Genomic DNA, 57,083 nt, shown 5'->3' with positions numbered 1-57,083 from the left:
GCTCGACGACAGGTACAGGTCCTGCGCGATGCGCGCGATGGTGCGACCCTCCAACAGCTGCTTGAAGATGGTGGTTTCCAGCTCGCTCAACCCGTAGGCAGCGGCCGCGCGATCCAGCTCGGATGCGCCGCCGCCTCCCGCCGTCGCTCGCTCCGGCACCTGCGCGCGTGCCGTCGGCGGTGCGTCGTCGCCCTCCGCGGCCTCCTCGCTCGGCGGTGCCTCCGGATGCGCCGCCGCGGGCGACCCTGCGCCGGCGTCGATGCCGCGCGGAATGCGCTCGCGCCCCAAAAGCCACGAGGCCCCCAGCATGACCAGGTACAGCGTTCCCAGCCCGATGAGGGCGAATCCGGCGTTCGTGCCCGGCAGGTACACGCGGCTCAGCAGGCCCGCTTCCGACCCGGCCAGCAGGCACAGCAGCGACACCGTGTCGCTTGCCGCGTACAGCGGCATCACGGGGATGCGCGCGGCTTTCCCCACTTCGGCGATGGTGCAGGCGAGCACGATGCCGCACATCATGTAGCCCGTCGTGGCCAGCGTGCCGGCGATGGCGGGCGGGATGCTCTCGATGAGACCGGGCAGCACGAGCAGTCCCAGCGCCGACAGCGGCAGGGCCACGCGGTAGCTGCCCTCCAGCTTGAACGGCTGATGGTACAGCAGCGCGGGCACGGACATGATGACCAGGACGCAGGCGGAAATGCCCAGCACGAGGTACTGCATCTGGGTGGGATCGACGTCGGCCTGCCCCGAGACGTTGGTCACGAAACCGCTGAGCAGCGCGAACAGTCCCACGGCCAGCACGCCCTTGCCCAGGAGCGGCACGATGTCGGCAACCTGGCTGGCGAACGTGCGCTCGAGTGGGCGCGTGGTGCGCAGCCGGGTGGCGCAGGCGCACGACACGAGGAACGACGCCACGGTGATGGGGATGTACCACGTTTCCGGGCACAGCAGCACGAGCGCGCACAGCGCGGTGGCGCCCGCGTGGCTGCCCAGCAGAAACAGGTAGCTCGTGCGGTAGGAGAACGACGGCAGCGCCGACAGCCACAGCAGGCTGAGCAGCGCCTGTCCGACGCCGATGAGCACCGCGCCCGCCGCGAACACGGGCTGCACCCCCGTATGGGAGCCGCCCAGCACGAAGGCGAATCCCAGGCACAGCACCACGGCGGCCACGACGGCGGCCTTCGGCCCGAGCGGTTCGCGCCGGGCGTTGCGCGCGCGAACGGTGACCACGACGAACACCGCCAGATGCACGGCGATGAGCACCGTGCCGTACAGGTCTCCATCGAACTGGGGCACGCTGGCGAATGCGGTGGTCGCATGGTAGCTCAGGATATCGGCCAGCAGGAGAAACGCGTATCCCGCGTAGTATGCTGCGCGCTTCGCCATGTTCGACCTTCCCTCCGTGCCCCGAACCGTTCCGCCTTCCCTGCGGATGGTGCGCCCTCGCCTCCATCATACCGGTTGAGCGGCGCCGCTCCCATCATTTTGGCCGTTTCGGGTGACAGAAAAACGGGCCTTGGCGGCTCCGGGTGACGCGCGTTCGCGGGCTGTCTTCTATGCTGGGCCCCGTTGTTTGAAACCGACAAGAGGGAAGGGGATCTTCATGAAAGAACAGAAGCTCACGCGCCGCTCGTTTCTCGGTCTGGGTGCAACCGCGGCCGTAGCCGCAGGAGCCGCCGGACTGGCCGGGTGCGCGCCCGCTGCGAAGAGCGACGCTGCCAATGCCGCCGCGGGCGATGCCGGCGCGACGTCGGCCGGAGGGGCGGCCGGTGGCAATCCCACCGAGTTCACGCCGTCGTTTTTGAACCCGCCTGCGGCCATCGACGAGTCGAAGGTCACCGAGACCGTGGACACCGACGTGTGCGTGGTGGGCCTCGGCTTGGCCGGCGTGTGCGCGCTGCGCGAGGCCGCCGAGCAGGGCGCCAAGGTGTTCGGCTTCGACAAGGGCCCCGACGTGGGGTACCGCTCCGGCGAGTTCGGTACCTTCGGCAGCGAGATTCACAAGCAGCTGGGCATCGAGCAGCCCGAGACGCAGGAAGTGGTCAACGAGCTGATGAAGGTGATGGGCAACCGCCCGAACGCGCAGCTGCTGAACTACTGGATTGGCAACTCCGGTCCGGACTTGGATTGGTACATCGGCTCGGCCGAGCACGAGCTGCTGACGAGCGATCACGACACGCCCACCGATCCCGAGAAGCCCTACGTGTTTCCCGAGCGCTGCCCGGCAAACGAGAACTACAACTGGCGCGAAGAGAACTACCCCTGCTTCCCCGGCATGGTGCACCTCCTGCCCGATCACGGATGGGCTATGCATGGCACGCTCGAGGCGGCGCAGAAGGCCGGCGCCGAGGCGCGCTTCAACCTCAAGGGCGAGCAGCTCATCAAGGAAGGCGACAAGGTGGTGGGCGTGTACGCGTCCGACGAGGACGGCAACATCATCCGCGTCAACGCGAAGAAGGGCGTGGTGCTGTCGTGCGGCGACATGTCGAGCGACACCGAGATGCTGACGTACTACGCGCCGCAGGCCACGAAGTACGGTTGCTTCTTCAGCAGCATGGACAAGAGCGGCAAGCCTGTGAACACGGGCGACGGCCACAAGATGGCGATGTGGGCCGGCGCGGTCATGGAGGACGGCCCGTACGCCCCCATGACGCACAGCCTGGGGACGAACTCCATCGGCATCGACCCGTACCTCATGGTGAACCAGGACGGCAAGCGCTTCGCCAACGAAGACGTGGGAGCGCAGGAGCTGCAGAACGCCATCAAGCGTCAGAAGGGCGGCGTGGCCTACCAGATCTTCGACAGCAAGTGGAAGGAGCAGCTATCGGCGATGCCGCAGTGCTTCGGCGGCGTGACGCACTACATCCCGCCCGAGCAGGAGGCCGAATACGAGCACGCCATCAACCACTTCGCCGCCGGGTACGCCTCTGACACGTACTTCGCCGGCGAGATCGAAGCGGGCTCCATCATCGAGGCCGACTCCATCGACGAGCTGGCGAAGGCCGTGCAGATTCCGGCCGACACGCTGAAGGAAACCATCGAGCGCTACAACGAGCTGGCGCATGCCGGCAAGGACACGGACTTCTCGAAGGTGTCCACGCGTCTGTTCCCCATCGAGAACCCGCCGTACTACGTGGCGCCGTTCGGCGACTCGGGCATGCTCGTGCTCATCGGCGGCATCGACTGCGACGCCGAGTGCCGCGCGCTCGACGCCGAGAAGAACCCGGTGCCGGGCCTGTTCGTGGCCGGCAACACGATGGGCGGCCGCTTCCTGGTGGACTACCCCGTGACCGTTGCGGGCGCGAGCCACTCCATGGCCATGTCGTTCGGCCGCCTGGCCGGCCGCGTCGCCGCGTCCTAGCCTCGTCCTCCCTCCCCGGGCTCCGTGGTGCGCGCTAGGCGCGCGCCACGGCGGCCTTGCGGTCGACGATGCGCTTGAACATGATGACCAGCAGCACGAGGCCGACGCCCACCATGATGTGGCCGATGCCTGAGATGCCCGAAAGCGCCGCGTCGGGAAGGGGCAGCAGCGTGCCCGTCACTTCCGTCACGCCGCGCACCAACATCATGCCCACGGTGATCACGATGCCAACGTTGTACACGATGTAGAACGGCGCGAACAGCTTGTCGGTGGTGAAGTCGTCCTGCAGGGCGAACAGCGTGGCAATCAGGAACACGACGAACCCGAGCACCAGCAGGTGCGGGTGCATGAACCCGAGCGTCGTCGCCCCGTCGAACTGCGAGAACTTCGTGAACTCGCGGAAGAACACGCCCGCCGCGGCACCTACAAGCAGGTACACCAGCGCGGTATTGATAAGCTTCTTCATAGGAACCTCCCAACGAAATACATGAACGGTGTTCATTATGAGCGCTTGCGGTGCGTTGGGCGCATAGGTTACTAAATCGTCATCATGTGCCGCTTCTCGGCGGGCAATCCTCGCGCGTATACGATTGTGCTACTCTGTTTTTCGTCGAAATCAACGGTAGAGCGGGGCAATCAGATGAGGACGTGGTGTGCATGGTGAACGAGAGGATGTACAAGCTGGGAAGCGAGCCGTCGGCCATTCGCGAGCTGTTCGCGTACGGCATGGCCCGCAAAGCGGAAATCGGCGACGAGAACGTGTTCGATTTCAGCATCGGCAATCCCAGCGTACCCGCTCCCGATGCGGTGAAGCAGGCGGTGCTCGACCTCATGGAGGAGCCGCCCACCGAGCTGCACGGCTACACGCCCGCCTCGGGCGACCCGCGCGTGCGCGCGACGGTGGCCGACCACATCCGCCGCTGCTACGGCGTGGACGCAACGCCGGGCAACGTGTACCTCACGGCCGGCGCCGCGGCGGGCCTGGCCATCTCCATTGCGGCCATCTCCCAGCCGGGCGACGACGTCATCGTCATTTCCCCGTACTTCCCGGAGTACAAGGTGTTCATCGAGTCGGCCGGCTGCACCTGCGTGGAAGTGCCCGCCCATGTGCCCGATTTCCAGCTTGATATCGAAGCGCTCGACGCGGCCATCGGGCGTAAGACGAGCGCCGTCATTATCAACTCGCCGAACAACCCGGTGGGCGCGGTGTACTCCCGCGACAACCTCGAGGCGCTCGCGGCGTTGCTCGAGCGCAAGGAGGCCGAGCTCGGCCGCAAGCTGTACGTGATCAGCGACGAGCCGTATCGCGAGATCACCTACGGTGCCGAAGTGCCCTACGTGCCGTGCGTGTACCCGCGCACCATCGTGTGCTACTCGTATTCGAAGTCGTTGTCGCTGCCGGGCGAGCGCATCGGGTACCTGTACGTGTCCGACCTCATGGACGACGCCTCCGAGGTATCGGCGGCGGTTGCCGGCGCCGGTCGCGCGCTGGGATTCATCTGCGCGCCGGCCTTGTTTCAGCGCGTCATCGAACGCTGCATCGACGAGCCGAGCGACGTGGAGGCCTACGCCGCGAACTGCACGCTGCTGACGGAGGGGCTCGGCGCGCTGGGCTACGAGTTCGTGGAGCCGCAGGGCGCGTTCTACCTGTGGGTGCGCGCGCTCGAGCCGGACGCGCAGGCGTTCAGCGATCGCGCGAAGGCGCACGAGCTGTTGCTCGTGCCGTCCGACAGCTTCGGCGTGCCGGGCTGGGTGCGCGTGAGCTACTGCATCCCGCGCGAAACCATCGAGCGCTCGATGCCCGCCTTCAAGCAGCTCATGGAGGAATACCGCTAGCGAGACCACGATTCGCCCGCACGCAAAAGCGCCCCGCCAGGTCCAACCCGCGGGGCGCTTTTTGTGTGGTGCGGTGCGAACGAATGTTTCACGTGAAACATTCCTGCGGCGACGCGCCGGTCGGCCGGTCGGCCGTCCCGGCTTCATGCCGGCCGCTACAGCAACCCCAGCAGCTTGTCTACGCTTTCGGGGCGGGTGGCCCAGCTGGTGGCGAAGCGGACGACGGTGCGGCCGTCGGGCGTGCGCTCCCAGAAGCCGAACGATGCGTCGCGTGCGAGGCGCTCCTTCGTTTCGTCATCCAGCACGACGAACTGCTGGTTCGTCGGCGAATCGATGGCCAGCTCGTAGCCCTTCGCGTGGAAGCCCTCGGCAATGCGCTGCGCGAGCTCAACCGCATGGCGGCCGACGTTCTCGTAGCGTAGCCTGCCGTCTTCCTCGCGTCCGAACAGCACGTCGAACTGCAGCCCGAGGAAGCGCCCCTTCGCCAGCAGCGCCCCGCGCTTCTTCATGAGCGTGAAGAAGTGGTCGTCCAGCCCCGGCTTCGTGAACACGACGGCTTCGCCGCAGAAGGCGCCCACCTTCGTGCCGCCGATGTAGAACGCGTCGCACAGCCGCGCGATGTCGGCCAGCGTGACGTCGGTGCCCACGGCGGCCAGGCCGTAGCCCAGGCGCGCGCCGTCCATGAACAGGCGCATGTCGAAGTCGCGGCACGCCTGTGCAAGCGCTTCGAGCTCGGCCAACGAGTAGACGGTGCCGTACTCGGTGGGGTGCGAGATGTACACGGCGCCCGGCGCCACGATGTGCTCGCGGTTTTCGTCGCCCCAGTACGTCTCGCACAGCGCGCGCACGTCGGCGGCCACCAGCTTGCCGTCAACGTGCGGCAGCGGCAGCGTCTTGCGCCCGCAGGCCTCCACGGCGCCGGCCTCGTGCGCGGTGATGTGCCCGGTCGTAGCCGACACGATGCCCTCCCACGGACGCAGAATCTGGTCGGCCACGGCCGCGTTCGCCTGCGTGCCTCCCACGAGGAAGTACACGGCGGCGTCCGGGCAGGCGCACGCTTCGCGAATGCGGTCCCGCGCGGCGGCGCACACCTCGTCGGTGCCGTAGCCGGGCGTCTGGTCGAAGTTGGTGGACATCATGCGTTCGAGGATGGCCGGATGGGCGCCCTCCATGTAGTCGCTATCGAAGTGGAGCATCGTGGTGTCGGTTCCTTTCTGGGTTCGGTTAGCGGCGGCTGGGAAGCACGCGGCGCTTGGGGATGAGTATCTCGTGCGGGTCGAGCGCGAACAGCTCGCGCACGGTGAGCGTTTCCGAGCGGGAAACGGCCTCGTAGCGGCAGGTGTCCGTGCAGGTGGCGCAGTCGCGGCAGAGCGCGGCGTCGAATTCGAGCAGCGTGCGGCCGCCGCGCACCTTGCCCACCTTGCGCAGCGCCTGCGTCGGGCAGAACTCGGCGCACAGGGCGCATCCCGAGCAGCGTTCGACGTCGATGTCCACGCGCGGCGCCAACGTGCGCGGCACCGTCGCGTCGTCGGCGGGAAGGCCCGCGGCATGCAGGTCGTCGAGCAGCTGCCAGCGGCGGCGGTCGGGCTCGGGCGGCGGCGCGTCGGCCGCACGCTTGCCTGCGAGTGCTTCAACCTGCGCGGCGGCCGCGTCGGTTGCCGCGTCCACCAGCGCCGAGCGCGCCTGCGCGAACAGCCCGCGTCGCGACACCTCGCCGGCGGCCTCTTCGTCCTCCGATGCCGCCACGTCCTCAATCGTATCGACGGTGTACGCTTCGCAGGCGAATCCCCAGGTGTCGAGTATGCGCTGAGCCTCGTGCGCCATGGAGGGGAGATCGGCCACGGCGGCGGCGTGCTCGCAGGCGGCGCACGGCGCCGTCAGCAGCGCGATGCGCTGCGCGCCCGCGCACGCCATGTGCACGATGAGCGCTTCGTCAACCCAGGCCAGGCACGGCAGCGTCACGGTGCGCTCGGCGTCGATGCGACCTGCGCGCACGGCCTGCTCGCAGGCGAATCCCGCAACAGCCGAGGCTTCCGCCGCCCGCGCGACCGCCGCCGCGCCGCCGTCCGCGTCCGCACGCGCCTCGCCTGCGCCCGATGCCGCCGCCCGCGCGCTCGCCGCCGCACCCGCGCACGCTGCCGCATCGAGCAGCGTATCGTCGTCGAGCGGCGCCACGGCCAGCAGCGCACCCGTCGGGCACGCCGTCACGCAGCGCCCGCAGCGCACGCACGTCTCGTCGTCGATGCGCGGACCGGCGGGGCCGTCCTTCGTCACGGAGCCGTAGTCGGCCGCCGGTGCCACCGCTTCGCCACGCTCCATCCCGACGACGATGGCGTCGACGGGGCAGACGTCCGCGCAGCGTGTGCACGACGCGTGCAAATCGCGCTCCATCAGGCAGCGTTCTTCGTGCAGCAGCGCAACCGCCGGCTGTTCGGCGAAGCGCTGCGCTATGTCGATGAGATTCGGCATCCCGTCCCCCGGCGTTTCTTCTCGTCTCGTCGTTGCGTACCGTTGCGCCTCGTCGTGCGGGCACGCGGCATCTCCCTATTTTACGACGCGTACTGCTGCAGGTAGTCGAGGATCTCCTGACGGGAGTGCAAGCCGGTTTTAGCGTAGATGCGCTTGATGTGCGCGTGCGCCGTACCCTGCGTGATGTACAGCTCTTCGGCCACGCGCTTCTGCGTATAGCCCAGCGCATACAGCGCCATGACCTCGATCTCGCGCTCGGACAGGAGGAACTGCTTGCCCATCTCCTCGGCGTTGTGCTGCATCGATGCCTGCCGCACGCTTGCCAGGTTCTCGTGTTCGTCGAGTCCCATGATTTTCAGCATGCTCTGACGGTGCGCGCTCTGCTCTTCCTGCTCCTCGTTCGTGCGCCGCGTGATGTTGAGGAATTGCACGAACACCACCTGCGTCGATATGACAATCATCGCGCCCATGACGGCGCACATCAGCATGTCGTTCGCGTACACCTCGTACGATCCCAGCAGCGCGATGCGCGCGATGGCGCGGCATCCCAGCCACACCAGCCAGCCCGCGATGGCGTAGTAATACGGGTCGCGCCAACCGTAGCTCATGAACGCGATGATGATGTACCAGGTGAATCCCACCATGAGCGCGTTCAGCGTGGTGGTGAACACCGCCCCGAGATACAACATGTCGGGAAACGCCGCGTAGGCGATGAGCGCGAAGCAGGCCAGCAGTTCCATGATCACGAAAATGCCCACGGTCATCACGTGCTGCTTGCCCTTCAGCACCAACCCGATGAGCGCCGCGCTGATGCCGATAGTGAGCAGCCCGTATGCCGCGCGCGTTGCGGGCGTGAACGCGATGGACGCGCCGTCAGGGTAGCCGCGCAGCAGGCCGATGACCACCGACAGAAAGCCGATGCCCACGGCGGTTGCGGTGAGGAACTGCTTGCTTTGCAGCATGGTTTTGGAGAAGCCGAAGTAATCGTTCGCCATGGTGGGCGAGATGATGTCGTGCGGCTGGCGCTGCTTGCGCGCCCACAGCATGCACGGGTACTGCAGCAACACGAGCACGGCGGCCGCCAGGTTTCCCGCGAACACCGGCAGCAATGTGCACAGGTAGATTTCCACTTCGCTCACGATGAGCGCGGCGAACACGAACACGGCGGCGGCCGTCGTGGTGGTACCTCGGGCGCGTCGCATCCAGTAGTAGATGGCGCCCGACGATACGAGGGTGCACAGCGAGCTCAGCGCGAATCGCACGAGCGGCGCGCCCGTGTCCAGGATGTCGAACGCGGCCAATGTGATGAGGACGAACGCTTCCAACGCCACGCACACGCGCATGACGACGTTCGTGACATGCTTGCTGATGGTGCGCTTGCGCCCGACGATCACGAGGAAGAACAACGCCAGCACGGACAGCGCAACCAGCATGGCGCCATCGGTGAGGATGCCCTCGTCGGTGCTCGTGTAGCTGCCGTAGCTTGCGACGATGAGGCCTGCGCGCCCGAAGGCCAGGCCCAGGATGAGCGGCCAAAGCGGTGCGTAGCGTCGCATCGTTCCCTTCAAACCGCTATAGGGAATGCTCTGCTCGGCGCCTTCCGGCTCCCTGACTGTTGTAGAACGTGCGGCCAACCGTGCACTCCCTCCCGTGCTTGGTACGTAGTTGACGCAGGCGCGCTCCAATCACCTCGATTTATCCTGAAAGAGGGTATGCGGGGCGAACGCCGTGGGCCATCATACCATACGGAAACCAGCGCATGGTAAAGGAGCTGACTAATGGTTGATGAAGAGACTCAGCGAATTCGCGACGAGGTGCTCCGCGCGATGGCCGAGCAAGGGGAGGACTTGGAGGCGCTCGGGCTTGAAGCGCCGACGGAGCTCGACGCCGAAGCCGCGCCGGTGGCTCTGCCCGCGTGGGATCACGTGGCCGAAGTGGCGGCCGACGCCAGTGCTGACGAGGCGCGTGGTGAGGCGTCCTTGAGCCCCGAAGACGTCGAGCGCCTGTTTCTTGCGGCGGTGTTCGATGACGTGCGGGCGCATTCGGCTGAGGCCACGCTCGTTTCGCCGGCGGATTGGCTCGAGGCCGGTTTGGTGCCGGAGCATTTCACGGCCGACGATTGGGAGATGTTCGTCTACGAGTACCTGGAGGACCGCGCAGCCGAACGCGCCGAGGCCGCCGCAGCCGCGCAGCCCGCTGCTCCCATCCGCACCGCCACGCGCACGGTGGGCGTCCCGCGCATGTTCCGGGCCGAGGAGTCAGAAGAGCAGGAGCCTGCCGAGGAGCCCCAGCCTGAGCGGAGCGTCGAAGACGATTTCCCCAACTGTCATCCTGAGCGCAGCGACAGCGCAGAGCTTCCCTGCGACGACATCGTGACCCTCGTCGGCAAGCACAGCTACTACCTGTACTCCACCGACCGCATGACCGACGCCTACGCGCGCTGGGCCTTCCTCGCCCGCGAGGACGACCGGGTGCTCACCTTCGTCGAGTGCGTGCGCGACGAGTCCCGGAAGTACCCGCGTCCCATGGAAGCATCGTCACTCACGAACGAGCCTTTCAAGCTGTCGGCTGAGGAAATCGACGAGTTGTGGCAGACGGTGCGCGACAGCGGCGCCTACCCCGACCTCGATACACTCACTGCCTCGAACGGCGACGTGTACTACTTCTCAACCAACTATCTGACGCCCGCGTACGCGGCCTCGCTCGCGGAGTGGAACTCCGTCGAGCGCGACATGTTCCTGTAAACGCTATCGCGCCCGCGCGGCGCACGAAAGGGGATTCCATGGAAGACGAAGCGCGCAACGTATACCGCGAGGTGAAAGACCGCCACGTGCTGCGCACGGCGGACGTGTACCAAACCGAGATCGAAGACGGCGTGACCGGCTACTCCGACACGCTGCTGGCCGTGGTGGCGAACTTCCGCAACGGCGGCGCCCCCGAAGGCTTCAACGCCCAGAGCATGGTGGGCAAGTCGAAGCGCGGCGAGGTGGCGTTGCGCCTGTTCGCCGTCGTCGACCCCGACACCGAGACGTTCGTACGCGCGGGCTTCAAGGCGCGCGGCTGCCTGGCCGTGACGGGGTGCGCAAGCGTCGTGTGCTCCATGCTCGAGGGCAAGACGTTCGACGAGGCGCTAGCCATTACCACCGACGACGTGAAGACTGCGCTCGACGGCGTGCCCGTGGACAAGGTGTACACGCTCCACTTCGCCATCGAGGCCATCCGCGCCCTCGTCGGCGACTACCTCGTGCATCAGGGCGCCACGCTGCCGCAGCTCGACGAGCGCGTCCCCTGCAACTCCATGAGCGTCCCCTGCATCATCTGCGAGCACTGCTCCCTCCGCTCCACCCGCATCGACCTGAAGATGGCCGAAGCGTAGAGTCTGCCTCCGCAAGGCGGCCTCCGAGCCGCCCACTGTCGCCCAAAAAACGAGAACGCCCCCGGATGCAACTGCGGGGGCGTTCTGCTGGAAGGTGCGGGGCCGCGTAGGGGATGGGGGGGTGCGGCCTCGCGCGAATGGGAGACTTACGGGAGCAAGCCCAGGCTGTCGAGGTCTTCCTTGACGTCGGCCATGCCGTACTGGTCGAGGCAGGCGGCCGTCGGGCAGCCCTTCTCGTGATCCCAGCCGAAGGTGTCGTACACCATGCCGAGCGCGGTCTGGAAATCGTCGCGATCCATCTTGATGGTGCCTTCGGTGAACACCTCGATATCCGGGTCGATGTCGAAGGTCCAAGCGGTCATCGTGTCATGGACGTTGCGCATGTCGTTCTCGCCCATGGTGCCGTCGTCCTTCGTCATGCCGCGCACGGTGTTGGCGCGCTGCAGCGTCATGATCTTGGCGCCGGCCGTGTACAGGTCGTCGGTGGTCACGTCCTCGCCGGTGACGGCCTTGAAGAACTTGGCCTCGAGGTCGAGGTCGCCGCGGTAGTTGCGGGCCTTCGTCGGGCTCATGGTCATCGGCCACGTCCAGTTGCACAGCGTGAGCGAGTCGTGCAGCACGTCGGTGACGAGGCTCCACCAGGCGAAGTTCGCCTTGTGCTCGTTCATGGGGGTGTAGTTCTTGTTCTGGTCGATGGCGTCCTTGCCGCCCCACACCTCCTCGGCGATCTCCTGCTTCAGCTCGAAGGGCAGGCCGCAGCCCTGGAAGTTCACGGCGGAGTGGATCATGTCGTCGCGGTTGAACATCATGTTGTACACGCCGCCCACCTGGCCGAAGCACTCGATGGCGTGGTGCACGGGCCAGCCGCGGTAGTTGATGAGCTGGCTGGGCTGCTGATCGAACCAGCCCTTGTCGTCCCAGCGCTCGGTCCAATGGTACGGGCCGTAGGCGATGTGGGAAATCTCGGAGTCGTTCTGCGCGATGTCGTTCAGCAGCTCCACCATAATAGTGGGGTCGTCGTTGTAGATGCGCTGCCAATCGTACTTCGCCTTCTCCTCTTCGGGCAGCACGCGGTCGAACACGCCGGCCTTGATGCAGTGCGCCAGGTCGCGCCACAGCTGCGCGTAGTTGCACCATAAGCCCAGCTCGTCGATGGTGGTGCCGATGAGCGTGTTCCATACGATGCCGGACTCGCTGTCTTCGGCGATGCCCGTCTTGAGGATGCCCTCCATGTACTTGAACGGGAAGTTCGCCGCGCAGGTGTTGCCCGACGTGGCCTTGCCGCCCAGCTCGCCCGTGCGCTCGGTGCGCAGGTCGGAGTAGCAGTGGATGGGGCAGCCGTGGCAGCCGTCCATCTTGATGGTGTACTTCTCGGCAACTTCGCCCAGGTCGTACACCGACTTCATGCAGCGATAGCCCACGGTGTTCAGCTCGCCCGGCTTCGGCTCGCCCACATCGATGGGTTCGCCCTCGGCCATGCCCCAGGTCAGGCCGCTGCGCGCGGACCAACGGGAGCCCTTGTCGTAGAACTCGGCCCACTCCTGCTGCGTCTGCGGCACCACGTGGTTGTTGTTGGAGCCGATGACTTCGCGCAGCATGTAGTCGGACAGGTCGGCCACGGCCTGCGGGTCCTTCACATTCACGCTGCCGTTGCCCTGCACCACGAGCGCTTTGACGTTCTTCGAGCCCAGAACCGAGCCCGCGCCGGCGCCGGCGGAGTGGTTGCGCGAGTTGATGATGCATGCGTAGGGAAGCAGGTTCTCGCCGGCGGGGCCGATGGTGGCCACGCACGCCTCGACGCCTTCCTTGCGGCACAGCATCTCGGTGGCCTCGCGGGTGCCCATGCCCCACACGAAGCCGGCGTCCTTGATCTCCACCTTGTCGTCGACGATGTTCAGGTACACGGGCTTGTCCGACACGCCTTCCAGCACGACGGCGTCGTAGCCGGCCAGCTTGATCTTGGCGCCGATCATGCCGCCGCAGTGGGCGTCCACCACGAGGTGGTCCTTCGTGAACGTGGACAGCGAGCAGATGGTGGTGCGCCCGGCCAGGGGCGCGCCGGAAGCCGTCAGAGGACCGACGGCGAAGATGATCTTGTTCTCAGGGGAGAAGGGATCGGTGCCGGCGGGCACCTCGTCGTACATGATCTTGTTGGCCAAGCCCATGCCGCCGATGTACTCCTTGTAAGGGTCGGTCGGCTGCGTCGTGATCGAGCCCGTGCTCAGATTGACGCGGAGGATCTTACCGGCCCATCCATACGATGTTTCGTCAGCCATGTTGCATCTCCAAATCTTGGATAGATTACTGAGGTTCGGTGTTGTGTGAGAACCTGGAAGGAGACAACGAGTGCTGACAACATTCGTCGCTCGCCAGTATGCCGATGAGGAAGATCAGGGTATCCCCTCTTTGAGGGTAATTTGCGAAAGTCGCCGATCAGCGGCTAAAAGTCCCTCAAAGAGGGGAGGGCCGTTTTCGACGTGCGACCATACTGTCAGACGTTGTGTGAGACCGTGGAGGGCAAGAAATCGAGTGCAACCGCCGTCGCACCGCGAGCGTATAGAGGAGTTCGCGAAGGCGAAGCAGCGACGACGGGACGAGGAAAACGACACTCACCGCACCTTTGTGAGGGAGGGAGCACCAGGCTATGTCAGATTCCAATCTGAACCAGAACACCTCCGAGGACCGGAGCATCCCGGCCGCCGCGCCGGAAGCCGCGCCCGCGCCCCAGAGCGCCGGGCCCGAGGGGGAGCCCAAGACGAAGACGTTCACGCGCCGCACGGTGCTGGCCATGGCCGGCTGCGGCGTCGCCGGCCTCGCGGTCGGCGGCGTGCTGGCGTCGTGGGGCGTCACGTCGGCCTCGATCGCCTCGGGGCGCATCGAGATCCGCACGACGCCCGCCAAGATGATCGTGACCGACCGCGCCCGCTGCTCGGGCTGCCAGCGCTGCGAGATGATGTGCACGCTGAAGAACGACGGCCGCGTGTGCCAGCACATCGCCCGCGTGCGCGTGTGGCCGAACTACAACTTCGGCGCGAGCGCCGACACGTTGGACGGCATCTACGACAACTGCGAGTTCACCGTCGAGCACTGCAAGCAGTGCGCCGACCCTGCGTGCATGAACTACTGCCCCGTCCACGCCATCCGCGCCGACGAGGAGTCCGGCGCGCGCACGGTGGACGCGGAGAAGTGCATCGGCTGCGGCATGTGCTCGCAGGCGTGCCCGTGGAACATGCCGCGCGTGGACAGCGAGACCGGCGTCTCCACGAAGTGCATCAGCTGCGGCCGCTGCGCCGAGCAGTGCCCGAACGGCGCCATCAAGTTCATCGACTGGGAAGACATCGCGCAGAAGGTCATCGACCAGGGCGTCGTGAGGACGACGACCCTCGTGCAGGCGTAAGCGTGGCCGCCGGCCATGCCCGGCCGCGGCCCGGCTGCGCCGGAGCCGCGCAGGAGACGCGCGGAAGGAGGATCGAGCGGTGATGGAGTACGACGAGATGTTCACGGTGCTGTCCATGTGCTTCGCGCCCGTCGCGAAGGACGAGTGGCGGCAACTCGCGGAAGGGCCCTTGTGGTCGGACTTCCTGGACGCCGCCCGGCGCGGCCTGCAGGACGACGGCGCGTTCGGCGCGCCCGAGAGCCCCATGGCGCGTGCGCGCGTCCGCTGCCCGCTCCAGGAGTTCCTGTCCGCCGGCGAGGTGAAGGCGCTGTTCGCGCCGCCGACCTGCGACGAGAAGCGGCTGTTCGCCGCGCGCCACTTCACGGGAGGGCTGCCGGCGTCGGCGGTGCCGGTGGAGTCGCTGTACGCGCCGTGGTCCAACGGGGCGCTGCCGTCGCCGTTCTCCAAGGCCGAGGGCATGTACCAGGGGGATTCGGCGCGCTACATGCGCGATCTCGTGGAGCGCATGGGCATGGAGGTGCCGCCGGAGTTCGCGGCGTGCGCCGACCACCTGGCGCTCGAGCTCGACCTGGTCGCCGTCATGCTGCGGTCGGGAATGCGGGAGGAGGCCCGCCGGTTCACGGCGGAGCGCTTCTCGTGGCTGACCGCCTACCGCATGCGGCTGCTCGAGCTCGCCGACGACGCCCGGTTCTACATAGGGCTCGTCGACGTGCTGCTGGGAGTGCGGGCGCGTCTGGCGCCGGCGCCCGGGGCCGAGGGCGGGAAGCGGGAGAAGGACGCATACGCGCGTGCCGGACGCGATCGTTCGCACGCATGCATATAAGAGAGGAAGAAGCTATGTCAGAACACGCTATAACCAGGCGGAGCTTCCTGGCTGGCAGCGCCGGAGCGGTCGCGCTCACGGCGGCGGCCGGCTACGTGAGCTTCGACGCTTGGGAGCAGGCGCACGCTGATGACACGGTCGAAAGTGGAGAAACCAAGACCGTCCATTCGCTGTGCAACGCCTGCTCGAGCAAATGCGGTTTCACGGCGTACGTCGTCGACGGGCGCCTGACGAAGCTCATCGGCGACGCCGACCATCCCTACGCCCAGGGCAAGCTCTGCGCCCGCGGCTACGGCTACTCGCAGATCGCCTACTCGAAGGACCGCCTGACGGACCCCTTGAAGAAGAACGACGAGGGCGAGTTCGAGGCCGTCTCCTGGGAGCAGGCGTACGGCGAGATCGCCGACAAGGTGAAGGCCATCGTCGCCGAGAGGGGCCCGCAGGCCCTGGCCATGGTGCAGGACCCGCGCCCGTCGGGCAAGTACTACACCAAGCGCTTCATGAACGCGCTGGGCTCGGCGAACGTCTACACGCACGGCGCCGCCTGCAACCTGTCCAAGGAGAGCGGCTTCACCCAGGCCATCGGCGCGAGCAGCTACGCGTCGGACGTGGAGAACTCGAAGATGACGATGTTCATCGGCCGCAGCTACGCCGACGCCATCCGCCCGAGCTCGGTGCGCGAGCTGCAGCGCGCGCACGAGAGGGGCGCGCACATCGTGCTGGTGGACCCGCGCTGCAACAACTCCATCACGTTCGCCGACGAGTGGGTGCCCATCAACCCCGGCACCGACCTGGCGCTCGTGCTGGCCATGTCCAACGTGCTGGTCGCGCGCGGGCTGTACGACAAGGAGTACGTCGCCGAGAACGGCGCGGGCTTCGAGGAGTGGGCGGCCGTGCTGCCCGAGTACACCCCGGAGTGGGCCGAGAAGGTCACGGGCATCCCGGCGGCCACCATCGCCCGCCTCGCCGTGGAGTTCGCCGAGGCCGCCCCGGCGGCGTCCATCGAGCCCAGCTGGCGCGGAGCGTTCGGCTGCTCGTACGCGAACTCGGGCGAGACGGCGCGCGCCATCTGCCTGTTCAACACGCTTCTGGGCTGCTGGAACCAGAAGGGCGGCGCCCTGTTCACGTCCGGCGTGTCCGCGGGCGACGTGGACAAGGAGAAGTTCCCCGGCGTGCCGAAGCCCGAGGGCAAGATCGCGGGCTCCGAGGAGTACCCGCTGGCGCTGTCCAGCATGGGCACGAACCTCTTCGCGGCCGAGCAGGCCAAGAAGGGCGACGTCAAGGGCATGTTCTTCTACCAGTCCAACATGGCCGCCGGCTACTCGAACACGGCGTACCTGGCCGACGCGCTGTCGAACCTCGACCTCATGGTGGTGGTGGACGTGCAGATGTCCGAGACGGCGATGCTGGCCGACTACGTGCTGCCCGACACCTCCTACCTGGAGCGCCTCGAGCTGCCGGAGTTCATCGGCGGCATGGTGCCGGCCGTGGCTCTGCGCGACCAGGTGCTGGAGAAGGTGCATCCCAACACGCGCCCGGTGGACCAGATATTCTCCGAGCTGGCCGAGGCGTGCGGCGTGGGCGAGTACTTCCGGTTCGGCGTCGACGAGCTGGCCGACGCGCAGCTCAAGACCGTGGGCCTGTCGCTCGACACGCTCAAGCGGACGGGCACGGCGAGCTTCCCCGACAAGGAGTTCTCCTACGGCAAGGCGCCGAAGTGGAAGACGCCCACCGAGAAGGTGCAGTTCGCAAGCGACGCGTGCGAGCAGGCGGGGCTGTCGAGGTGCCCGGTGTGGGTGGAGCCGGCCGTCATGCCCATGGGCGACGAGCTGCGCCTCATCGGCGGCAAGCAGGCCATCCACAGCCACACCCAGACCGCCAACGTCGAGGACCTCATGCAGATCACGAAGGACTACGACCTGACCCGCGTGTGGCTGAACGCCGACGTGGCCGCCCGCATGGGCATCGCCGACGGCGACGAGGTCGAGGTGACGAACAACGAGCACACGGGCCGCGTGCGGTGCAAGGTGACGCAGCGCATCAACCCGACCGCGCTGTACATGCCCAGCCACTACGGCTGCTCGTCGCCCGACCAGCACACCGCCTACGACGTGGGCCTGCGCCAGATGGACTACGTGCCCTTCCGCATGGAGCCCGGCTACGGTGCGGCCTGCACGCAGGAGACGGTCGTCAACATCAAGAAGGTTGGTGCGTAATGGCTCGCTACGGAATGCTCATCAATACGAAGAAGTGCATCGGCTGCTACGCGTGCCGCGTGGCCTGCCAGCGCCAGAACGACCTGCTGCCCACCGAGGACTTCATCCGCTACGAGGAGCGCGAGATCGGCGCGTACCCGAACGTGCGGGTGGAGACCGTGCCTTTGCAGTGCATGCACTGCGAGGACGCCCCGTGCGTGTCGGTGTGCCCGACCGGCGCCGCCTTCGTCGGCGCGGACGGCATCGTGGGCGTGGACCACGGCCGCTGCATCGGCTGTTTGTACTGCATGGCGGCGTGCCCGTACCAGGTGCGCGTGCGCAACGTCGAGACGGGCGCCGTCGACAAGTGCCGCTTCTGCACGGTGTCGGCGGAGGAGACGGGCACGAAGATGTGCTCGTGCGTGGAGGCCTGCCTGACGGGCGCGCGCATGTTCGGCGACCTCGACGACCCGGACAGCGACGTCTCCCGGGAGATCGTCGCGACCAACGCCCAGCCCATCGCGGGCGACCTGACCAAAGCAAAAGTATTCTACGTGAGGTGATGAACGATGACGTTTGAACCTATTTGGGGCGCCATCATCGCATGGTACCTGTTCCTCGCCGGTCTCGGCGGCGGCGCGTTCGTGACCTCGGCCTTCCTGGGTTGGCGGCATCCCGAGGCCGTGTCGATGCGCAGGATCGGGCACCTTATCGCGCCCATCGTCGTGATCGTGGGCCTGTGCCTGCTGATGTTCGACGCCAAGGCGGGCCTCATGAACCCGCTGCGCTTCGCGCTGCTGCTCACGAACTTCGGGTCGGTCATGACCTGGGGCGTCGTGTTCCTCGGCGGCTTCACCGTGATCTCGCTCGTCGTGGTGGCGCTCGACTTCATGAAGAAGCGCGTGCCGGTGTGGCTCGACGTCCTCGGCGTGGCGTTCGGCGTGGCCGTGGCCATGTACACCGGCGCCCTGCTGGGCGTGTGCAAGACGTTCCCGCTGTGGAACAACGCGCTGCTGCCCATCCTGTTCCTCGTGTCGGCGGTGTCCACCGGCGCGGCGTCGGTGCTGCTCGTCGGCATCTTCAAGCATGCCGACGAGTTCAACCGCGTGGGCGTGCTCAAGAAGTTCCACTTCTGCCTGCCCGTCATCGAGCTCGTGCTGGTCGCCGCGCTCATGTTCGTCACGTGCACGAACTCGACCGCCGGCTGGAACTCGGTGATGTCCCTGCTGGTGGGCCAGCACGCGCCGCTGTTCTGGATCGGCTTCGTGGCCGTCGGCCTCGTGCTGCCGACGGCGCTCGAGACGTGGCTGCTGTTCTTCAGCCCGAAGGAGTTCGAGGAAAGCCGCAAGGCCCACTGGATCAGCGCCGCGTCCGACGCCGGCGTGCTCGTGGGCGGCTTCCTGCTGCGCTACCTCGTGGTGGTGGCCGCGCTGCCGCTCACCATGGTGGTGCCCATGCTGTAGGGGGCGGTGCCGTAAGCGCGTAACGAGGGCCTCCGCGTTTGCAGAGGCCCTCGCGTGTTTATGGGGGCGGGCGGGCTCGCGGCTCCCCTTGTCCCCGCACTCCTCCCTCCCTTCTCCCCAAATGTTGCTTTTTCAATAACAGTTGACGTGGAGCCCACTCCAAGCGGTATGATGACCTCGATACAACGAGCGTGACAAGCATGAGAAAAAGGAGCACGAGCATGAACGAAACCATCAACGAACAAGCGCACGCCTACCGCTGCCGCCTCTTCCCCGGGTTCGATTCGCCGCTGATGAGCACCGATCCCGAATTCGTCGAGCGCATGGACAACTTCGCCTTCGGCGAGGTGCCGGCAAGCGACGACCTGGACGACCGCACGCGCCTCATGGCAATTCTGGCCGCCCTCATCGGCAGCCAGGCAACCGACCTGTTCAAGGCTATGGTGAAGGGCGCATTCAACGTGGGCGTCACCCCGGTTGAGGTGAAGGAGCTCGTCTACCAGTCCACGCCGTACGTGGGCATGGGGCGCATGCTGCCCTTCCTGTACGCGGTGAACGAGCTGCTGGAGCATCGCCTGGTGACGCTGCCGCTCGAGGGGCAGGCAACCACCACCATGGACACGCGTCTTGAGGCCGGCGCGCAGAAGCAGGTGGACCTGTTCGGCCCGCACATGGCCGACTTCTACCAGTCGGGTCCCGAGGAGACGCGCCACATCAACCGCTGGTTGGCCGAAAACTGCTTCGGCGACTACTACACGCGCACCGGCCTCGATGACGCGCAGCGTGAGATGATCACGTTCTGCCTGCTCATCGCGCAGGGCGGGTGCGAGCCGCAGGTTGTGAGCCATGCGCAGGCCAACATGCGCGTGGGCAACGACCGCGCCTTCCTCATCAAGGTGGTGTCGCAGTGCTTGCCGTACATCGGCTACCCGCGCTCCCTCAACGCGCTGCGCTGCATCGACGAGGCGGCACAGGCGGCCACGGCGCAAGCCGCCGAATAACGCACGCTACGACGGGCGCTCCACCAGGTCGATCAGCTCCTGGTGCGAGTGCACGTCGAGCTTCGCGTAAATGTGGCTGACGTGGGTCTTCACCGTGTTGTACGACACGGTGAGCTCGTCCTGAATGAAGCGGACGTTGCGTCCGCGCGCCAGATACTCGAAAATCTCCTGCTCGCGATCGGTGAGCCCGGCCGCTTTCCCGATGGCCGCGCACCGATCGGCGACGGGGGACAGCGGGCTGTCGGCGTCCGCGTTGGCGTCGGCGGCGTGCGCGGACACGAGCGGCGCAAGCGGCGTGATGCCCTGGATGGTTTGCGAGAAGCTGAACGACTTCTGCACGAGCACCACGTACGCCACGATGCCGAACACGATGCAGGCCGAGATGATGGACGGCATGGTGGCGTCGGCAGCCATGGCGTTCGTGAAGCGCCCGAAGTTCGCGCCGAGCAGCGTGCCCCATGACGCCATCGCGCTGCCCCAAGCGAACAGGGGCAATGCGCTCACCGTGTTCTTTGCCCCCAGCGCGATGAGCACGAAGTACATGAGAATCTCGAAGAAACCGGTGCCGCACGACAGCAGCGTGCTCACCAGCGAGCCGTTCGCCGTGACGATGGACACCATGAGAAATCCCGCCACCGAGCACAGGATGGACAGCTGGAAAAACGCGTCGGGCGAGAAATCCTTGCGGTTGAGCACCACGTAGGCCAGCACGAGACCGAGGGGCACAAGCGCTTCCAGCGCCAGCAGCGGCACGCGTCCCACCTCGCCGAACGTGAGCGTGTAGCCGTAGATGAAGCGGAACAGCAGCAGCGTGATGAACAGCTGATGGCCGAACGGCAGAAACGACGACGGCGCGGTGACCGCCGCCTGCGCCGGCGAGCCCTCCGCGTATACCTGGTTGAACAGCGGGCGCGCGTACGGCGCCATGATAAGCACGGTGAGCAGCGGAATGATGCAGAACAGTGCAAGGTTCACGCCCCACGGCAGCAGCGCGAACGCCCCGCGCAGGGCATACGCCAGCACGTAGGCCAAGGTCACGCTGATGCCGAGCCGCCGCATATCGAGCCCGATGCAGCCGATGCCCACGATGATGTTCGCCAACCCCGTGCCCACCGTGACCAGCGCCGCGCCGCACACGAGCACGGCCGGCAACGGCGCGAAGATGCCCGCCGTCATCACGAGCGACCCCACCACCATGGTCGACACGGTGGCCGCAAGAAACCGGCGGCTCGCGAACAGGCGCGGATACCAATACGACGCGAACGCAAGCGCAGTGAGCGTGATGCCGCCCACGACGGCGCTCGCTTCGCGCGTCCACAGGTATACGGGGTCGAACAGGGGGAAGGCGCTGTAGTTCAGCAGCCAGTACCCAATGAACGAGCCCATGAGCGCAACGGTGCACGCGAGAAAACGCTGCGGGCTCGCGGGCGCGGGCGTCGGCGAAGACGCCGATGCGGTATGCGGGAACGCGACAGCCATGATGCTCACATCCCCTCCCCGGACTCGCATCGTGCGGTGTTTCCAAGGGGCCATTCTAGCAGGAGCGGCCGGTTCACGAGGCGACGGAGGGCAAAATCACCCGACCCGTATGAGGGGCTTCACTCGGGTCGCGTGACGCTTTTCACCCTCGTTTTCCGTAGAGTTGAGGGCGTTCCACCCGATGCGCTGCGGCGCGTCGGCGATACACACCAGAGGAAGGGGAGTACCATGAAGGACACGAATAAAGGATTGAGCCGCCGCGCATTCTTGGGCTTGGGAGCTACGGCTGCCGCGCTTGCAGGCGCCGGCTTGGCGGGCTGCTCGCCCGCGGCTGCACCGACGAAGGAAGATCAGGCCGCTGCCGCCGTGAACGACTGGCTGGGCGAAGAACCTGAAATCCCCGAAGACAAAATCGTCGAGACCATCGACACCGAGGTGCTCGTGTGCGGTGCCGGCACGTCCGGCCTGTTCGCCGCATGCTCGGCTGCTGAAGAGGGCGCCAAGGTGGTGTGCCTGGAGAAGGCTGCCATCGGCGGCGGCGTGCGCGACAACCTGGGTTCGATCAACAGCCGCTTGCAGAAGGAAGCCGGCTGCGAAATCGACGAGAACGAAATCTGCAACGACCTGATGCGCTACGCCGACGGCTACTGCAACCCGCGCCTCTACCATATTTGGGCGCAGAACTCCGGCGAGGCCATCGACTGGTACCAGGATCGTCTGGAGGAGGCCGGCTTCCAGCTGTTCTTCGAAGCGGCCAACGACGCGCAGCCCACCATCTACAAGCACTGGGCCACGGGACACATCCCCAGCTGGCCGGCCGATGCTGAGTTCGCGGGCCTCAAGGACGTGACGAACGGCAAGATCGTGCTGGGCGACTACGCCAAGAAGGTGGGCGTGGACTTCCGCTTCACCACGCCGCTCGTGAAGCTGCTGCATGAAGACGGCAAGGTGACCGGTGCCATCGCGAAGGGCTCCGACGGCTACATCAAGATCAACGCCAGCAAGGGCACCGTGGTGTGCACGGGCGGCTATGCGCGCAACGAGGACATGCTCAAGGCGCTGCAGCCGCAGACCATGGACAAGTACTCGCTGTCCATCGCCATCGACGGCACCACGGGCGACGGCATCAAGTCCTGCCTGTGGGCGGGCGCTCACATGGACGAGGTGCACACGGCCATGGTGTTCGACCGTGTTGCCGTGAAGCCGGACGAGTTCGGCGGCTCGCAAACCACGGGCTCGCTGTTCTGGATGGGCTCGAACCCCTGGCTCAAGGTGAACCTCAACGGCGAGCGCTTCGCCAACGAGTCCGGCCCGTACGACTACATCCTGAACGCGGGGCTCACGCAGCCGCATCACACCATCGTGGACATTTGGGACTCGGACTACGCGAAGTACCTCGAGCAGTTCGACATCCACGGCTGCGCGCGCGTGTACCCCTTCGAGAACGGCGCTCCCACGAACATCACGCTCGAAGGCTCGCAGGGCATCAACGAGGGCCTGCTCGAGCAGGGCTACATCGTGAAGGCCGACACCATCGAAGAGCTGGCGAAGGGCCTGGGCATCCCGGCCGAGAACCTCAAGAAGACGGTGGATCGCCAGAACGAGAACTTCGACAACCAGGTGGACCCCGACTTCGGCAAGGAGCCCTTCCGCCTGTCCGCCATTCGCACGGCGCCGTTCTACGGCGTGCGCACCTCGGGCTACATGCTGTGCACGCTCGACGGCATCACCATCAACGAGAACTTCCAGGCGGTTGACGACGAAGGCAAGGCCATCGAGGGCCTGTACGTGACGGGCGTCGACTCGGGCTCGTACTACGCGCACACGTACCCGAACATGTCCACGGGCAACTGCTGCGGCCGCTCGGTGACGTTCGCGCGCATGATTGGCAAGGCGCTCGCCGCCAAGTAAGCTGCATTCATCCGGGGAGGTGCCAGAACGACGGCGCCTCCCATCTCCGGCCCCGCGCCCCTCCCTCCCTCGCGCGGGGCCGCTCCGTTCGCCACTGTCGCCCGATACGTACGGTTTTGAAGCCAAAACCGTACGTATCGGGCGACAGCGCGTGTGGCGAATGCGATGGGAATCGGGCGCTATTCCGCGCCGACTGCTTTGATGGCTATGTCGTCTTGTTCGAGCTCGTGGCGGATGCGGCTGACGAACGCGAGCGCAGTGGGGGAGTCGCCGTGCACGCACAGCGTGTCGGGGTGCAGGTCGACCAGCTTGCCCGTGACGGACAGCACGCCGCCTTCGCGGATGGCGTGCTTCACGCGATCGATGGCCTCCTGCTCGTCGCGGATGAGCGCGGCGGGGTCGTTGCGGCTCACGAGGCGCCCTTCGTCGGTGTAGTTGCGGTCGGCGAAGAACTCCTCGGCCGTGACCAGGCCCAGCTTGCGGCCCTCGTCCACCAGCGCGCTGTTCGCCAAACCCACCAGCACCAACGTGGGGTCCATGTCGCGCACGGCCTGCGCAAGCGCGGACGCCAACTCGGGGTCGACGGCGGCGTGGTTGTACAGCTGCCCGTGCGGCTTCACGTGCGCAAGCCGCACGCCCTGGGCGGTGCAGAACGCCTGCAGCGCGCCAATCTGGTACAGCATGTAGGAGTAGGCCTCGTCGGGCGACAGGCTCATGTCGCGACGGCCGAAGCCTTGCAGGTCGGGGTACCCCGGGTGCGCGCCGATGGCGATGCCCGCGTCCTTCGCCATGCCCACCGTGGTGCGCATGACCATGGGATCGCCCGCATGCTGCCCGCACGCGACGTTCGCGCTCGACACGAGCGGGATGATTTGGTCGTCCAGCCCCAGCGTGTACCGCCCGAAGCTCTCGCCGAGGTCGCTGTTCAAGTCGATGCGATACATAGGCAGCCTTTCGTCTTCCGTCGCTCGTTTGCCCTCCATTGTAAAACAACGCGCGCGACCCACGCGATCCTTTCCCTAGATTTCCACCTGCTGCCCCAAGCGAGCTGCGGCGGCTCGATCGACGGCCTGCTTCGCGGTGATGAGGTCGAGCAGGGCGAGGCCGGTCGCGTCGAACAGCGTCACGTCGTCGTTGCCCATGCGCCCGGGAATGGTGCCCTGCAGCACGTCGCCTATTTCGCCGACGACGTCGTCGCGGCTGATGACGCCCTGCGCGAGGGGCAGCTCCATCTCGCCGATGTGGCTGCACTGCTCGAGGTCGTCGGCGAACACACGAGCGCGTTTGAACAGGGCGGGGTCGACTTCCTCCTTGCCCGGCATGTCGGCGCCGACGCAGCTAAGGTGCGTGCCCGGCGCCACCCACTCGTCTGGGATGAGGGGCTGCGTTGCGGGCGTAATGGTGATGATGGCGTCGCTGCCGCGCACGAGGTCGGCCATGGTGTCCTGCCGCGCCGCGCGGAAGGCGACGCCGTCCAAACCCTGCACGTTGAACTCCGACGCCAGGCGATGGGGCAGCGAGGCGGCAAAGCGTTCGGCCTGCTCGTCCGAGCGCGGGTCGCCGATGACGACGGTGGTGAATTGGGGCAGGAGCGTCAACGTGGCGGCGATTTGGAAGACGGCCTGCTTTCCCGCGCCCATGACGAACAGGCGGGAGGCGTCCGCACGCGCGAACGCTTTGATGCCGAGGGCGCCCGATGCGCCGGTGCGCATGCAGGTGATGTAGGAGGCGTCCATGATGCCGAGGGGCAGCCCCGTGGTTGCGTCGAACAGCATGAGCAGCCCGGTGAACGTCGGCAGGTTCCGCGCGGCGTTGCCCCAAAACGTGTTGAGCAGCTTGGCGCCGTGCAGGCGCACCGTCCCGCCAATCGCGCCGGACTTGATGTCCATGACGCCCTCGTGCTCGCCGGTGAAACGGTGGCACACGTGGGGCCACACGTCCGTTTCGCTCTGCGCTTTCAGGCGGTAGACCGTCTCGACGCCGGCGATGACCTCGTCCATGGTAAGCAGCTGCTTCAGCTCGGCAGCGCTCAAAACGGGGATGTTCATTTTCCCTCCTTCTCCAGGTTCTCCAGGAAGCGGTCGAGGGCGGCAAGGCCGTCGACGAGCAGGCTCGCGTCGCCGAACCCGTACCCGAGGCGGAAGGTGCCGGGCTCCTCGAACACGTCGCCGTGGCAGATGAGCACCTTCTCTTCGTCGAACAGCCGCTGCCCGAATTCGGTGGCGGACAGGTCGTAGTCGTAGCGAATCATCGCCGTGGACCCGTGGCTCTCGCCGCAGTAGTGCAGGCGCGGATGGGCCTCCATCCAGGTGTCGAGCACCTCCTTGTTCGCGCGCACGATGCGGCGGCTCCGCTCGAGCAGGGCGTCGGAGTGCTCGAGGGCGATGGCGACGAGGAATTCGTCGATGACGCTGCCGCAGATGGTGTCGAACGACCGCCGGTTGAACAGGCGCTCGTAGGTGTCGCGGTCGCGCACGGCAATCCACCCGACGCGCGTGCCCGCCATGGAGTACACCTTCGACACGCTTGCCGTGCTGATGCCCTTTTCGTACACGTCCACGATGGAGGGCATGTAGTCGTCGTCCAATCCACGGTACATCTCGTCGAACAGCACGTAGGCGTCCACCGTTCTCGCGAGGGCCACGATGCCGTCCATGAGCTCGGGGTCCACGTAGATGCCGGCCGGATTGCTGGGGCTCGTGGCCACGATCATGCGGGTGCTGCCATCCACGGCGCGCTCGATTTCGCCGATGGTGGGCAGGTAGGCGTTCTCGGCCGTGCCGCGCACCTTGCGCACCTCCACGCCCAGGTTGGCGGGAATCGAGTAATGCTGCTGGTAGGTGGGCGTGAGCACCACGACGTTGTCGCCCGGTTGCAGCAGCTCGCTCAGCACCATGTTGTTGGCGCCCGTGCCGCCGTGGGTGGTGATGACCAGGCTCGGGTCCGCGGCGCGATAGAGTCCCGCGACGGCGTGCTTCAATCGCCGGCTGCCGTCGAATTCCCCGTAGTGCAGGCTCTTGTTGGCCAGCTCCTCAAGCACGGCATTGGCATCTTCGCCCACGTATTCCAGCATCTCGCGCACGCCGAGCGCTTTGACGCAGCTTGCCCCCAGGTTGTACGTGCAAAGAGGGTCGAGCGGGTTGAGCCACGATTCGAGCTTGAACTCTTCAATCTGCATGCGGTGCCTTCTTTCTTTCCGTGAGCGTTCGGTAGTTTCAGTCTAAAATGCGGGGGCAGCGTTACAAGGGGTATGATTTTGTGTATTGTTCAAACTTGAGCCATGCATTTTCGTGAATGTACCAAGCCCGTATGAGAAAGGCCGCGTATGAAGCTGACGTTAGGTGAGGTTTCACAGACGGAAAGTTTTGCCGACCTTGAACTTGTCGCTGGTAAAGAGGGGCTTTCGCGTACGCTGTCGACCTGCGCTCTGTTGGACTATGAGTTTGTGAAAAGTCTTAAAGACAAGTACGTCCATTCAAATTTTCACCAAAACCAACTGGTGATAACCTCCCTGCTGTACGCGAAGGACAACCCCTACCTCCTGCGCGATGCCGTGCGGCATCTCATTGATATCGACGCGTGCGGGTTGGTGGTGAACAACGTCTTCCGGCTCGAGCTTCCCGAAACCGTGCTCCGTTTCGCCGATGCGAAGGGCTTTCCCGTCTTCGTGGTGCGGAAGCAACCGTTCGACGTGTGCTCGTTCGTGGTCGGCCTGCACGACAACGTGAAGGATTTGGAGCGCGCCGATTTCGGCGACAAGGAAATCGGTTTTCTGCTGCATGCTCCCGCCGCGCCCGACGAGGTGCGCGCGAGCGCCTTGCGCATGAATCCGTCGTTCTACCCGCAGGTTGCCGCCTGCTACCTGCGCAAAGAGTCCGAGCTGACCACCGAGGAATACGTGCGCCTCGTGGATGCCTATCGGCAAAGCTCGCAGCACAGCAATCGCAACGCGCTGTACCGCTATCGGAACGGCCTCATGTACCTCGTTTCCCGCGAAGATGCGGGCCTCGAAGACGACGACGCGTCGTGGGACGACATGGTGCGCGGCATCCTCGGCGACGACGACGCCTATGCGGTGGGCGTGGGCGCGTGGCATTACGATTTGAGCGAGCTCGACCGGGCCATGAGCGAGGCGATTGACGCCGCGATGGTGAACCGCGGCGAGGACGCGCTGGTCACGCGGTACGCCACCATCGGATCGTATCAGGCCATTCTGCCGTTGGCGGATCAACCGGCCATGACGGAGTACGCGCGAAGCATCATCGAGCCGCTTATCGAGCACGATGCCGCGTACCACACCGAGCTGCTTCCCACGCTGCTTGACTACGTTGCCCGCGAGGGCAACCTGCGGCGCCTCGCGCTCGACCGCGGCCAGCACGAGAACACGCTGCGCTACCGCTTCGGCCAGATTGCGAAGGTGACGGGGCTCAATCCCATCCGCGCCGCCGAATACGAGCAGTTGGCGCTTGCGGTGAAAATCCACCGGTGCAAGGGTTGGATGCGGTAAGGCAGGCGTCTATTCCTTCAAGCTGATGTTTTTGGTATCCGTGATGAGCATGCAGCCCGGCGCGTGGGTGATGGCGAAGGGCGGCTTGCTGTTCATCACGATGGACTGGGGTGTGACGCCGCATGCCCAAAACACGGGCACTTCGCCCTCGTGGATGTCCACTGGGTCGCCGAATTCGGGATGCGCCAGGTCGCGCACGCCGATGGCCGCCGGGTCGCCGATGTGGATGGGCGCGCCGTGCACCTTCGGAATGGCGCCGGAAATCTGCACCGCCTGCACCACCTGGTGGTAGGGGATGGGGCGCATCGACATGACCATGTTGCCGGACATGCTGCCCGCCGGGGTGCACGGCACGCCCGTGAGGTACATGGGCACGTTGCGGCCCATGGTGTTGTGGCGAATCTCGATGCCGGCCTCGATGAGCTCGCTCTCGAACGAGAACGAGCACCCGATGACGAACGACACGAGGTCGTCGCGCCAGTAGTCTTCGACGTTCTCCACCTCGGCCACCAGTTCGCCGTGCTCGTAGATGCGATAGCGTGGGAAGTCGGTGGCGATGTCGCAATCCGATGCGCAGATGGTGGCCTCGCGCGCACCCACCTCGGTCACCTCGAGCAGCGGGCAGGGCTTCGGGTTGCGCTGCGCGAACAGGAGGAAGTCGTAGGCTTGCTCCTTCGGCAGCACGATGAGGTTCGCCTGCGCGTATCCGGGGCACAGCCCGCTCGTCGGCGCCGTGAACGCGCCCGAGCGAATAAGGTGCCGCGCCTCAACCGGCGAAGCCTCCAACATCTGCGCCCACACCTCGTCCGCCACGCCCTCCGGCTTCACGGGGACTGCATTCTCGATCATAAGGACTCCTTCGTCTTCGTCGCGAGAGACGGGCTACACCTCGCCCTTCAGGAACTTTTCGATGAAGCTGGTGTCGGCGGTTCCGGCGGCGAACGTCTCGTTCTCCATGATGGCGTACTGGAAGTCGAGGTTCGTCTTCACGCCCACCACCACCATCTCCTCCAGCGCGGTGCGCATCTTCGCGATGGCCTCGGTGCGGTCTCGGCCGTGCACGATCACCTTCGCAATCATGGAGTCGTAGTACGGCGTGATCTCGTAGCCGTCGTAGGCGGCGGTGTCCACGCGTACGCCGTTGCCGCCGGGCAGGTGCATCTGCGAGATGGTGCCGGGCGACGGCAGGAAGTGCTTCTCGGGCTGCTCGGCGTTCACGCGGCACTCGATGGCGTGTCCGCGGTACGTGATGTCGTCCTGCGTGAACGTGAGCGGGTCGCCCGCCGCCACGCGGATCATCTCTTCGACGAGGTCGGTGCCCGTGACCATTTCGGTGACGGGGTGCTCCACCTGAATGCGCGTGTTCATTTCCATGAAGTAGTAGTTCAGCTGGTCGTCCAACAGAAACTCGATGGTGCCCGCCGACGTGTACCCCACGGCCTGCGCCGCGCGCACGGCGGCTTCCAACATCTCGTCGCGCACGCGCTCGGTCATCACGGGGGAGGGGCTTTCCTCGATCATCTTCTGGTGGTTGCGCTGCACGGAGCAATCGCGCTCGCCGAGCGCCACCACGGTGCCGTACGTGTCGGCGATGATCTGCACCTCCACGTGGCGCGGGTTCAGCACGCAGCGCTCAAGGTACATGGTGTTGTCGCCGAACGCGCCCACGCTCTCGCGCTGCGCGATGGAGAACTGCTCGGAGAAGTCGCGCTCGTCGTAGCTCACGCGCATGCCCTTGCCGCCGCCGCCCGACGACGCCTTGATCATGATGGGCCAGCCGATCTCGCGGGCCATGACCAGCGCTTCCTCGGGGTGATGCACGGGCTCCTTCGTGCCGGGCACCACGGGCACGCCGGCTTCCATCATGGTTTTGCGCGCCTGGCTCTTGTTGCCCATGCGGTCGAGCACCTCGGGCGCGGGCCCGATGAACACGATGTCGTTCTCGCGGCACAGCTTCGCGAACGTCGAGTTCTCGGACAGGAAGCCGTAGCCGGGGTGGATGGCCTGCGCCCCCGTGCCCTTCGCGGCAGCCAGGATGGCGGCGATGTTCAAATACGAGTCGCGCGCGGCCGGCGGTCCGATGCACACGCTCTCGTCGGCCAGGTACACGTGCAGGGAGTGCTTGTCGGCCGTGGAGTACACGGCCACCGTTTTGATGTCCATGGCGCGGCAGGCACGGATGATGCGGACCGCGATCTCGCCGCGGTTGGCGATGAGGATTTTGTCGAACATGGTGCGCGCCGCCCTAGTGGACGTCGCCGGTGGCAACGCGGAACAGCGGCTGATCGTACTCCACCTGCGCGCCGTTGGCGGCAAGCACCTCCACCACGATCCCGGGGGCCGGGGTGGTGATCTCGTTCATCATCTTCATGGCTTCGACGATGGCAAGCGTCTGGCCCGACAGCACTTCCTGGCCCACCTTGACGAACGCATCCTCGTCGGGGCTCGGCGAGAGGTAGAACATGCCCACCATGGGGCTGCGCACGAGAATGCTCGACTCGTCGGCGTCTTCGACGGCCGCCGCTTCGTGGCTCTCGGTCTTGCCGGCCAGCAGCGCGCTCACGCGATCGGCCATGAGCGGCAGCGCGGTGGATGAGAGCGGGCCGTGGTTGCGCTCCAGTTCGATTTTCGTGTCGCCGTCGTCCACGCGCAGGGCCGTGAGCTCGGCCTTGTCCATGATGGCGATCAACTCTTCGATGGCTTTCGTATCCATGGCGGTTCTCCTAGCGTTTTGCGACGGGCTCCTGCAACGAAGTGCCGAAGGAGCCCTGCCTGTTCTCGTCTACGTCGTTGTGCGTTCGGTGGTGTCTGGTGCGTCCGGTGGCTGATGGGTCTTCTGCGGGATGCTTCCCAGGGCGTTGCGGTTGCCGATGCGCTCGGATCGGTCGGCGCGATCGATCCACAGCATGTCGGCCTGCGACTTGCGCGCCTGCTCTTCCAAAATGGGAGTCAGGCGGCGCGCCGTGCGTCGCGGCGAAATGCCGTCGGCGCTCGGCCGGCGCACCTTCAGCGCCAGCATCTCGAACAGTCGCGCCTCTTCGCGCAGCAAGGTCTGCGCTTCTTGCACGCCGATGGACTCGAAGCGAATGGTGCGGCCCGGCGGGCACTGCACGAGCTTCGGGATGTCCACGCTGGCGATGGTGCCGATTTTCGCGTAGCCGCCCGTGGTTTGCCGGTCGGCCAGCATGATGATGGGCCGTCCGTGGGACGGCACCTGCACGGCGCCGAATGCGACGCCGTCGGAAATGATATCAGATCCGCTCTTCGTCTCGATCTCGGGGCCGTCCAGGCGGTAGCCCATGCGATCGCATTTCGCCGTGGTGGTGTACGGCTGCCCGTAGAACGTGGCCAGGCCCTCGTCGGTGAACATGTCCTGCTGCGGGCCGGGCACCACGCGCACGGTCACCTCGTCGCGGTCGAACGCGTAGAACGCATTGTCGCCGTCGATGCGGTGGGACCCGAGGTTCGGTAGGAAGTCCACGCTCTTCGTGGTGAACGGCAGGTAGTCGCCCACGATGAGCGCGCGGCCCTTCCAGCCACCGAACTCGCACTTGAGGTTCGTGGAGCGGCTACCCATGACCTCGTCCACGCGCACGCTGTTGCCGCCGATGGCCAGGTAGCCGTAGCAGCCGGTGCGCGACGCATGGAAGCGCAGGATGGAGCCGCGGTGCACCATGATGGCGGCGTACGTCGGCACGGGTTCGCCGTCAAGCGTGGGGGCGAAGTCACCGCCCGTGATGGCGATGCACGTGTTCGTGGTGAAGCGCACGGTGGGGCCGGCCAGCGCGAATTCCAGCACGGGGGCGCCGGGATCGTTCTCCACCAGCAAGTTCGCGATGGCGAAGGCGCGATGATCCATCACGCCGTTCGTGGAAAAGCCGCTGCCCTGATAGCCGAAACGCCCGGTGTCCTGGATGGTAGTGATCACGCCGGGCTTCTTTACAACCAGACCCATGTCACTCGCCCTCCACGAAGATGCCGTACGAATACGTGTCCGCGGCCAGCTGCGCCTCGATGGCGGTGTACTCGTCGGGCGTGATGGGCACGAAGCGCAGGTACTCGCCCGCCGCGTACAGGATGGGTTCCGCGCGGTCGGGGTCGTAGGGCTTGAGCGGCGTGCGCCCGATGATCTGCCAGCCGCCGGGGGAGGCCAGCGGGTAGATGCCCGTCTGCGCGCCGCCTATCCCGACGCTGCCCGGCTCGATGCGGGTGCGCGGCGTGGCCAGGCGCGGCGTGTGCAGGCGCTCGTCGAGGCCGCCCAGGTACGCGAAGCCGGGCAGGAAGCCCAGCATGTCGATGAGGTAGTCGCGATCGGTGTGGATGGCGATCACCTCCGCTTCGGTGAGCCCCGCGTGGGCGGCGACGTTCGCCAGGTCGGGGCCGAATTCGCCCCCGTAGCACACGGGGATGGGCACGATTTTCCGCACGCTCAGATCGGCTTCGCCCACGTCGCGCAGCTTGCCGCGCAGCTTCGTGGACAGCTCGTCGAACGTGATGACCAGGGGGTTGTAGTACACCATGAGCGAGCAGAACGTGGGAACGAGCTCGGTGATGCCGGGTACGGGATCGGCGGTGAGGTTCTCGGCGGCCATGCGAATCTGAGCGCTCGTTTCGGCGGAGATCGCGTGCGCGAATTCCAGATTGAGCGCCGAGTCTCCTGCGATGGTAATGGTGAATCCCGCCATGCTCGTCCGTCCTCAGGCATATATGCGTGCTACACTTGGTTTACGTTGTCACCCTGAGCAAAGTCGAAGGGCCTTTAAATACGCGCGTAGCGCGACGCTGTTTTGTAAGGATTGTAGCATATTATGGAAAAGGCACTTTTCCTGGCCGCGTTCTTTTTCGCCTACACGGTCCAGGCCATCACGGGGTTCGCGGGGAACATCTTCGCCATGCCGGTGGGCACGACGCTGCTCGGCTTGGAGTCCACGGTGTCCATCCTCAACGCGATGGGATTCTTCGCGTGCGGCCTGCTCACGCTACTCAATCTCAAAAGCGTGAACTGGCGCGAATTGGGCAAGATTCTTGCGGTGATGATCGTGTTCATGGTGGTGGGCATCTGGCTCGATACGCTCGTGCCGCTGCACATCCTGCTGAAAATCTACGGCGGCGTCATCGTGATCATCGGCATCAAGAACCTCGCGATGCCGCAGCAGAAGTTCATGCCGGAATGGTCGCTGTGGATCATACTTGCGCTCGCCGGCCTCATTCAGGGCATGTTCGTGTCGGGCGGCGCGCTGCTCGTCATCTACGCGGTGCAGAAGCTGCGCGATCAGCAGCAGTTCCGCATCACGCTTTCTGCCACGTGGACGGTGCTCAACTTCATCTACGCGTTCATCGCGTTTCAGCAGGGGCATTTCACCGGCGGCGTCATCGAGATCATCATATTCTGCGTGCCGCTTGCCGTCATTGCCACGTTTTTGGGAAGCAAGCTGCAAAAGAAGATCAGCCAGGAGAAGTTTCTCAAGCTCACCTACGTGCTGCTGCTGTTCGTGGGCATCATCCTGTTGATTACGTCGTGAGGTGCCCGCGGTTGCATGGGGTACAATGAAGCCAGATGCAACCGAAGGAAAGGAACCATCATGGCGCAGGAATACGCCCGAATCTTCGCCGCACTCGACGGCGGGTCGACCCAGAAAGAGGTTGCGTTGCGCGCGATCTCGTTGGCGGCGGACAACCATGCGGAACTCATGTTGGGCCACGTCATCGATTCGGTTCCTTACGAAGCGTCCGGCGTGGATTTCGAAGCGCTGTGCGCCGAGGGCAAGAAGCGCATCGAGTCCGAGCTGGCCGACGTGCTGGCCGAGGCGCGTCAGAACCCCGACATCGCCTCCGTCGAAGTGAGCGTGCACGCGGGGCGCATCGCCGACACGCTCGAGCACGACCTCATCGAGCCGTTCGAGCCGAACCTCGTGGTGTGCGGCGAGCGCGGGCTGTCGAACATCAAGTACGTGTTCGTGGGCAGCGTGTCCACGTTCCTCATCCGCAACCTCCGCTGTGACGTCCTGGTGGTCAAACAATAGGAGAAGATGGCACGGCGGTGCTGAATTGGCGTATACTCGCTTTGGTCGGCGGGTATACGCCGATACTCCGGTAGGAAGAAGATGACCGATGACGACGCATGATGCTCCGGTTGAGAGTTCCGATACCTCTCAAAACGAGTACGGCCTGCTCATGGACATGCTCCGCGTCAGTGTGAGCAAGCACAAGCTGGACGAGAACTTCACGCTCGTGTGGGCGAACCCCCACTACTACGAGTTCATCGGCTATCCGAAAGACGAATACGAGGCGCTCTATCACAACTCGCCCCGCGAATACTTCGCCGACAATCCCGAGGATCTTGCGAGCATCGCCGAGCACGTGGTGGTTGCGCTCGAAAACGGCGACTCGGGCTACGAGTGCCTCGCGCGCATGCACGTGAAAAGCGGCAAGATCATCTGGGTGAAGTTCACCGCCACCTTCCTCGATGAGTATGTGGACGACTATCAGCTTTCCTATACCACGATGACCGACGTCACCGAGCTGATGGAGGCGCAAGAACGTTTGGAGCAGGCGAACGACGAGCTGGAAAAACTCGCCTTCGTCGACCCGGTGACCGGCGGCTTCAATCAGACGCGGTTCGATTTGACGGCGCGCCAGGCCATCGATCAAGCGGCGCCGGGCACATACGCGCTCGTGGCCATCGACATCAAGAAATTCAAGCTGCTCAACGAGGTGCAGGGAACCGACTGCGGCGACCGTGTGCTGCGCTACGTGCTGCATCGCCTGCAGGCCTATCTGCACGAGGACGAATTCGTGGGCCGTATCTCGGCTGACGAATTCAACATGCTGCTGCGCCTCGAGGATGCGGAAGCCATGGACGCGCGCATCGAAGCGATGGTGCAGGACATCAACAAGTACAACGATGACGCGGAACACCCCTACTTTTTCGCGTTCACCTTGGGCGTGTATCCCATCGACGATCCGTCGCTGTCCATGACCATCATCCGCGACCGCGCGAACGTCGCGCGCAGCTCGGGCAAGAATGCTGCGAGCGCGCGTCATTTCACCTGCGTGTTCTACAGCGAAGTTGATCGTCAGAACCTGCTCAACGAGCAGGATATGGAGAACCGCATGCGCGGTGCGCTCGAACGCGGCGAGTTTGTGGCGTACTTCCAGCCGAAGCAGAAGCTTTCGGACGGTGCGATCGGCGGGGCCGAAGCGCTCGTGCGGTGGATCGACCCCGAGCACGGCCTCGTGCCGCCGAACGACTTCGTTCCCTTCTTCGAGCGCAACGGGTTCATCATCGACGTGGACCTGTGCGTGTTCGAGCAGGTGTGCGCGTTGCTGGCCTCGTGGATCGAGCGGGGAATCCAGCCGGTGCCCATCTCGGTGAACATGTCGCGCGCCCACCTGCGCAGTCATGATTTCCTGGCGCCGTACGAGGTCATCCGCGCGAAGTACGACGTGCCGGTGGAATACATCGAGTTCGAGCTCACCGAGACGCTCGTGTTCGGCGACCCCGAGCTGTTCGTGGGCGTCATCAACGAGCTGCACGAGCACGGGTACCGCTGCTCGCTTGACGACTTCGGCAGCGGGTACTCGTCGCTCAACATGCTGAAGGATATCGACATCGACGTCATGAAGCTTGATCGCGCGTTCTTCCTGGCCGGCGATGACACGGAGTGCCGCGAGTGGTACGTCATCGAGTCGGTGATCGACCTGGCAAAACGCCTTGAGGTGGAAACGGTTGCCGAAGGCGTTGAAGAGCCGGGCCAGGTGGAGCGTCTGCGCGCCATGAACTGCGACTTGCTGCAAGGCTACGTGTTCTCGCGCCCCGTGCCGCAGCCCGAATTCGAGCGCATGCTGCGTGCGAGCCGTGCGTAGGCGGGTTCCGCGCTAGTTCTCGAAGTGCTCCGAGAAGCGGGCGATCTGCTTGTTCTCGCGGATGACCGCGGCGCTTTGCGGGGCCTCGATGCGCTTGAAGAAGAAGTGCAGGTAGTGGCCGAACACGTAGCCCACCATCACCACCGACACCGCCGTCTCGGCCACGAACAGCACGCTGAGCAGTTCGGGCACCACGATGCCGCTTGCCGCGAAGAACGCGAGCGCCTTGCCGAGCGCCGTCGCCGTGATGACGAAGGGGAAGGTCATGGCCGCGTAGCTGGGGTAGAACTTGAGGCGCAGCAGCACGGGCAGGCGGAAGAGCACCACCGCGAACAGCGCCTGCGCGAGCACGAGCATGACGCCGACGAACAACAGGTTCGGCTCGGGCGCCGTGGCCAGGTAGCCCACGATGGACAGGCTCATGGGAGCCGTGTAGATGCAGAACAGCGGACGGGCGCTTTCGGGCGCTTCGTGCTTCATGTAGCGGTACGTCACCACGGCAAGCAGCACCAGGTAGCAGGCGAATCCGAACCAGAACAGCACGTGGCCGACCTGCTCCATGCCGAAGGTGGGGGAGGTGGCGGAGGCCACGACGATGCCCACGTAGCAGATAAAGTAGGTGGGGAACACTTCGTGCAGCTTGAAGTGCGAGATGAAGCGGACGGTGAACCAGCCCATGAGCGCAAGGTGGGCGATGATGGCAGCCGACCATAGCACGAACGCGGGGATGTACGCGAGCGGGGCCAGGTAGCCTGCCAACTGCATGAGGGTCATGAAGAGGGTGGCGCTCACGCTTGCCATGATGGAGTTGTGCAGGTCGTCGCGAATCATGCCGGGGAAGAGGATGATCTTCGCCGCGAGCATGACGATGAGGAAGAGCGCCAACGCGCCGCACACGATGTGCACGATTTCGGTGTAGGGTTGCAGCAGATTGCCGAGTGCGGCAAGGCCGAGGGCAACGCCTGCGGTGGGGATGGGAACCTTTTTGATAATCTCGCGCACGGCGTAACCTTTCTACTGCCGCGCATCATACTCCTTGATGCGCGCGGGTGGGAGGGGCGCCGCGATGCTCCATGTGAAACACGCACGGCTGCGGCATGCGCCTATTTTTGCATGACAGTATGCAAAAGAAAACTTTTATATTCTTATGTTATGATAAGTTTATCTTATAGAATGTGCCGAATGCGTTGCTGCGTACCGTATGCCCAGGTGAAGTGCAGTATACGTACGGATGTTTCACGTGAAACATCGTGAAAGCGAGGATGCGTATGCAGGATTTTCGCGTGGAGACGTTTCTCACCGTGTGTCGCACGATGAACTACACGCGCGCGGCCGAGGAGCTGCGCATCACGCAGCCGGCGGTGTCGCAGCACATCGCGCACCTCGAGCGCGCGTACGGCGCGCCGCTGTTCACGTACCAGAACAAGAGGCTTGCGCTGACGGCGGCCGGCAAGGTGCTGCGCGACGCGCTTGCCACGATGGCGCACGACGAGCAGATGCTGCGCGAGCGCGTGCGCAGCGCGGCGGCCGGTTCGCGCGTGGAGCTTGCGGTGGGCATGACGCTGACGGCGGGCGAGTACCGCGTGGCCGGCCCTCTGGCCGACTACCTGGGGCGGCATCCCGAGCTGCACGCGACGGTGCGCTCGGGCGGTACGACCGAGCTGCTGGCCATGCTCGACGCGGGGGATATCGACTGCGCGTTCGTGGAGGGCTTCTTCGACAAGAACGCCTACGCGTGGGACACGTTCCACACCGAGCGGCTCGTGTGCGTGTGCGCGGCCGGCCACGAGTTCGCCGAAGAGCCGAAGCGCGTGGAAGACCTGTTCGGCGAACGCCTGATCATGCGCGAGACGGGGTCGGGCACGCGCGCGGTGCTCGAGCACGCCCTGGCGGCGCAGAACCTCACGGTGGACGGGTTCGAGCAGACGAGCGTGGTGGAGAGCCTCGACATCATCAAGATTTTCGTCGAGCACGATCTGGGCATCTCGTTCATGTACGAAGCGGCCATCGAGCGCGAGCTGGCGGCCGGTACGCTGCGCATCGTCGAGTTGGACGGCGCGCCCATCGAGCACGACATCGCGTTCATCCGCTTGAAGGATAGCGTGTTCGAAGCCGGGTTTCAGTGCTTCTTCTACGACTTGGAGCACGCGGCGGGACAATAGGGTATTGACTTGGAGTGCGCTCGAAGTTCTAAGATGACGAACGAACCTATTGAGAGGAGCACCATGAGACCGGATTTTGAGACGACGCCGAAGCTGGGTTTCGGCTGCATGCGCCTGCCGCTGCTCGACCCGAACGACCAGAAGAGCATCGATATCGAGCAGTTCAAGCAGATGGTTGACGCGTTCATCGACGGGGGCGGCACGTACTTCGACACCGCGTTCGTCTACCACGAGGGCACGTCCGAGACGGCGCTGCGCCAGGCGCTCGTCGAGCGCTACCCGCGCGAGGCGTACACCGTGGCCACGAAGTGCCTGGCCTGGGCCGCGCCCGATGAGGCGACGGCGAAGAGCAACCTGGCCACGTCTCTCGAGCGCATGGGTCTCGATTACGTGGACTTCTACCTGTTGCACAACGTGGGCGGCGAGCGCACCGCCAAGTTCGACGCGTACGGCATGTGGGACTTCGCGCTACGAAAGAAGGAAGAGGGGCTTATCAAGAACGTGGGCTTCTCCATGCACGACGGCCCCGACGCGCTCGAGGCGCTGCTGACGGCGCACCCGCAGATGGACTTCGTGCAGTTGCAGGTGAACTACCTCGACTGGGACGACCCGGTGGTGCAGGCGCGCCGTTGCATGGAGATTGCCGAAGCGCACGGCGTGCCCGTGGTCATCATGGAGCCCGCGCGCGGCGGCCGCCTGGTTGAGCTGCCCGAACGCGTGGCCGACGTGCTGCGCGCCGCGAGCCCCGAGTCGAGTCTGGCCTCGTGGGCGTACCGCTTCTGCATGAACCAGCCGAACGTGCTCACCGTGCTGTCGGGTATGTCGAACATCGAACAGGTGCGCGAAAACGTGGCCGACTTCCAGGCGAACCGCCCGTTCTCGGCGGCCGAGCAGGAAGCGCTCGACGCGGCCATCGAAACGCTGCGCGGCATGGCGAGCGTGCCGTGCACGAACTGCCGCTACTGCGTGAAGGAGTGCCCGCAGGGCGTGGTGATTCCGGAAATCCTGAGCCTGCTCAACCTGGAGCTCATGACGGAGAACCGCCCGTTCGTGAAAGGCCTCTACTCCTGGCAAGCAGCCCCCGGCCCCGCCTCGAAGTGCATAGCCTGCGGAGCCTGCGAATCCATGTGCCCCCAGGGAATCGACATCGTCCGAGAGCTAGAAGTAGCCGCCGAGCACTTCGAGTAGCAAGCCCCTGCGTACCCCAACCCCCCAACACCTTGCGTCCCCACACCTTGCGCCTCCCAACCCCCGAACCTTGCGCCTGGGAGCAACCATGCGTGCTGGGTGAGCTTCCCAGGCGCAACCAGGAAGCTTACTGGTTGCGCCTGGGTCGAGCCCCAGCCCGGTAAGTCTCCCGCCAGGCGCATGGGGGGGGCTCCCTTTACTCCTTCTTTCCCTAATCTTCGCGCACTTCTTACTTCCCCTTTCCCCCGTCTTTACCTTGCTTTCTTACGATGAATCTCGCTTGTTCACGAGACGAAAGAAGACGAGAGGAACGGGAAACATGACTGAAGGGTTTTTGAGCCGGCGTCAGTTTGTGGTGGGCGGCGCGGCGTTGACGATGGCGGGCGTGCTGGGCGCTCTGACGGGGTGCACGGCCGGCGGCTCGGGTGCTGCGGCGGGTGCGGCGCCGGCAACCGACGGGACGGCTTCGGCATCCACCGACCCCATCACCATGGTGTGGCTGCCCGACAACTCGTCCTCCGACCTTACGGCCTCGCGCGAGGCAATCGGCGCGGCCATCAAGGCGGCATGCGGACGCGAGGCCAACCTGCTCACCTCCACCGACTACAACGTGGCCATCGAGTCCATCGCGTCCGGCAAAGCGCAGATGGCGCTGCTGGGCCCCGAGGGCTACGTGCAGGCCAACAAGAAGAACCCCCAGGTGCTGGCTGCATTCACGAACAGCGACGAGGACGGCGGCCTCGACGGCGCCTGCTACTACAGCCGCATCTGAGTACGCAAGGAAGATGCCGACCGATACAAGAGCGGCAGCGGCTACTCCCTCGAAAACATCAAGGGCGCGTCGTTCTCCTTCGTGTCCGCCACGTCCACGTCGGGCTTCAAAGTGCCGTCGAGCGCCATCGTCTCCGAATTCGGCCTGAACAGCTCCGACGAGCTGTTGGAAGCGGGCGCGTTCTTCTCCGAGGTGCTGTTCGGCAACTCGCATCAGGGTTCGGCCGTCAACCTCCTGTCGGGCGATGCCGACGTCGCCGCGTTCGACGACGTGGACGTGGACATGTACCTCGACCTCGTGTCGGGCGAGGCCAACACGGTGGGCGCCGTCTACAAGGCGAAGGACAACGCCGAAGCCCCCTTCGACACCGTGCGCGGCAAGGAGTTCGTCATCATCGCCATCACGCCGGTGCTCAATTCGCCCATTTGCTTCAACGAGGGTGCCATCTCCGCCGACGACCGTACGAAAATCGTCGACTACTTCTGCTCCGACAAGGTGGCGAACGACCCGCAGATTTTCGTCGACCCCGACGACGAGAACGCCAAGGGCATCTTCGAGAAGGACTCCGAGAAGACCTGCTTCGTCAAGACTGACGACGCCTGGTACGATCCCATCCGCAAGCTGGGCGGGGCTGCGTAATGCGCGAGGTGCTGCTTGATCTGCATGATCTGACGAAGAGCTACGACGGCTGGTCGAAGTCGCTCGATGGCGTGAGCCTCCAGGTTGAGCGGGGCGAATTCGTCAGCATCATCGGCTCGTCGGGCGCGGGCAAGTCCACGCTGCTGCGGTGCGTGAACCGGCTCATCGACCCCACGCAGGGCACGGTGACGTTCGACGGCGAGGACGTGACGCACGTGCGCGGCCGCGCGCTGCGCACGTGCCGCCGGCGCATCGCCATGGTGTTTCAGCACTACAACCTCGTGCACCGCGCGACGGCCATCGAGAACGTGCTGCAGGGCCGTCTGGGCTACAAGTCTGCGGTGACGGGCATGTTGGGCCTGTTCAGCGAAGAGGAGAAGCGCCGCGCGTTCGAAATTCTCGACCAGGTGGGCCTTGCCGACTTCGCGTACACCCGCACCGACCAGCTGTCGGGCGGCCAGATGCAGCGCGTGGGAATCGCCCGTGCGCTCGTGCAGGACCCGCTGCTCATGCTGGCCGACGAGCCCATTGCCAGCCTCGACCCGAAGTCGTCGCGCACCGTGATGGAGCACCTGCGGTGGGCGGCCGACGAGCTGGGCGTGGCATGCCTCGTGAACCTGCATCAGGTTGAGATCGCCCTTGAGTTCTCCGATCGCATCATCGGGTTGGCCGCCGGCAAGCTCGTGTTCGACGGCTCGCCGGCCGAGCTGGACGACGCCACCATCGCGCGCATCTACGGCACCGCCGGAGAATGCGACGAGGAGGTGGCCGCATGACCGAACGCGTCTTGCGCCCGGCAGGCCTGTTCGCGGGCTTGCGCGCACGCCGCGCGGTGCCGCGCGGCCAGTACGACGGCTCGTTCTTCCGTCGTCGCACGATGGCCGTCGTGGCGGTGGCGCTCGTGTTCGTGGCGCTCGGCGCGCTGTCGGGCACGTACGTCGGCTTCGATTTCGCGCAGGCAATCCTCGACGTCCCAGGCGGGTTCGCATGGATGGCGACGCAATTCGTCCCCTCCTTCGCCTCCCTCCAGAAGCTGGGCACCATCCTGCCCGCCTTGGGTTCGACGATTCTCGCCTCGATCGCCTCCAGTTGCACGGCGGCGGTCCTGGCGTATATCAGCGCCGTGCTGGGCTCGCGCTCCGTGGGCGTGGGCGGACCGTTCCCCCTGATCGTGCGCGCCGTCGCGTCGCTGTTCCGCAACATTCCGGTGGTGGCGTGGGCGTTCATCCTGCTGTTCTCGTTCAAGCAGAGCGAGTTCACCGGGTTCTTCGCCCTCTTCCTCACGAGCTACGGCTACCTCACGCGGTGCTTTTTGGAGAGCATCGACGAAATGAGCGCCGGCCCCGTGGAAGCGCTGCGCGCGTGCGGCGCCAGCTACGGGCAGATCGTGGCGCAGGCGGTGGTGCCCATGAGCATCACGTCGGTGGTCAGCTGGGTGCTGTACATGATCGAGACGAACATCCGCGACGCCACGCTTATCGGCATCCTCACGGGCACCGGCATCGGTTTCGTGTTCGACGTGTACTACAAAAGCTTTCGCTACGACATTGCGGGCCTCGTGCTGCTGTCCATCATCCTCGTGGTCATCGCCTGCGAACTCATCTCGAACTTCGTGAGGAGGCGGATCATATGACGGGCTTGACGGACGAAGCGCGCGGAATGCGCACGTCGCGGTCGGGGAAGATCAAGGTGCACGTGGCTTCCAAATCCAACGTGTCGCTGTACGCGGTGCTGGGCGTGTTCGCGCTGGTGACGGTGTTCGCGCTGGTCACGATGGACTACGGGAAGGTGGCGTTTCCCGCGGCGATGGCGGCGGCTGTCGAAGACTTCGCCACCATGATGCTGCAGCCGGGCTTGGGCGGGCACTTCACGCTGCCCGATGTGATCGAGGGCCTGTTCGTGTCGCTGTCGCTGGCGCTGCTTACCACGTTCATCGGCGCGGTGATCGCGTTCGTGCTGGGGCTGCTGGCCTCGTGCAATCTGTCGAACAAGCGCGTGAGCAACGCCATCAAGGTGTTCATGTCGGTGGCGCGCGCCGTGCCCACCATCCTGTGGGTGCTCGTGTTCTCGGTTGCCATCGGCCTCGGCCCCGAGGCGGCGGTTATCGGCCTGCTGTTCCACAGCGTGGCGTACCTGGTGAAGGCGTACTCGGAGAGTTTCGAGGAAGTGGACCCCGGCGTGCTGGAAGCGCTGCGCGCGAGCGGCGCGTCGTGGTGGCAGGTGGTGTTTCAGGGCGTGGTGCCCGAGAAGGTGAACGAGATGCTGTCGTGGACGTTCATCCGCTTCGAGATCAACTTCGTGAACGCCGTGGCCGTGGGCGCCGTGGCGGGCGCGGGCGGCATCGGCTACCAGCTGTTCCTGGCGGGGAGCTTCTACTACAACATCCACGAAGTGGGCCTCATCGTCTACCTCTGCTTGGCCGTGGCCGTCGTCCTCGAAGTGATAGCCACCCAACTGCGAAAGCGCTACATCGTGCAGCGGTGACGAGCCCTCCTTTTCTCTCTTAATGCTGGTGAGACCCCTCTCAATCCCAACTCGAAAGGATTCAACGGTGCTAACCCGATACAACCGCACGCGAGCGCTCGTCGAGGGCGACCCCGCCGTGGCGCGCGCCATCGTGTGCGACGTGGAGCGCGATGAAGCACGGACTCCGGTCACGGTGCTCGACGAGCCGCGCGAAGAACTGGTCATGGTGCAGGCGCGCGAGACGGCGCAGGGAAGCTTGTTCTTCCTCGGCGAGGCGCTCATGACGTCGTGTCGCGTGCGCGTGGGCGACGCGGTGGGCCTCGGCCTCGTGCTGGGCAGCGATCGCTGCCGCGCCTACGAGCTGGCCGTGGCGGACGCCGTGTTCTCCGGCCCCGAGGCGGCCGCATGGTCGGCCACGTGGGACGGGCCCCTGCGTGCCGAACTCGCGCGGGTTGAGGCGCGCGACGAGCGCGAGGCGCGTCGTACGGCCGCAACGAAGGTGGATTTCTCGACGATGAAGGTGGAGTCATGATGATGAAAGATGGTGCGGAGCTGCACCGCGCACAGCGGGCGTTTCGCAGCGTGCTCGACGCGTTCGCGCATCCGGGCACGGTGCACGAGGTGGAGCCGGCCCCCGAAAACCCGGCGCGCCCGATTGCGCTCGATGCAGCGCTCGAGCTGGTCACGCGCTTGTTCGTCGATCAAGCGGTCACGTTCGGCGTCGCCGATTCCGAGGCGGACGCCGCGGCCGCGTACCTCACGAGCGAGACGCATGCCCGTCGCGTGGCCCTGCGCGACGCCGACTTCATCGTGGTGCCCGCGCGCGCCGATGCGCAGACGGCGTACGAGGCGGTGGCCGAAGCCTGCCGCGGCACGCTCGTGTCGCCCGAGAAGGGCGCGACGGTACTCGTGGGCTGCGCGCGTCTTGCCGGCGTGCCCGCAGGCGCGTCTGCCGCCGAGCCCGCCGAGCTGGCCGTGCACGTGGTTGCCCTGAGCGGCCCCGGCGTGGCCGACGTCAACCGCTTCGCCGTCGACCGCATCGACTGGCTGAACGCCCGCGCCGCACGCGGCGACGAATTCCCCTGCGGCATCGAGATCGTGCTGGTGGATGCCGACGGTCGCGTGGTAGCCGTGCCGCGCAGCTCGCAGGCGGGGGAGGTGCGCTAGATGGGCTACGTTGCCGTACGCGGTGGCGGCAAAGCCATCGAAGAAAGCCTCAAGCTGCTGGAATACGAGCGCGTGAGCACGTCGTCTGCCTGGGGCACCGACGAGATCGAGGGCACGTTTCCCGAGCTCGTCGACCAGGTGATGGGCGAGGCCTCGCTGTACGCGCCCCGGTTGGCCGCGCTGGCGCTCAAGCAGGCGCAGGGCTCGCCCGACGAGGCCGTGTTCCTGCTGCGCGCGTTCCGATCCACGTTGGAGCGCCCCTACGTCTCGCGTCCCGTGGACACGGGGGCGATGCGCGTTGCGCGTCGCGTGTCGGCCGCCTTCAAGGACGTGCCGGGTGGTCAGGTGCTCGGCGCGACGCGCGACTACAGCCACCGCCTGCTGGCGTTCGATCTGGAAACGGAAGGCGTCGAAGAGCTGGCCGAAAAGCGCAGCTGCCTGCGCGCCCATTTCGACGAAGCCGCCGAGGCCGTTGAAGAAGGGGTGCCTGCAACCATGCCGCGCGTGCTGGACTACCTGCGCGGTCAGGGCCTGCTGCCCGCGGTGGCGGATGATGCCACCGCCCCGGTCGATGCCACCATGGTGCCGCTTTCGTTTCCGGCGCCGCGCTCCGTGCGCCTGCAAACGCTCGCGCGCGGCATGACGCAGGCCGTCGAGGCGCTCGGCTACGCCGCCATCCGCGGCTTCGGTCCCGCGCATCCCACGGTGGGCGAGCTGCGCGCCGGACGCGTGGCCGTGTCGGTGGACCACCCGCTCGAGGCGGGCGGCGCCGAGGACGCGTACTACCTGGGATCGATTCCCGTGACCGAGGTGGAGAGCGTGTTCGAGTGCGAAGGTTCTTCGCAAGGTACCTCCGAGCAGGGGCTTTCGATGGAAGTCGGGTACGGCCTCGTGTTCGGACGCGCCGAGACGAAGGCCATCGCCATGAGCGTGCTCGACCATTGCCTTGAGCACGGGGATGCGCGCTACCCCACGGAGGACGAGGAATTCGTGCTCTATCACGTGGACGGCGTGGAAGCCACCGGGTTCATCTCGCACCTCAAGCTGCCCCATTACGTCACGTTCCAATCGAAGCTTTCCAGCGTGCGCAGCACGCGCGAAACGCCCGCTGCCGAGTCGAAGGAGGTCTCCGATGCAGCAGCGCTATAACTACGCGTTCTTCGACGAGGCATCGAAGCGCGAAATCCGCCGCGCCATCATCAAGGGCGTGTCCATCCCCGGGTACCAGGTGCCGTTCGCGTCGCGCGAGATGCCCATCGGCCGCGGGTGGGGCACGGGCGGCCTGCAAATCACGCTGGCCATCATCGGACCCGACGACACGCTCAAGGTGATCGACCAGGGCTCGGACGATAGCGTGAACGCCGTCAACATCAAGAAGCTCGTGGTGGACACCACCGATGTGGAGGTCACCGACGCCACCGAGGAAGCCACGCTCATCCAGTCGCGCCACCGCATTCCCGAGCACCCGCTGCGCGACGGCCAGATCCTCGTGCTGCAGGTGCCCACGCCCGAGCCGTTGCGCAGCTTCGAGCCGAGCGAGTCCGCCACGAAGCGTCTGCACGCCGAGGCCGACTACACCGGCGCCTGGCTCGAGCTGTTCGACCAGATCGTGCGCTACGACACCACCACGACCGGTGCCGACCATCCCGTTTTGGTGAACGGCCGCTACGTGATGGCCCCGTCGCCCATCCCGCGCTTCGACAACCTCAAGCTGCACCAGGCCGACCACCTCACGCTGCTCGGCGCCGGCCGCGAGAAGAAGATCTACGCCGTTCCGCCCCACACGAACGTGGTGCCGCTCGATTTCGAGGATTACCCCTTCGTCGTGGAAAGCTTCGCCAACAAGCGCTGCCGCCTCTGCGGAGCCGAAGGCGTCTACCTGGACGAACTGGTAGACGAAGCAACCGGCGAAACCTACTACCAATGCAACGACACCGCCTGGTGCGCCGCCAGCACCCAACCCCATGGGCCAGCGGACAGCCTCGCGGATCCGCAACCCCCTCGGCTGGCCCAAGGCGAGTGCTCCCGTCCCTCCTCCCAGAAAGGACCCTCTCATGCTTGATGCGCAGCGGTATGGCGTTGACGAGGCGCCGTGCCTTTCGGTGCGGCACCTTTCGAAGCGCTTCGGCGCGGGGTGCCCGCAGTGCCTGGCGCCGACGGCGCAGCTCGAGCGCAACGTGTGCCCGCAGTGCGGCACCGTGCACGCGGTGCGCGATGTGAGCCTCGACGTGTTCCCGGCCGAGATCGTCGGCATTGTGGGCGAATCGGGCAGCGGTAAATCATCCCTGATGAAGTGCCTGTTCTTCGACGAGGAAGCCACCGAGGGCGACGTGCGCGCCCGTCCCTTCGACAACGGCGCCGCCAACCTGCTCGCGCTCTCGTCGCAGCATAAGCGCGCCATTCGCAACACGGTGTTCGGTATGGTGTACCAGAATCCCTACCTGGGGTTGCGCATGGATTTCTCCAGCCTCTCGAACATCGCCGAGCAGATGATGGCCGCGGGCAATCGCAACGTGGGCGCCATGCGCGCCCGGGGCGAGGAGCTGCTCACGCGCGTCAACATCCCGCTGAGTCGCGAGGCCGACCCGCCGCGCCTGTTCTCCGGCGGCATGCAGCAGCGCGTGCAAATTGCGAAGGCGTTGTCGAACAACCCGCCCATCCTGCTGCTCGACGAGGTGACCACGGGCCTCGACCTGTCCGTGCAGGCCGCCGTGCTCGATCTCATCCAGCAGATACGCCGCGACTTCAACGTCAGCATGCTCGTGGTCAGCCACGACCTCGGCGTCATCCGCATGCTGGCCGACCGCACCCTCGTCATGCTCGACGGCCGCGTCATCGAAAGCGGTCTCACCGACCAAATCCTCGAAGACCCTCAACACTCTTATACCCAACAGCTCGTCTACTCGCTGTTGTAGCCCCGAAAGGAACCCTCCCATGGACAACAATTCTTGCATCATTCGCGGCGGCACGGTGGTGTGCGCCGACCGCGTGCTTCCGGAGTGCGACGTCGTGGTTATCGACGGGCGCATCGCGGCCATCGAGCCTGCGGGCGCCGATTTCGACGCGCAGCCCGACGCGACGGTGGGCGTGCTGCCGGTGGTGGACGCGCGCGGCGCTTACGTGGTGCCCGGCCTCATCGACATTCATTCCGACTACGTGGAAAACGTCGCCTCGCCGCGCCCGAGTGTGGTCATGGACCTGTCCACCTCGCTGTACAAGGCCGACCGCGAACTCGTGTCGCATGGCGTGACCACCATCTTCCACTCGCTGTCAGTGTACGGCGCGCACATCTTCGACCACAAGCCCATCCGCGACTTCGGCAACGTGAGCGCCCTCATCGAGCACGTGGCCGACCTGCGCGACGGCGAGGAGCGCGACCACCTCATCCGCCACCGCCTCCACATGCGCGTCGAGCTCGACTCCGTCGACCTGTACGACGATATCGAGCAGTTCCTGCGCTCGGGCAAAGTGGACCTCGTGTCGTTCATGGACCACACGCCGGGGCAGGGGCAGTACCGCGACCTGCTCGTGTTCGGCGAAACGCTCAAGGGCTACCGCGACGTGAGCGACGAGGACGTGCGTGACATCGTGCGCCAGCAGCAGGAGAGCGAAAAACTCACGTACGCCCAGATCACCGCGCTGGCAGCCGTGGCGCGCGAGCGCGGCGTGTCCATCGCTTCGCACGACGACGACTCCGAGGACAAGCTGGCGTTCATGGACGGCCTCGAAGCCACCATCTCCGAATTCCCCATCTCGCTCGACATCGCGCGGGCGGCGCGAGCGCGCGGTATGCACACCATTGCCGGCGCGCCGAACGTCATGCTGGGCCACAGCCATTCGGGCAACCTGAGCGCGCGCGAAGCCGTGCAGGCGGGCGCCATCGACGTGCTGTGCAGCGACTATTACCCGGCGGCCCTGCTCGACGCCGTGTTCACGCTGCGCGATGCGTGCGGGCTCGACATCGCCCGTGCGTTCGCGCTCGTCACCATCAACCCGGCGAAGGCTGCGGGCATCGCCGACGAAGTGGGCTCCATCGCGGTGGGCAAGCGTGCCGACGTGTTGCTCGTGCGCGAAATCTCGTGCGGCGACGGCGCGCGGCGCACGATGCCCGTGGTCACGCGCGCGTTCGTGGGCGGCCATTCGGTGTTCCGCTCGCACTATCCCGATCAGCCGTGCGGGTACGGCCGCGATGCCGAAGAGTTCGCATGCGCGGACGGTGCGGCGCAGCATCCGGTCGAGCAGACGTTGGTCGAGGCGGTGTAGCATGGCGCTTCTCGAAATCGACGGGTTGGAGAAAACGTTTCTGCTCCATCGCGTGAACCGGCGCGTGCAGGGGTGCCAGGACATTGCGTTCGCTATCGAGCCGGGGCAGTTCGTGGGCATCACCGGGCGCAGCGGTAGCGGCAAGTCCACCATCCTGCGCTGCATCTGGCGCACGAACCTGCCCGAGCGCGGCCGCATCCTCTACGACTCGGAGCGCTTCGGCGTGCTCGACCTCGCGCAGGCCACGCAGCGTCAGATGCTGTACCTGCGCGCCTACGAGCTGGGGTACGTGTCGCAGTTTCTCAACGCGTTGCCGCGGCAAACGGCCTACGACATCGTGCTGAAAAGCGCGCTTGAATCGTACGGTGCCGACGAGCGCGTCCGCGCCGAAAAGGAGACCGAGCGCATGCTGCGCCACTTCGACCTGGACGAGGGCCTGTGGGAGCTGTACCCGCGCACGTTCTCGGGCGGCGAAAAACTGCGTCTCAACATCGCCGCTGCCATGATCAAGCGTCCGCGCCTGCTGCTGCTCGACGAGCCCACCGCCTCGCTCGACAACGCATCGAAGCTCAAGGTGCGCGCTCTCATCGAGCAGCTGAAAGCCGAAGGCACCACCATGCTCGGCATCTTCCACGACCTCGAATTCATGGAAGGCTTGTGCGATCATGAGTTCAACATGCAGGAAGGGATGATGGCATGATCGAGGACCTCCACGTGCACTCGACGATGTCCGACGGCTCGGACACGTTCGCGCAGGTGCTTGAACAGGCGCGCTCCCGTGGCGTTGCGCGCCTTGCGTTCACGAATCACGACACCACCGCCGGGCTTGCGGAAGCGCGCGAGCAGGGCGAACGCGTGGGCGTGGAGGTGATCGGCGGCATCGAGGTGAGCGCGTACGACTTCGAGCGCGGGCGCAAGGTGCACATCCTGGGCCTGGGCATCGAGGAAGGGGCGCCCGCGTTGGCGGCCCTGTGCGGGCCGCTGCTGGAGCGGCGCAACGCGAACTCGTTGTGGCAGCTCGACCGTTTGGTGGAGGCGGGCTACGACGTGGACGTGAGCCGTGCGATGGAGCTGGCGCGCGCTTCGACGTGCCTGTACAAGCAGCATATGATGGCAGCGCTCACCGACGATCCATATCCGAGCGCGGGCTATCGCGCGTTGTATCGCAGCCTGTTCAAGGACGGCGGCATCTGCGACCGCGACATCGCGTACGTGGACGCGCGCGACGCCGTGCGCGCCATCGTGGAGGACGGCGGCTTGGCCGTCCTCGCGCACCCCGGCCAGCTGGACAGCTACGACCTGGTGCCCGTCCTCGTCGCCTGCGGCCTCGGCGGCATCGAGCGCTTTCACCCCGACCACACCCCCAAAGACCACAAACGCTGCGTCGACCTGGCCGAACGTCACAACCTCGTATGCACCGGAGGCTCCGACTACCACGGCACGTTCGGAAGCGTCCCACACGTGGGGTTTAGAGTGAGGGGGTAGAGCCCTCACTCATTCATGCGCCTGGGAGCAGCCGTGCGTATTGGACGAGCTTTCCAGGCGCAACCAGTAAGCTCCCTGGTTGCGCCTGGGTTGAGCCCCGGCCCGGCAAATCTCCCGCCTGGCGCACGAAATAATGCCCTCACCCTCAACCAAAACTTCAACCCTTCTCATTCTCCCCTCCTTTTCCGCTTCGGGTTACACTTGCACGACTATGAGAGAACGTATATTCCAGATCGTGCAGCGGGCTCGGCCGGGGGACAAGCTGAGCCATGCGTACGACATTTTCATCGTGGTCATCGCCTTCTTGAGCATTGTCCCGCTCATGTTCCGGCCTCAGGATGGGGGTCCGGGGTTTGCGTACGCCATGAACATGGTGGACGTGGTGACGGTGTACATCCTGTTCCTCGACTACATCTTGCGCTGGATGACGCACGACATCAAAACGGGCAAAACGGGCTGGAAGGAATTCGCGAAGTACCCCTTCACGCCGCTCGCCATCATCGACTTGCTGGCCATCCTGCCGTCGCTCGGCGTGCTGCCCGAAACGTTCAAGTTTCTCCGCGTGCTGCGCGTCACGAAAATGTTCCGCTACTCGAAGAACCTCACCATCGTGGCGAACGTGTTCCGCTCGGAGCGCAATACGCTGCTGTCGGTGCTCGTCGTGGCCGTCGTCTACATCTTCGTGAGCGGCCTCGTGATGTTCGTGAACGAGCCCGAGAACTTCGCCACCTTCTTCAATGCGCTGTACTGGGCCACGACGGCCCTCACCACCATCGGGTACGGCGACCTGTATCCCGTCACCGACCTGGGCAAGCTCATCTCCATGGTGTCGTCGCTGTTCGGCGTTGCCATCATCGCGCTGCCCGCCGGCATCATCACGGGCGGCTTCCTCGAGCAGATTCGCCAGTGTCGGGAAGACAGCGACGCGTACTTCCGCGCGCTCGAGCACAAGCCGTGGAAGGGCCGCACCATCGGTTCGTACGGCAGCGTGCGCGCGTACGCGCAGGCGCATCCGAAGGTGGTGGCGTACGGCGTCACCATGGCGGCATGCGTGCTGCTGAACGAGGTGCTGTACTTCGCGGCGAACGCGTTCGGCACGCCGGTGTGGCTCGACACCACGGGCACGGCGCTGGCTGCCATCCTGCTGGAACCGGCGGCGGGCTTGCTTGTGGGCTTCGCGAACAACCTCATCTTGGCCGTGCAGTTCGGCAACGCGGGCAACCTGCTCTACTACTGCTTGAGCGCCATCACCGCGCTCGTGTTCGGCACGCTGTTCGCGCGGGGCACGCGCGTCACGGCGCGCTCGCTCGGCTGGGCCGCGCTGTTCCTCGTGGTGGGGGAGTCGCTCATCTCCGCGGCGCTGGCGTTCTCGCTGGCGGGCGGGGCGCTCACCACGGGTGCCGAGCAGCTGTACGGCGGTTTGCTGGCGGGCTGGGGCGCGCCCGACGTGCTGGCGGTGTTCGGTGCGCTGCTGGTGGACAAGCTCATCGACACGACGGCGGTGTTCATCCTGGTGATGGGCGCTTCGCGTCTCGTCGTCGGCAGCCGCATCGACCCGGCGCACTGGTTCGCCGCTCCTGCCGCGCACGATGCCTCGACCGCGTCCGCTCCTGCTGCGCCCGCACCGCTCGACGACGCGGGCGCTTCCGCCCCCGACACCGCCCCCGCCGCGCCCGCATCCGCGCGCTTCGTCCTCGGCATCGACGTGGGTGGCACGCACACGAAGGTGGGCGCCTTTTCCGCCGACGGCGTTCTGATAGGCTCGCGCCTGTTCGACTCGCAGCGCGTGCTTGCCGACAGTTCCCATGCGCACCTGTCGAGCGAAATCGTTCCGGTGCTCGAGCAGGCGAACGTCGATCCCGCCGCCGTCGTGGCCGTGGGTTTGGCGGTGCCCGGCACGGTGGCCGCCGAGGAAGCGCTCAAGCTGTGCCCGAACATCGACCTCGACCTGCGCTCGTACAAGGCGTTCCTGCGCTCCGTGTTCCCGAAGGCGCGCATCGCCGTGCTCAACGACGCCGACGCGGCAGTGCTGGGCGATCGCTGGCGCGGCACGGCGCACGACCGCGAGAACGAGAGCGTTGCGTTCGTCACGCTCGGCACGGGCGTGGGCGCCGGCATCATCGTGAAGGGTCGGCTGTTTTCGGGAGTGCACGGCGCGGCGGGCGAATTCGGCCACCTGTGCGTGAACCCGGACGACGAGGCGCTGTGCTCCTGCGGCAAGCCGGGCTGCCTCGAACAGTACGCGTCCGCAACGGGGCTCGTGCGTCAGGCGCGCGAGGAGTTCGTCAATCGCGCCCTCGCCGCCACCAGCGGCGCCGCGAACGCTGCGGCCTCCGACGCAGCCTCCGACGCGGCTCCCGACCCCGCTGCTCTCTCCGTGAGCATCGCGGCCGCCGAGCAGGCGTTTCCCGACGCGCGTGCGGTGCTCGACGCCGCCGTGCGCCGCGACCCGGCCGCCCGCACCGCGCTCAACCGATTCTCCGACGCCCTCGGCTTCGGCCTCGCGCAGATGGCGTGCATCATCGACCCCGACCTGTTCGTGCTGGGCGGCGGCCTTTCGGAACGCGCCGACCTCTACCTCGACGCCGTGCGATCCCGCTATCGCGCCTGCGCCCTGTCGGTGTGCCGCGACACGCCTATCGTCGCCTCGTCGCTGGGTAACGAATGCGGCGTGTACGGAGCCGCCTTCCGCGCGTTCGAGCTGCTCGACGAATCTGCCGCGAACGCCGGCGATTCCCGTTGTGCCGCGCCCGACGACCCGCGACGTTGATCGGCATGCGCGCAGCGTGGTGGGCGGCCTTTGTGCGCTTCGTGCGCACCCACGTTGTGCTCGTGGTGTCGGCGGTGGCCGCGCTCCTCACGATGATCGCCGTGCCGCCCGACGCCGCCTACATGGGCTACTTCGACCTCAAAACGCTCGCGTGCCTCTTCGGCATCCTCGCCCTGGTGGGCGCCCTGCGCAACGCGGGCGTGTTCGAGGCGACGGCCCGCGCGATGGTGGCGCGCTTCTCCACCTGCCGTGCCGCCGTGAGCGCGCTCGTGGCGGTGACGCTTGTGCTGTCTATGGTGGCCACCAACGATATGGCGCTCATCATGATGCTGCCGCTGTCGGCGGCAACGCTGCTCAAGGCGGGGTGGGAGCGTGCGCTGCCCTTCGCTTTCATCATGCAGAGCCTCGCGGCGAACCTCGGCGGCATGATCGTGCCGTTCGGCAATCCGCAGAACCTGTACCTGTTCGAGCGCTTCTCCATCCCGCTGGGCGACTTCCTCGCTACCATGGCGCTACCGTTTGCCGTGTCGGTCCTGCTCATTGGCGTGTGTTGCGTGCTGTTCGCGCAGCCGACGCCCCGCATGGCATCCGAGGAGCTCCCTGCGTCCGAGCGCACCATGCGCATTCCGCGCGCCCGCACGACGGCCTACGTGCTGCTGCTCGCGCTCGTCATCGCGTCGGTGTTCCGCCTCGTGCCGTACCCGGTGGCGCTCGGCACGGTTGTCGTGGGCCTGCTGCTGCTCGACCGTCGTGCGCTGCGCTCGGTTGACGTCGGCCTGCTGCTCACGTTCGCGTGCTTCTTCGTGTTCGCGGGCAACATGGCGCGCATCCCGGCGGTGGAGGATACGTTGTCGCAGGTCATGGCTCACCATGCGCTGCTTGCCAGCGCGGGCGCCAGCCAGGTGATCAGCAACGTGCCCGCCGCGGTGCTGCTGTCGCACTTCACCGACAGCTATCCGGCGCTGCTGGTGGGCGTGAACATCGGCGGCGCGGGCACCCTCGTGGCGTCGCTTGCCAGCCTCATCACGTTCAATCAGTACCGGGCCGTGTGCACCGCGTTCGGACGCCGCCCCGGCATCGCACGGCAAACTGCGGGCGGGTTCGTTGCGCGCTTCACTGCGTTCAACGGCGTCTTTCTCGTGGTGTTGTACGCGGTTTGCAGCGCGGCGGGATAGCACTCCATCACTCTAGCGCGCTAAACCGTACGGCCCTGCGAAACGACCGCTCAGGGCCATTCCCGCCCAAAAATCCTTGCTCTTGCCCGCTCCACCTTTGATTAAGGGCGCGCGGGGTCTTATAGTAGTGCGACTGCATCATACTTATATTCTCATGTGTAGTGCCGATGCAGTGGAAAGGGGAGGAACATCATGAACATCAAGAAATGGGGCGCTATCATCGCCGCGGGCGTACTGGCATCGTCGCTCGCGCTGTTCGGTTGCTCGTCGAACGATCAGGGCAGCACCAGCAGCACGAGCGGAACTGATTCCGGGTACACGCTCATCAACGACGGCAAGCTGACGGTTGCAGCTTCGCTCGACTTCCCGCCGTTCGAGAACCTCAACGGCGACAAGCCCGAGGGCTTCGAGGTGGACCTCATGGGTCTGCTGGCCGAAGAGCTGGGCGTCGAGAGCAACTACCTGCCGTCCACGAAGTTCGACACCATCGTGCCGCTCATCCAGACCGGCGGCAAGGCCGATGTGGGCGTGTCGGGCATCACCATCAACGACGAGCGCCTCGAGCAGGTGGACTTCACCGATCCCATCTGCGACGTGAACCAGAGCATCACCGTGCTCAAGGACGCGGGCGTCACCGACGTTGCGCAGCTCGAAGGCAAGAAGGTGGGCGGCCAGACCGGCACCACCGGCTACGAGTGGGCCGCTGAGAACATCAAGGACGTCGAGATGGTGGGCTTCGACGAGATGACCGCCGTCTTCGCCGCGCTGCAGTCCGGTCAGATCGACGCCATCGCCGTGGACTGGCCGGTTGCGAACTACTATGTGAAGACCGCGTACACCGACTGCGAAATCATCAAGGAAATTCCCACGGGCGAGCAGTACGCCATTGCCGTGAGCAAGGAGAATCCCGAGCTCACGAAGGCCCTCAACAAGGCCATCAAGGCCGTGCGCGAGAATGGCAAGTACGACGAGCTCGTTGCCACGTGGCTGCAGTAACGCGCGGATAGAACGAACATGCTAACCCTATTCGCTCACGCGAAGAGGAACTTCGCTGGCATCGCCGTGGCTTTGGTCGCGGCGATGCTGGTGGTTTCATTCGCGTTGCCAGCCCAAGCGTTCGGACTCGATGTGGAACGCTGGACGGCCAAGCCGAACAAAGACGGCGACAACACCACGGTCATGGGCGCTACCGCCACGCGCGTCACGTGGCATGGACAAGCGGCCGAAGACGAATCGGTTGCCGCGGTCACCATCAACATGCCCGAAGGCACCACCATCGACGCCGAGAACGTGAAAACCACGGTGGTCGCGGGGCTCGATCGCCTCGAGGCGAGTGCGCAGGCAACCGTCGAGGGCACCACCGTGAACGTGACGCTCGACGAACCTGCGCCCGCCGGCGCGCTTGTCATGATCGAGTGCAATCGCACGCTTTTGCCTGGCGGAGGTGGATCGTTCGGCCTCGCGGGCACGTACACGACCGCCGACGGGCAGCAGCACGATATGCCGGCCACCGACCAGGTGATCAACGTGGTGGGCACGTCGCCCGCCGAGCAGCTTTCGTCGTGGCTGGCCGATCAAGACTGGGTGAAAGCGTGGAACACCAACAAGTTCCTGCATCTGTTCTTCGATCCCACGCTCATCGTCACGTCGGTGCCTGCCCTGGTTGCCGGCTGGCTCGTGTCCATCGGCATCGTCATCATCAGCTTTCCGCTGGCTATTCCGCTCGGCCTGCTCTGGTCGTTCTTGCGCATGGCGAAGAGCCGCATTCCGCGCGCCATCGGCGCCACATACATCAACATCGTGCGCGGCACGCCGCTGTTCCTGCAGCTGTACATCGCATTCTTCGGCTTGCCGCTCATGGGCATGCAGATGGACAACTTTGTGTTGGGCGCCATCGTGCTGGTTATGAACTCGAGCGCGTACCTGGCCGAGATTTTCCGTGCGGGCATTCAGTCCATCAACAAAGGACAGTTCGAGGCGGCGCGCTCGCTGGGCATGAACGGCGCGCAGACCATGCTGTTCGTCATCATCCCGCAGACCGTGCGCCGCGTCATCCCCACGATGACGAGCGAGTTCATCCTCATGTACAAGGACACCTCGCTGCTTGCCGCCGTGGGCGTCATGGAGCTTATGATGTACGCGAAAACCATCACGGCTGCAACGGGCAACGTCACGCCGTACATCGTGGCCGCAGGCTTCTACCTCATCGTCACCATTCCGCTGACGAAGCTCATCAACACCATGGAAAGCCGCATGGCCGGTGGCAGGCGTCGTAAGAAGAACCTGGCCATCACGTCGGAGGAGGCCGTGGTGCCCGATTCCGACGCTGCCGTGTCCAAGAGCCTGCGCATGTCCGAGACGCTGGCCGGCTCCAACCATATCAGCCACTAAGGAGGTGCGGATATGAGCGAAGAACAAACGCATGCCATCGGCGAACCTGTCGTCCGCATCGAGGGGCTGCACAAGGCGTTCGGCGACAACGTCGTGCTGCGCGGCATCGACCTCGAGGTGCAACGTGGCGAAGTGGTGGTCATCCTGGGTCCGTCGGGCTCGGGCAAGTCGACCCTGCTGCGCTGCGTGAACCTGCTCGAGACGCCCACGAGCGGCCGCATATTCTTCGAGGACACCGAGATCACCGCGAAGAAAACCGACATCAACAAGGTGCGCGCCAAAGTGGGCATGGTGTTCCAGAACTTCAACCTGTTCCCGCACCTCACGGCGAAGAAAAACGTCATGCTCTCGCAGCAGAAGGTGCTGAAGCGCAGCAAGGACGAGGCCGAGAAAGTGGCCGTCGAGCAGCTCACGCGCGTGGGCCTGGGCGACCGCATCGACTACAAGCCCTCCGAGCTGTCGGGCGGGCAGCAGCAGCGCGTGGCCATCGCCCGCGCGCTGGCCATGGACCCGCACGTCATGCTGTTCGACGAAGCCACAAGCGCGCTCGACCCCGAGCTCGTGCGCGACGTGCTGGGCGTCATGAAGAGCCTGGCGAAGGGCGGCATGACCATGATCGTGGTCACCCACGAAATGGGCTTCGCCCGCGACGTGGCCGACCGCGTCATCTTCATGGACGGCGGCTTCATCGTGGAGCAAGGAACGCCCGAAGAAGTCTTCGACAACCCGAAGTCCGACCGCACCAAGGACTTCCTAGGCCACATTTCGTAACAGAGGCGCCCCCTCGGGGGCGCCTCCTCTTTTTCGGGGTCGTGACCCCGCCCGGCGCGCGCAGCGCGGCGGGAAAAGAACCACCCGCTATGCGGGTGCGCGTCGAAGGCTCCGCCCTTGCGGGGCGGTGGCCGCCAGCTAGGGTTATGATGC

At 65.6% G+C, this 57,083-nt stretch carries 49 protein-coding genes and 1 pseudogene (1 of these 50 running past the window's edge); 34 read left to right on the top strand and 16 right to left on the bottom strand.

The annotated features are described in order from the left end of the window. Positions 1-1,383 carry the 5' portion of a helix-turn-helix transcriptional regulator gene (locus C1876_RS10545; RefSeq protein ID WP_114546691.1) on the bottom strand. It extends 333 nt beyond the left edge of the window, so the window shows 1,383 of its 1,716 coding nt (coding positions 1-1,383); its start codon is at positions 1,381-1,383; the stop codon falls past the left edge of the window. A 217-nt stretch (positions 1,384-1,600) separates the two neighbouring features. Here C1876_RS10545 and C1876_RS10540 point away from each other — a divergent pair, with 217 nt between their 5' ends. Further along, the gene (locus C1876_RS10540) at positions 1,601-3,358 is read left to right on the top strand and encodes an FAD-dependent oxidoreductase (RefSeq protein ID WP_114546690.1); all 1,758 of its coding nucleotides are present in this window, start codon (positions 1,601-1,603) and stop codon (positions 3,356-3,358) included. Between the two features lie 34 nt (positions 3,359-3,392). Here the strand turns inward: C1876_RS10540 and C1876_RS10535 are convergent, their stop codons facing one another. Further along, positions 3,393-3,824, bottom strand: a complete 432-nt coding sequence (locus C1876_RS10535) for a DUF2871 domain-containing protein (RefSeq protein WP_114546689.1) — start codon at positions 3,822-3,824, stop codon at positions 3,393-3,395. 191 nt (positions 3,825-4,015) lie between these two features. Between C1876_RS10535 and C1876_RS10530 the strand changes: the two genes are divergently transcribed. Continuing rightward, complete coding sequence (locus tag C1876_RS10530) at positions 4,016-5,194, top strand: pyridoxal phosphate-dependent aminotransferase (RefSeq protein ID WP_114546688.1); 1,179 nt, start codon at positions 4,016-4,018, stop codon at positions 5,192-5,194. Positions 5,195-5,349: 155 nt separating this feature from the next. Here C1876_RS10530 and C1876_RS10525 read toward each other — a convergent pair whose 3' ends face one another. The 3 genes from C1876_RS10525 to C1876_RS10515 all read right to left on the bottom strand — a co-directional run bounded on the left by C1876_RS10525 (position 5,350) and on the right by C1876_RS10515 (position 9,219). After that, entirely contained in the window at positions 5,350-6,390 is a 1,041-nt protein-coding gene (locus C1876_RS10525) for a threonine aldolase family protein (RefSeq protein WP_114546687.1), read from the bottom strand. A 28-nt stretch (positions 6,391-6,418) separates the two neighbouring features. Then, positions 6,419-7,663 carry a 4Fe-4S binding protein gene (locus C1876_RS10520; RefSeq protein WP_114546686.1) on the bottom strand — a complete coding sequence of 415 codons (1,245 nt, stop codon included), beginning with the start codon at positions 7,661-7,663 and terminating at the stop codon, positions 6,419-6,421. An 80-nt stretch (positions 7,664-7,743) separates the two neighbouring features. Continuing rightward, positions 7,744-9,219, bottom strand: coding sequence for a helix-turn-helix transcriptional regulator (locus tag C1876_RS10515; RefSeq protein WP_244910111.1), 1,476 nt, complete (start codon positions 9,217-9,219; stop codon positions 7,744-7,746). A gap of 222 nt (positions 9,220-9,441) precedes the next feature. Between C1876_RS10515 and C1876_RS10510 the strand changes: the two genes are divergently transcribed. Further along, complete coding sequence (locus C1876_RS10510) at positions 9,442-10,407, top strand: YdhW C-terminal domain-containing protein (protein WP_114546684.1); 966 nt, start codon at positions 9,442-9,444, stop codon at positions 10,405-10,407. Positions 10,408-10,445: 38 nt separating this feature from the next. After that, positions 10,446-11,039, top strand: coding sequence for an iron-sulfur cluster assembly scaffold protein (locus C1876_RS10505; protein WP_114546683.1), 594 nt, complete (start codon positions 10,446-10,448; stop codon positions 11,037-11,039). Positions 11,040-11,185: 146 nt separating this feature from the next. Here the strand turns inward: C1876_RS10505 and C1876_RS10500 are convergent, their stop codons facing one another. After that, positions 11,186-13,315 (bottom strand): aldehyde ferredoxin oxidoreductase, encoded by a 2,130-nt coding sequence (locus C1876_RS10500; protein ID WP_114546682.1) that lies wholly within the window; start codon positions 13,313-13,315, stop codon positions 11,186-11,188. Between the two features lie 368 nt (positions 13,316-13,683). On the opposite strand from C1876_RS10500, the gene C1876_RS10495 reads away from it, so the two are divergent. The 6 genes from C1876_RS10495 to C1876_RS10470 all read left to right on the top strand — a co-directional run bounded on the left by C1876_RS10495 (position 13,684) and on the right by C1876_RS10470 (position 19,918). Then, on the top strand, positions 13,684-14,436 hold the full coding sequence (locus C1876_RS10495; RefSeq protein WP_114546681.1) for a ferredoxin-like protein: 753 nt from the start codon (positions 13,684-13,686) through the stop codon (positions 14,434-14,436). An 82-nt stretch (positions 14,437-14,518) separates the two neighbouring features. Next, entirely contained in the window at positions 14,519-15,259 is a 741-nt protein-coding gene (locus C1876_RS10490) for a molecular chaperone TorD family protein (protein ID WP_114546680.1), read from the top strand. A 14-nt stretch (positions 15,260-15,273) separates the two neighbouring features. Beyond that, complete coding sequence (locus C1876_RS10485) at positions 15,274-17,475, top strand: molybdopterin-containing oxidoreductase family protein (protein ID WP_114546679.1); 2,202 nt, start codon at positions 15,274-15,276, stop codon at positions 17,473-17,475. Further along, complete coding sequence (locus C1876_RS10480; protein WP_114546678.1) at positions 17,475-18,017, top strand: 4Fe-4S dicluster domain-containing protein; 543 nt, start codon at positions 17,475-17,477, stop codon at positions 18,015-18,017. Before C1876_RS10485 ends, C1876_RS10480 begins: the two co-directional genes overlap by 1 nt. 6 nt (positions 18,018-18,023) lie before the next feature. After that, positions 18,024-18,917, top strand: coding sequence for an NrfD/PsrC family molybdoenzyme membrane anchor subunit (nrfD, locus tag C1876_RS10475; protein ID WP_114546677.1), 894 nt, complete (start codon positions 18,024-18,026; stop codon positions 18,915-18,917). A gap of 221 nt (positions 18,918-19,138) precedes the next feature. After that, the gene (locus tag C1876_RS10470; RefSeq protein WP_114546676.1) at positions 19,139-19,918 is read left to right on the top strand and encodes a carboxymuconolactone decarboxylase family protein; all 780 of its coding nucleotides are present in this window, start codon (positions 19,139-19,141) and stop codon (positions 19,916-19,918) included. A gap of 6 nt (positions 19,919-19,924) precedes the next feature. Here C1876_RS10470 and C1876_RS10465 read toward each other — a convergent pair whose 3' ends face one another. Next, a complete protein-coding gene (locus tag C1876_RS10465) occupies positions 19,925-21,397 on the bottom strand; it encodes a response regulator transcription factor (protein ID WP_114546713.1) in 1,473 nt (490 codons plus the stop codon). Between the two features lie 228 nt (positions 21,398-21,625). On the opposite strand from C1876_RS10465, the gene C1876_RS10460 reads away from it, so the two are divergent. After that, on the top strand, positions 21,626-23,308 hold the full coding sequence (locus tag C1876_RS10460; RefSeq protein ID WP_114546675.1) for an FAD-dependent oxidoreductase: 1,683 nt from the start codon (positions 21,626-21,628) through the stop codon (positions 23,306-23,308). 179 nt (positions 23,309-23,487) lie between these two features. On the opposite strand, the gene C1876_RS10455 is transcribed toward C1876_RS10460, so the two are convergent. The 3 genes from C1876_RS10455 to C1876_RS10445 form a co-directional block, all read right to left on the bottom strand. Continuing rightward, complete coding sequence (locus C1876_RS10455; protein WP_114546674.1) at positions 23,488-24,252, bottom strand: LamB/YcsF family protein; 765 nt, start codon at positions 24,250-24,252, stop codon at positions 23,488-23,490. A gap of 75 nt (positions 24,253-24,327) precedes the next feature. Beyond that, positions 24,328-25,356, bottom strand: coding sequence for an ornithine cyclodeaminase family protein (locus tag C1876_RS10450; protein ID WP_114546673.1), 1,029 nt, complete (start codon positions 25,354-25,356; stop codon positions 24,328-24,330). Further along, on the bottom strand, positions 25,353-26,486 hold the full coding sequence (locus C1876_RS10445) for an aminotransferase class I/II-fold pyridoxal phosphate-dependent enzyme (RefSeq protein ID WP_114546672.1): 1,134 nt from the start codon (positions 26,484-26,486) through the stop codon (positions 25,353-25,355). The genes C1876_RS10450 and C1876_RS10445 overlap by 4 nt, the downstream gene beginning before the upstream one ends. Positions 26,487-26,633: 147 nt before the next feature. Here C1876_RS10445 and C1876_RS10440 point away from each other — a divergent pair, with 147 nt between their 5' ends. Continuing rightward, positions 26,634-27,815, top strand: coding sequence for a PucR family transcriptional regulator (locus C1876_RS10440; RefSeq protein WP_114546671.1), 1,182 nt, complete (start codon positions 26,634-26,636; stop codon positions 27,813-27,815). 9 nt (positions 27,816-27,824) lie between these two features. On the opposite strand, the gene C1876_RS10435 is transcribed toward C1876_RS10440, so the two are convergent. From C1876_RS10435 to pxpB, 5 genes are all read right to left on the bottom strand, one after another. Continuing rightward, positions 27,825-28,664 (bottom strand): putative hydro-lyase, encoded by an 840-nt coding sequence (locus C1876_RS10435; RefSeq protein ID WP_114546670.1) that lies wholly within the window; start codon positions 28,662-28,664, stop codon positions 27,825-27,827. Between the two features lie 33 nt (positions 28,665-28,697). Beyond that, positions 28,698-30,047 (bottom strand): acetyl-CoA carboxylase biotin carboxylase subunit, encoded by a 1,350-nt coding sequence (gene accC, locus C1876_RS10430; RefSeq protein ID WP_114546669.1) that lies wholly within the window; start codon positions 30,045-30,047, stop codon positions 28,698-28,700. 13 nt (positions 30,048-30,060) lie between these two features. After that, positions 30,061-30,528, bottom strand: coding sequence for an acetyl-CoA carboxylase biotin carboxyl carrier protein (gene accB, locus C1876_RS10425; protein ID WP_114546668.1), 468 nt, complete (start codon positions 30,526-30,528; stop codon positions 30,061-30,063). Positions 30,529-30,597: 69 nt separating this feature from the next. Continuing rightward, positions 30,598-31,770, bottom strand: a complete 1,173-nt coding sequence (locus C1876_RS10420) for a 5-oxoprolinase subunit C family protein (protein WP_114546667.1) — start codon at positions 31,768-31,770, stop codon at positions 30,598-30,600. 1 nt (position 31,771) lies between these two features. Continuing rightward, the gene (gene pxpB, locus C1876_RS10415; protein ID WP_114546666.1) at positions 31,772-32,500 is read right to left on the bottom strand and encodes a 5-oxoprolinase subunit PxpB; all 729 of its coding nucleotides are present in this window, start codon (positions 32,498-32,500) and stop codon (positions 31,772-31,774) included. A 123-nt stretch (positions 32,501-32,623) separates the two neighbouring features. Here pxpB and C1876_RS10410 point away from each other — a divergent pair, with 123 nt between their 5' ends. The 3 genes from C1876_RS10410 (at position 32,624) to C1876_RS10400 (ending at position 35,681) form a co-directional block, all read left to right on the top strand. After that, the gene (locus C1876_RS10410) at positions 32,624-33,337 is read left to right on the top strand and encodes a sulfite exporter TauE/SafE family protein (protein ID WP_114546665.1); all 714 of its coding nucleotides are present in this window, start codon (positions 32,624-32,626) and stop codon (positions 33,335-33,337) included. A gap of 60 nt (positions 33,338-33,397) precedes the next feature. After that, positions 33,398-33,838, top strand: coding sequence for a universal stress protein (locus C1876_RS10405; RefSeq protein ID WP_114546664.1), 441 nt, complete (start codon positions 33,398-33,400; stop codon positions 33,836-33,838). 88 nt (positions 33,839-33,926) lie between these two features. Then, a complete protein-coding gene (locus C1876_RS10400; protein ID WP_114546663.1) occupies positions 33,927-35,681 on the top strand; it encodes a sensor domain-containing protein in 1,755 nt (584 codons plus the stop codon). Between the two features lie 12 nt (positions 35,682-35,693). On the opposite strand, the gene C1876_RS10395 is transcribed toward C1876_RS10400, so the two are convergent. Then, positions 35,694-36,683 (bottom strand): TDT family transporter, encoded by a 990-nt coding sequence (locus C1876_RS10395; RefSeq protein WP_114546662.1) that lies wholly within the window; start codon positions 36,681-36,683, stop codon positions 35,694-35,696. A gap of 266 nt (positions 36,684-36,949) precedes the next feature. On the opposite strand from C1876_RS10395, the gene C1876_RS10390 reads away from it, so the two are divergent. The 19 genes and pseudogenes from C1876_RS10390 (at position 36,950) to C1876_RS10300 (ending at position 56,930) form a co-directional block, all read left to right on the top strand. Then, the gene (locus C1876_RS10390; protein ID WP_114546661.1) at positions 36,950-37,843 is read left to right on the top strand and encodes a LysR family transcriptional regulator; all 894 of its coding nucleotides are present in this window, start codon (positions 36,950-36,952) and stop codon (positions 37,841-37,843) included. 63 nt (positions 37,844-37,906) lie between these two features. After that, positions 37,907-39,031, top strand: a complete 1,125-nt coding sequence (locus C1876_RS10385; protein ID WP_114546660.1) for an aldo/keto reductase — start codon at positions 37,907-37,909, stop codon at positions 39,029-39,031. A gap of 319 nt (positions 39,032-39,350) precedes the next feature. Continuing rightward, positions 39,351-40,442: pseudogene (locus C1876_RS10380) on the top strand (phosphate/phosphite/phosphonate ABC transporter substrate-binding protein). Then, positions 40,442-41,218 (top strand): phosphonate ABC transporter ATP-binding protein, encoded by a 777-nt coding sequence (phnC, locus tag C1876_RS10375; RefSeq protein WP_114546659.1) that lies wholly within the window; start codon positions 40,442-40,444, stop codon positions 41,216-41,218. The pseudogene C1876_RS10380 and the gene phnC overlap by 1 nt, the downstream one beginning before the upstream one ends. Next, entirely contained in the window at positions 41,215-42,075 is an 861-nt protein-coding gene (locus C1876_RS10370) for a PhnE/PtxC family ABC transporter permease (protein ID WP_114546658.1), read from the top strand. The genes phnC and C1876_RS10370 overlap by 4 nt, the downstream gene beginning before the upstream one ends. Continuing rightward, positions 42,072-42,926, top strand: coding sequence for a PhnE/PtxC family ABC transporter permease (locus C1876_RS10365; RefSeq protein WP_114546657.1), 855 nt, complete (start codon positions 42,072-42,074; stop codon positions 42,924-42,926). Before C1876_RS10370 ends, C1876_RS10365 begins: the two co-directional genes overlap by 4 nt. A gap of 67 nt (positions 42,927-42,993) precedes the next feature. Continuing rightward, complete coding sequence (gene phnG, locus C1876_RS10360; protein WP_244910110.1) at positions 42,994-43,440, top strand: phosphonate C-P lyase system protein PhnG; 447 nt, start codon at positions 42,994-42,996, stop codon at positions 43,438-43,440. After that, the gene (gene phnH, locus C1876_RS10355) at positions 43,437-44,075 is read left to right on the top strand and encodes a phosphonate C-P lyase system protein PhnH (RefSeq protein ID WP_244910109.1); all 639 of its coding nucleotides are present in this window, start codon (positions 43,437-43,439) and stop codon (positions 44,073-44,075) included. Before phnG ends, phnH begins: the two co-directional genes overlap by 4 nt. After that, positions 44,076-45,224 (top strand): carbon-phosphorus lyase complex subunit PhnI, encoded by a 1,149-nt coding sequence (locus C1876_RS10350; RefSeq protein WP_114546655.1) that lies wholly within the window; start codon positions 44,076-44,078, stop codon positions 45,222-45,224. Next, positions 45,208-46,137, top strand: a complete 930-nt coding sequence (locus C1876_RS10345; RefSeq protein ID WP_114546654.1) for an alpha-D-ribose 1-methylphosphonate 5-phosphate C-P-lyase PhnJ — start codon at positions 45,208-45,210, stop codon at positions 46,135-46,137. The genes C1876_RS10350 and C1876_RS10345 overlap by 17 nt, the downstream gene beginning before the upstream one ends. Continuing rightward, entirely contained in the window at positions 46,130-46,990 is an 861-nt protein-coding gene (locus tag C1876_RS10340; protein WP_114546653.1) for an ATP-binding cassette domain-containing protein, read from the top strand. The genes C1876_RS10345 and C1876_RS10340 overlap by 8 nt, the downstream gene beginning before the upstream one ends. A 19-nt stretch (positions 46,991-47,009) precedes the next feature. Further along, complete coding sequence (locus C1876_RS10335; protein WP_244910108.1) at positions 47,010-48,338, top strand: alpha-D-ribose 1-methylphosphonate 5-triphosphate diphosphatase; 1,329 nt, start codon at positions 47,010-47,012, stop codon at positions 48,336-48,338. A gap of 1 nt (position 48,339) precedes the next feature. Continuing rightward, the gene (locus C1876_RS10330; protein ID WP_114546652.1) at positions 48,340-49,038 is read left to right on the top strand and encodes a phosphonate C-P lyase system protein PhnL; all 699 of its coding nucleotides are present in this window, start codon (positions 48,340-48,342) and stop codon (positions 49,036-49,038) included. Further along, entirely contained in the window at positions 49,035-49,823 is a 789-nt protein-coding gene (gene phnPP, locus C1876_RS10325) for a phosphoribosyl 1,2-cyclic phosphate 1,2-diphosphodiesterase (protein WP_114546651.1), read from the top strand. The genes C1876_RS10330 and phnPP overlap by 4 nt, the downstream gene beginning before the upstream one ends. Before the next feature lie 211 nt (positions 49,824-50,034). Beyond that, the gene (locus C1876_RS10320; protein WP_114546650.1) at positions 50,035-52,593 is read left to right on the top strand and encodes an ROK family protein; all 2,559 of its coding nucleotides are present in this window, start codon (positions 50,035-50,037) and stop codon (positions 52,591-52,593) included. A gap of 5 nt (positions 52,594-52,598) precedes the next feature. Then, positions 52,599-53,768, top strand: coding sequence for an SLC13 family permease (locus C1876_RS10315; RefSeq protein WP_114546712.1), 1,170 nt, complete (start codon positions 52,599-52,601; stop codon positions 53,766-53,768). 192 nt (positions 53,769-53,960) lie between these two features. After that, positions 53,961-54,764 (top strand): ABC transporter substrate-binding protein, encoded by an 804-nt coding sequence (locus tag C1876_RS10310; protein WP_114546649.1) that lies wholly within the window; start codon positions 53,961-53,963, stop codon positions 54,762-54,764. 18 nt (positions 54,765-54,782) lie between these two features. After that, complete coding sequence (locus tag C1876_RS10305; protein ID WP_114546648.1) at positions 54,783-56,159, top strand: amino acid ABC transporter permease; 1,377 nt, start codon at positions 54,783-54,785, stop codon at positions 56,157-56,159. Between the two features lie 12 nt (positions 56,160-56,171). Beyond that, positions 56,172-56,930, top strand: coding sequence for an amino acid ABC transporter ATP-binding protein (locus tag C1876_RS10300; protein WP_114546647.1), 759 nt, complete (start codon positions 56,172-56,174; stop codon positions 56,928-56,930). Positions 56,931-57,083: the final 153 nt, after the last annotated feature.

Source organism: Eggerthella sinensis (genome assembly GCF_003339815.1).
GTDB lineage: Bacteria > Actinomycetota > Coriobacteriia > Coriobacteriales > Eggerthellaceae > Eggerthella > Eggerthella sinensis.
This window is presented reverse-complemented; position numbering and strand designations above follow the sequence as displayed.

Excerpts from the sequence above, each read along its gene's own strand:
- C1876_RS10540 (WP_114546690.1), top strand. The coding sequence starts at position 1,601 with ATGAAAGAACAGAAGCTCACGCGCCGCTCGTTTCTCGGTCTGGGTGCA.
- C1876_RS10535 (WP_114546689.1), bottom strand. The coding sequence starts at position 3,824 with ATGAAGAAGCTTATCAATACCGCGCTGGTGTACCTGCTTGTAGGTGCC.
- C1876_RS10530 (WP_114546688.1), top strand. The coding sequence starts at position 4,016 with ATGGTGAACGAGAGGATGTACAAGCTGGGAAGCGAGCCGTCGGCCATT.
- C1876_RS10525 (WP_114546687.1), bottom strand. The coding sequence starts at position 6,390 with ATGCTCCACTTCGATAGCGACTACATGGAGGGCGCCCATCCGGCCATC.
- C1876_RS10520 (WP_114546686.1), bottom strand. The coding sequence starts at position 7,663 with ATGCCGAATCTCATCGACATAGCGCAGCGCTTCGCCGAACAGCCGGCG.
- C1876_RS10515 (WP_244910111.1), bottom strand. The coding sequence starts at position 9,219 with ATGCGACGCTACGCACCGCTTTGGCCGCTCATCCTGGGCCTGGCCTTC.
- C1876_RS10510 (WP_114546684.1), top strand. The coding sequence starts at position 9,442 with ATGGTTGATGAAGAGACTCAGCGAATTCGCGACGAGGTGCTCCGCGCG.
- C1876_RS10505 (WP_114546683.1), top strand. The coding sequence starts at position 10,446 with ATGGAAGACGAAGCGCGCAACGTATACCGCGAGGTGAAAGACCGCCAC.
- C1876_RS10500 (WP_114546682.1), bottom strand. The coding sequence starts at position 13,315 with ATGGCTGACGAAACATCGTATGGATGGGCCGGTAAGATCCTCCGCGTC.
- C1876_RS10495 (WP_114546681.1), top strand. The coding sequence starts at position 13,684 with ATGTCAGATTCCAATCTGAACCAGAACACCTCCGAGGACCGGAGCATC.
- C1876_RS10490 (WP_114546680.1), top strand. The coding sequence starts at position 14,519 with ATGGAGTACGACGAGATGTTCACGGTGCTGTCCATGTGCTTCGCGCCC.
- C1876_RS10485 (WP_114546679.1), top strand. The coding sequence starts at position 15,274 with ATGTCAGAACACGCTATAACCAGGCGGAGCTTCCTGGCTGGCAGCGCC.
- C1876_RS10480 (WP_114546678.1), top strand. The coding sequence starts at position 17,475 with ATGGCTCGCTACGGAATGCTCATCAATACGAAGAAGTGCATCGGCTGC.
- nrfD (WP_114546677.1), top strand. The coding sequence starts at position 18,024 with ATGACGTTTGAACCTATTTGGGGCGCCATCATCGCATGGTACCTGTTC.
- C1876_RS10470 (WP_114546676.1), top strand. The coding sequence starts at position 19,139 with ATGAACGAAACCATCAACGAACAAGCGCACGCCTACCGCTGCCGCCTC.
- C1876_RS10465 (WP_114546713.1), bottom strand. The coding sequence starts at position 21,397 with ATGGCTGTCGCGTTCCCGCATACCGCATCGGCGTCTTCGCCGACGCCC.
- C1876_RS10460 (WP_114546675.1), top strand. The coding sequence starts at position 21,626 with ATGAAGGACACGAATAAAGGATTGAGCCGCCGCGCATTCTTGGGCTTG.
- C1876_RS10455 (WP_114546674.1), bottom strand. The coding sequence starts at position 24,252 with ATGTATCGCATCGACTTGAACAGCGACCTCGGCGAGAGCTTCGGGCGG.
- C1876_RS10450 (WP_114546673.1), bottom strand. The coding sequence starts at position 25,356 with ATGAACATCCCCGTTTTGAGCGCTGCCGAGCTGAAGCAGCTGCTTACC.
- C1876_RS10445 (WP_114546672.1), bottom strand. The coding sequence starts at position 26,486 with ATGCAGATTGAAGAGTTCAAGCTCGAATCGTGGCTCAACCCGCTCGAC.
- C1876_RS10440 (WP_114546671.1), top strand. The coding sequence starts at position 26,634 with ATGAAGCTGACGTTAGGTGAGGTTTCACAGACGGAAAGTTTTGCCGAC.
- C1876_RS10435 (WP_114546670.1), bottom strand. The coding sequence starts at position 28,664 with ATGATCGAGAATGCAGTCCCCGTGAAGCCGGAGGGCGTGGCGGACGAG.
- accC (WP_114546669.1), bottom strand. The coding sequence starts at position 30,047 with ATGTTCGACAAAATCCTCATCGCCAACCGCGGCGAGATCGCGGTCCGC.
- accB (WP_114546668.1), bottom strand. The coding sequence starts at position 30,528 with ATGGATACGAAAGCCATCGAAGAGTTGATCGCCATCATGGACAAGGCC.
- C1876_RS10420 (WP_114546667.1), bottom strand. The coding sequence starts at position 31,770 with ATGGGTCTGGTTGTAAAGAAGCCCGGCGTGATCACTACCATCCAGGAC.
- pxpB (WP_114546666.1), bottom strand. The coding sequence starts at position 32,500 with ATGGCGGGATTCACCATTACCATCGCAGGAGACTCGGCGCTCAATCTG.
- C1876_RS10410 (WP_114546665.1), top strand. The coding sequence starts at position 32,624 with ATGGAAAAGGCACTTTTCCTGGCCGCGTTCTTTTTCGCCTACACGGTC.
- C1876_RS10405 (WP_114546664.1), top strand. The coding sequence starts at position 33,398 with ATGGCGCAGGAATACGCCCGAATCTTCGCCGCACTCGACGGCGGGTCG.
- C1876_RS10400 (WP_114546663.1), top strand. The coding sequence starts at position 33,927 with ATGACGACGCATGATGCTCCGGTTGAGAGTTCCGATACCTCTCAAAAC.
- C1876_RS10390 (WP_114546661.1), top strand. The coding sequence starts at position 36,950 with ATGCAGGATTTTCGCGTGGAGACGTTTCTCACCGTGTGTCGCACGATG.
- C1876_RS10385 (WP_114546660.1), top strand. The coding sequence starts at position 37,907 with ATGAGACCGGATTTTGAGACGACGCCGAAGCTGGGTTTCGGCTGCATG.
- phnC (WP_114546659.1), top strand. The coding sequence starts at position 40,442 with ATGCGCGAGGTGCTGCTTGATCTGCATGATCTGACGAAGAGCTACGAC.
- C1876_RS10370 (WP_114546658.1), top strand. The coding sequence starts at position 41,215 with ATGACCGAACGCGTCTTGCGCCCGGCAGGCCTGTTCGCGGGCTTGCGC.
- C1876_RS10365 (WP_114546657.1), top strand. The coding sequence starts at position 42,072 with ATGACGGGCTTGACGGACGAAGCGCGCGGAATGCGCACGTCGCGGTCG.
- phnH (WP_244910109.1), top strand. The coding sequence starts at position 43,437 with ATGATGATGAAAGATGGTGCGGAGCTGCACCGCGCACAGCGGGCGTTT.
- C1876_RS10350 (WP_114546655.1), top strand. The coding sequence starts at position 44,076 with ATGGGCTACGTTGCCGTACGCGGTGGCGGCAAAGCCATCGAAGAAAGC.
- C1876_RS10345 (WP_114546654.1), top strand. The coding sequence starts at position 45,208 with ATGCAGCAGCGCTATAACTACGCGTTCTTCGACGAGGCATCGAAGCGC.
- C1876_RS10340 (WP_114546653.1), top strand. The coding sequence starts at position 46,130 with ATGCTTGATGCGCAGCGGTATGGCGTTGACGAGGCGCCGTGCCTTTCG.
- C1876_RS10335 (WP_244910108.1), top strand. The coding sequence starts at position 47,010 with ATGGACAACAATTCTTGCATCATTCGCGGCGGCACGGTGGTGTGCGCC.
- C1876_RS10330 (WP_114546652.1), top strand. The coding sequence starts at position 48,340 with ATGGCGCTTCTCGAAATCGACGGGTTGGAGAAAACGTTTCTGCTCCAT.
- phnPP (WP_114546651.1), top strand. The coding sequence starts at position 49,035 with ATGATCGAGGACCTCCACGTGCACTCGACGATGTCCGACGGCTCGGAC.
- C1876_RS10320 (WP_114546650.1), top strand. The coding sequence starts at position 50,035 with ATGAGAGAACGTATATTCCAGATCGTGCAGCGGGCTCGGCCGGGGGAC.
- C1876_RS10315 (WP_114546712.1), top strand. The coding sequence starts at position 52,599 with ATGCGCGCAGCGTGGTGGGCGGCCTTTGTGCGCTTCGTGCGCACCCAC.
- C1876_RS10310 (WP_114546649.1), top strand. The coding sequence starts at position 53,961 with ATGAACATCAAGAAATGGGGCGCTATCATCGCCGCGGGCGTACTGGCA.
- C1876_RS10305 (WP_114546648.1), top strand. The coding sequence starts at position 54,783 with ATGCTAACCCTATTCGCTCACGCGAAGAGGAACTTCGCTGGCATCGCC.
- C1876_RS10300 (WP_114546647.1), top strand. The coding sequence starts at position 56,172 with ATGAGCGAAGAACAAACGCATGCCATCGGCGAACCTGTCGTCCGCATC.